General features: G+C 64.0%; 44 protein-coding genes and 1 tRNA gene (2 of these 45 cut by a window edge). 23 read left to right on the forward strand and 22 right to left on the reverse strand.

Annotated features, from left to right (window positions below; genetic code table 11):
* Window positions 1-320, reverse strand: the 5' portion of a protein-coding gene (locus ACTIF2_RS17980) for an invasion associated locus B family protein (protein WP_439498471.1). The gene continues 181 nt to the left of window position 1, outside the view; the window shows 320 of its 501 coding nt (coding positions 1-320); the start codon lies at window positions 318-320; its stop codon lies beyond the left edge, outside the window.
* 1,237 nt (window positions 321-1,557) lie between these two features.
* Here ACTIF2_RS17980 and ACTIF2_RS17985 point away from each other — a divergent pair.
* On the forward strand, window positions 1,558-2,664 hold the full coding sequence (locus tag ACTIF2_RS17985; protein ID WP_439498472.1) for an ImmA/IrrE family metallo-endopeptidase: 1,107 nt from the start codon (window positions 1,558-1,560) through the stop codon (window positions 2,662-2,664).
* On the opposite strand, the gene ACTIF2_RS17990 is transcribed toward ACTIF2_RS17985, so the two are convergent.
* The 4 genes from ACTIF2_RS17990 to ACTIF2_RS18005 all read right to left on the reverse strand — a co-directional run bounded on the left by ACTIF2_RS17990 (window position 2,647) and on the right by ACTIF2_RS18005 (window position 9,127).
* The gene (locus tag ACTIF2_RS17990) at window positions 2,647-3,573 is read right to left on the reverse strand and encodes an alpha-glutamyl/putrescinyl thymine pyrophosphorylase clade 3 protein (RefSeq protein WP_439498473.1); all 927 of its coding nucleotides are present in this window, start codon (window positions 3,571-3,573) and stop codon (window positions 2,647-2,649) included. The genes ACTIF2_RS17985 and ACTIF2_RS17990 overlap by 18 nt on opposite strands.
* Window positions 3,570-4,676: a thymidylate synthase gene (locus ACTIF2_RS17995; protein ID WP_439498474.1), complete on the reverse strand. Its 1,107-nt coding sequence runs from the start codon at window positions 4,674-4,676 to the stop codon at window positions 3,570-3,572. The genes ACTIF2_RS17990 and ACTIF2_RS17995 overlap by 4 nt, the downstream gene beginning before the upstream one ends.
* A 106-nt stretch (window positions 4,677-4,782) precedes the next feature.
* Window positions 4,783-7,698 (reverse strand): excinuclease ABC subunit UvrA, encoded by a 2,916-nt coding sequence (uvrA, locus tag ACTIF2_RS18000; RefSeq protein ID WP_439498563.1) that lies wholly within the window; start codon window positions 7,696-7,698, stop codon window positions 4,783-4,785.
* Between the two features lie 226 nt (window positions 7,699-7,924).
* Window positions 7,925-9,127, reverse strand: coding sequence for an MFS transporter (locus tag ACTIF2_RS18005; protein WP_439498475.1), 1,203 nt, complete (start codon window positions 9,125-9,127; stop codon window positions 7,925-7,927).
* A 128-nt stretch (window positions 9,128-9,255) separates the two neighbouring features.
* Between ACTIF2_RS18005 and ACTIF2_RS18010 the strand changes: the two genes are divergently transcribed.
* The 4 genes from ACTIF2_RS18010 (at window position 9,256) to ssb (ending at window position 13,316) form a co-directional block, all read left to right on the forward strand.
* Window positions 9,256-10,167, forward strand: coding sequence for a LysR family transcriptional regulator (locus ACTIF2_RS18010; RefSeq protein ID WP_439498476.1), 912 nt, complete (start codon window positions 9,256-9,258; stop codon window positions 10,165-10,167).
* 204 nt (window positions 10,168-10,371) lie between these two features.
* Complete coding sequence (locus ACTIF2_RS18015; protein WP_439498477.1) at window positions 10,372-11,166, forward strand: phytanoyl-CoA dioxygenase family protein; 795 nt, start codon at window positions 10,372-10,374, stop codon at window positions 11,164-11,166.
* A gap of 82 nt (window positions 11,167-11,248) precedes the next feature.
* The gene (locus ACTIF2_RS18020) at window positions 11,249-12,529 is read left to right on the forward strand and encodes a 3-phosphoshikimate 1-carboxyvinyltransferase (protein WP_439498478.1); all 1,281 of its coding nucleotides are present in this window, start codon (window positions 11,249-11,251) and stop codon (window positions 12,527-12,529) included.
* A gap of 253 nt (window positions 12,530-12,782) precedes the next feature.
* Window positions 12,783-13,316, forward strand: coding sequence for a single-stranded DNA-binding protein (ssb, locus tag ACTIF2_RS18025; RefSeq protein WP_439498479.1), 534 nt, complete (start codon window positions 12,783-12,785; stop codon window positions 13,314-13,316).
* A gap of 273 nt (window positions 13,317-13,589) precedes the next feature.
* Here the strand turns inward: ssb and ACTIF2_RS18030 are convergent, their stop codons facing one another.
* From ACTIF2_RS18030 to ACTIF2_RS18040, 3 genes are all read right to left on the reverse strand, one after another.
* Complete coding sequence (locus ACTIF2_RS18030; protein WP_439498480.1) at window positions 13,590-14,063, reverse strand: VOC family protein; 474 nt, start codon at window positions 14,061-14,063, stop codon at window positions 13,590-13,592.
* Window positions 14,064-14,147: 84 nt separating this feature from the next.
* Window positions 14,148-14,642 (reverse strand): SRPBCC family protein, encoded by a 495-nt coding sequence (locus ACTIF2_RS18035; protein ID WP_439498481.1) that lies wholly within the window; start codon window positions 14,640-14,642, stop codon window positions 14,148-14,150.
* Window positions 14,639-15,007, reverse strand: coding sequence for an ArsR/SmtB family transcription factor (locus ACTIF2_RS18040; protein ID WP_439498482.1), 369 nt, complete (start codon window positions 15,005-15,007; stop codon window positions 14,639-14,641). The genes ACTIF2_RS18035 and ACTIF2_RS18040 overlap by 4 nt, the downstream gene beginning before the upstream one ends.
* A gap of 142 nt (window positions 15,008-15,149) precedes the next feature.
* Between ACTIF2_RS18040 and ACTIF2_RS18045 the strand changes: the two genes are divergently transcribed.
* The 3 genes from ACTIF2_RS18045 (at window position 15,150) to ACTIF2_RS18055 (ending at window position 18,143) form a co-directional block, all read left to right on the forward strand.
* On the forward strand, window positions 15,150-16,265 hold the full coding sequence (locus ACTIF2_RS18045) for a M20 family metallopeptidase (RefSeq protein WP_439498483.1): 1,116 nt from the start codon (window positions 15,150-15,152) through the stop codon (window positions 16,263-16,265).
* Between the two features lie 243 nt (window positions 16,266-16,508).
* Window positions 16,509-17,687, forward strand: a complete 1,179-nt coding sequence (locus ACTIF2_RS18050; RefSeq protein WP_439498484.1) for an E22 family MetX-like putative esterase — start codon at window positions 16,509-16,511, stop codon at window positions 17,685-17,687.
* Between the two features lie 9 nt (window positions 17,688-17,696).
* Window positions 17,697-18,143, forward strand: coding sequence for a GNAT family N-acetyltransferase (locus ACTIF2_RS18055; RefSeq protein ID WP_439498485.1), 447 nt, complete (start codon window positions 17,697-17,699; stop codon window positions 18,141-18,143).
* 41 nt (window positions 18,144-18,184) lie between these two features.
* Here the strand turns inward: ACTIF2_RS18055 and ACTIF2_RS18060 are convergent, their stop codons facing one another.
* Complete coding sequence (locus tag ACTIF2_RS18060) at window positions 18,185-18,811, reverse strand: Pr6Pr family membrane protein (protein WP_439498486.1); 627 nt, start codon at window positions 18,809-18,811, stop codon at window positions 18,185-18,187.
* Entirely contained in the window at window positions 18,811-19,443 is a 633-nt protein-coding gene (locus ACTIF2_RS18065) for a MarC family protein (protein WP_439498487.1), read from the reverse strand. The genes ACTIF2_RS18060 and ACTIF2_RS18065 overlap by 1 nt, the downstream gene beginning before the upstream one ends.
* A gap of 304 nt (window positions 19,444-19,747) precedes the next feature.
* Here ACTIF2_RS18065 and gyrA point away from each other — a divergent pair, with 304 nt between their 5' ends.
* Window positions 19,748-22,462, forward strand: a complete 2,715-nt coding sequence (gyrA, locus tag ACTIF2_RS18070; protein WP_439498564.1) for a DNA gyrase subunit A — start codon at window positions 19,748-19,750, stop codon at window positions 22,460-22,462.
* A gap of 63 nt (window positions 22,463-22,525) precedes the next feature.
* Here the strand turns inward: gyrA and ACTIF2_RS18075 are convergent, their stop codons facing one another.
* From ACTIF2_RS18075 to guaB, 10 genes are all read right to left on the reverse strand, one after another.
* Window positions 22,526-22,822: a hypothetical protein gene (locus tag ACTIF2_RS18075; protein WP_439498488.1), complete on the reverse strand. Its 297-nt coding sequence runs from the start codon at window positions 22,820-22,822 to the stop codon at window positions 22,526-22,528.
* Window positions 22,823-22,908: 86 nt separating this feature from the next.
* On the reverse strand, window positions 22,909-24,669 hold the full coding sequence (locus ACTIF2_RS18080; protein WP_439498489.1) for an AsmA family protein: 1,761 nt from the start codon (window positions 24,667-24,669) through the stop codon (window positions 22,909-22,911).
* Window positions 24,670-24,818: 149 nt separating this feature from the next.
* A complete protein-coding gene (locus ACTIF2_RS18085) occupies window positions 24,819-26,471 on the reverse strand; it encodes an ABC transporter permease (protein ID WP_439498490.1) in 1,653 nt (550 codons plus the stop codon).
* A gap of 23 nt (window positions 26,472-26,494) precedes the next feature.
* On the reverse strand, window positions 26,495-27,508 hold the full coding sequence (locus ACTIF2_RS18090; protein WP_439498491.1) for an extracellular solute-binding protein: 1,014 nt from the start codon (window positions 27,506-27,508) through the stop codon (window positions 26,495-26,497).
* Window positions 27,509-27,846: 338 nt separating this feature from the next.
* Window positions 27,847-28,938, reverse strand: a complete 1,092-nt coding sequence (locus tag ACTIF2_RS18095) for a DUF2865 domain-containing protein (RefSeq protein WP_439498492.1) — start codon at window positions 28,936-28,938, stop codon at window positions 27,847-27,849.
* Between the two features lie 156 nt (window positions 28,939-29,094).
* Window positions 29,095-30,120 (reverse strand): DUF2865 domain-containing protein, encoded by a 1,026-nt coding sequence (locus tag ACTIF2_RS18100; RefSeq protein ID WP_439498493.1) that lies wholly within the window; start codon window positions 30,118-30,120, stop codon window positions 29,095-29,097.
* 175 nt (window positions 30,121-30,295) lie between these two features.
* Window positions 30,296-33,436, reverse strand: coding sequence for an efflux RND transporter permease subunit (locus ACTIF2_RS18105; protein WP_439498494.1), 3,141 nt, complete (start codon window positions 33,434-33,436; stop codon window positions 30,296-30,298).
* Complete coding sequence (locus ACTIF2_RS18110; protein WP_439498495.1) at window positions 33,436-34,686, reverse strand: efflux RND transporter periplasmic adaptor subunit; 1,251 nt, start codon at window positions 34,684-34,686, stop codon at window positions 33,436-33,438. Before ACTIF2_RS18110 ends, ACTIF2_RS18105 begins: the two co-directional genes overlap by 1 nt.
* Window positions 34,687-34,889: 203 nt before the next feature.
* On the reverse strand, window positions 34,890-35,300 hold the full coding sequence (locus ACTIF2_RS18115) for an MAPEG family protein (RefSeq protein WP_439498496.1): 411 nt from the start codon (window positions 35,298-35,300) through the stop codon (window positions 34,890-34,892).
* Between the two features lie 155 nt (window positions 35,301-35,455).
* Window positions 35,456-36,949, reverse strand: coding sequence for an IMP dehydrogenase (guaB, locus tag ACTIF2_RS18120; protein WP_439498497.1), 1,494 nt, complete (start codon window positions 36,947-36,949; stop codon window positions 35,456-35,458).
* Window positions 36,950-37,224: 275 nt separating this feature from the next.
* Here guaB and ACTIF2_RS18125 point away from each other — a divergent pair, with 275 nt between their 5' ends.
* Complete coding sequence (locus tag ACTIF2_RS18125) at window positions 37,225-38,664, forward strand: DHA2 family efflux MFS transporter permease subunit (protein WP_439498498.1); 1,440 nt, start codon at window positions 37,225-37,227, stop codon at window positions 38,662-38,664.
* A gap of 64 nt (window positions 38,665-38,728) precedes the next feature.
* A complete protein-coding gene (locus ACTIF2_RS18130; protein ID WP_439498499.1) occupies window positions 38,729-39,133 on the forward strand; it encodes a hypothetical protein in 405 nt (134 codons plus the stop codon).
* Here the strand turns inward: ACTIF2_RS18130 and ACTIF2_RS18135 are convergent.
* A complete protein-coding gene (locus ACTIF2_RS18135; protein ID WP_439498500.1) occupies window positions 39,073-39,789 on the reverse strand; it encodes an RlmE family RNA methyltransferase in 717 nt (238 codons plus the stop codon). The two genes, ACTIF2_RS18130 and ACTIF2_RS18135, sit on opposite strands and share 61 nt — an antisense overlap.
* Before the next feature lie 63 nt (window positions 39,790-39,852).
* Window positions 39,853-40,866, reverse strand: coding sequence for a Ppx/GppA phosphatase family protein (locus ACTIF2_RS18140; RefSeq protein WP_439498565.1), 1,014 nt, complete (start codon window positions 40,864-40,866; stop codon window positions 39,853-39,855).
* 316 nt (window positions 40,867-41,182) lie between these two features.
* Between ACTIF2_RS18140 and glpK the strand changes: the two genes are divergently transcribed.
* From glpK to ACTIF2_RS18200, 12 genes are all read left to right on the forward strand, one after another.
* Window positions 41,183-42,685 (forward strand): glycerol kinase GlpK, encoded by a 1,503-nt coding sequence (glpK, locus tag ACTIF2_RS18145; protein ID WP_439498501.1) that lies wholly within the window; start codon window positions 41,183-41,185, stop codon window positions 42,683-42,685.
* Window positions 42,686-42,777: 92 nt separating this feature from the next.
* A tRNA-Gln gene (locus tag ACTIF2_RS18150) sits at window positions 42,778-42,851 on the forward strand.
* An 83-nt stretch (window positions 42,852-42,934) separates the two neighbouring features.
* The gene (locus ACTIF2_RS18155; protein ID WP_439498502.1) at window positions 42,935-44,824 is read left to right on the forward strand and encodes a tyrosine-type recombinase/integrase; all 1,890 of its coding nucleotides are present in this window, start codon (window positions 42,935-42,937) and stop codon (window positions 44,822-44,824) included.
* 628 nt (window positions 44,825-45,452) lie between these two features.
* Complete coding sequence (locus tag ACTIF2_RS18160; protein WP_439498503.1) at window positions 45,453-46,085, forward strand: hypothetical protein; 633 nt, start codon at window positions 45,453-45,455, stop codon at window positions 46,083-46,085.
* Window positions 46,078-47,031 (forward strand): type IV secretory system conjugative DNA transfer family protein, encoded by a 954-nt coding sequence (locus ACTIF2_RS18165; RefSeq protein ID WP_439498504.1) that lies wholly within the window; start codon window positions 46,078-46,080, stop codon window positions 47,029-47,031. Before ACTIF2_RS18160 ends, ACTIF2_RS18165 begins: the two co-directional genes overlap by 8 nt.
* A gap of 216 nt (window positions 47,032-47,247) precedes the next feature.
* The gene (locus tag ACTIF2_RS18170) at window positions 47,248-47,832 is read left to right on the forward strand and encodes a TraM recognition domain-containing protein (RefSeq protein ID WP_439498505.1); all 585 of its coding nucleotides are present in this window, start codon (window positions 47,248-47,250) and stop codon (window positions 47,830-47,832) included.
* Between the two features lie 845 nt (window positions 47,833-48,677).
* Window positions 48,678-48,920 (forward strand): hypothetical protein, encoded by a 243-nt coding sequence (locus tag ACTIF2_RS18175; protein WP_439498506.1) that lies wholly within the window; start codon window positions 48,678-48,680, stop codon window positions 48,918-48,920.
* Between the two features lie 139 nt (window positions 48,921-49,059).
* Window positions 49,060-52,473, forward strand: a complete 3,414-nt coding sequence (gene hsdR / locus ACTIF2_RS18180) for a type I restriction-modification system endonuclease (protein ID WP_439498507.1) — start codon at window positions 49,060-49,062, stop codon at window positions 52,471-52,473.
* 78 nt (window positions 52,474-52,551) lie between these two features.
* The gene (locus ACTIF2_RS18185) at window positions 52,552-54,087 is read left to right on the forward strand and encodes a class I SAM-dependent DNA methyltransferase (protein WP_439498508.1); all 1,536 of its coding nucleotides are present in this window, start codon (window positions 52,552-52,554) and stop codon (window positions 54,085-54,087) included.
* Window positions 54,084-55,730 carry a restriction endonuclease subunit S gene (locus tag ACTIF2_RS18190; RefSeq protein WP_439498509.1) on the forward strand — a complete coding sequence of 549 codons (1,647 nt, stop codon included), beginning with the start codon at window positions 54,084-54,086 and terminating at the stop codon, window positions 55,728-55,730. The genes ACTIF2_RS18185 and ACTIF2_RS18190 overlap by 4 nt, the downstream gene beginning before the upstream one ends.
* Window positions 55,730-57,376: an AAA family ATPase gene (locus tag ACTIF2_RS18195; protein WP_439498510.1), complete on the forward strand. Its 1,647-nt coding sequence runs from the start codon at window positions 55,730-55,732 to the stop codon at window positions 57,374-57,376. Before ACTIF2_RS18190 ends, ACTIF2_RS18195 begins: the two co-directional genes overlap by 1 nt.
* A 5-nt stretch (window positions 57,377-57,381) precedes the next feature.
* Window positions 57,382-57,671, forward strand: partial view of an HNH endonuclease family protein gene (locus ACTIF2_RS18200; RefSeq protein WP_439498566.1) — the 5' end (the start) only. The gene runs 553 nt beyond the window's last position; the window shows 290 of its 843 coding nt (coding positions 1-290); it begins with the start codon at window positions 57,382-57,384; its stop codon lies beyond the right edge, outside the window.

Consider the following 57,671-nt stretch of genomic DNA (forward strand, 5'->3'; position numbering starts at 1 on the left):
AGCATGCGAAAGGTCTCGTCGCCGATGGTGACCTCGACGGTCGAATCCTTGGCGAAATCATAGCCGGTCTGGAAGCTCGACTCGGTGCGATGCTGCGTACCCTCGCTGGTCTGGACGAAGAAGAACACGTCGCCATGGCGCAAGGTCCCAGGTTTCTCCGCCGTCGGCACCGAGGCGATATAGCAACGCTGGCTATTGCCCTCGCCATAGGAGGCGGCGTTCCAGTGGTTGAACTGGCCCAGCGGCTTGGCCGGGCTGGCCTCAGCCATGCCGGTGGCAACGAGAAGTGTGCAGGCCGCGGACAGCGCCAGTCTGATCATCGGTTCATCTCCTGTTAGCATTGCTAGGGATGAAAGCTCGAGACTTAACGAGGCGTAAACAAGGCCCGGAGAATGCCGTGCGACGGAAGGGCGCGGGGGAGTGATCAACCCCCTTCTCCCCTCGGGGGAGAAGGTCCCGGCAGGGGGATGAGGGCGGTGCGACCGGGTGCGCCATCCTTCCCTCATCCGACCCGGCTTCGCCGGGCCACCTTCTCCCCCGGAGGGGAGAAGGAAGGGCGCACGCCAAATCCCCGCCCGCAGGCCTGCCTGCGGGCGATCAAAAGAATACGGGGCTGGCGGAGCGCCGCGAGGCGCGTGGTATCGATCCGCGTCCATTGAGCCAGGATGCGGCGCGGATGAATTGAGCCACCATCCGCACGCCCCGTGGCGCTCCGCCTTCGGCGTTCTTCAAGACTCCGGGCCGCGCTTCTCGGAAGCCGGGTTCGCGGGCTCTCGGCCTTAAGCGCCAGTGCGGCTCATCGCCTTGTCGCGCCCTCGGCCGCAAGCCGGTTCCGCCGGCCTCTTTCCTAGCGAGCTCCTCGCACAGGGATCGTAGTGTCCCCAGGGCGGTGCCCCGAAGCCTCCCGGGAGCGGGGCGTAACTCCCGCCCGCAGGCGCCGACCCTCACCCAGCCTCTGGCATACCTCCGGACGGCCGCCCCGTTTGGGTGATGGGCGAGGGGATTGTAGCGCAGGGTCGGAGGGGCGGGGATAAGTTGCTTTGCCTGACGTTTGGTACTTGCCCTAGGGGACTCTGCTTTGCGGCGGTTTGATATGGTCAACGCGCAGCGAAGGCATACGTAAATCTGAGCGCGAGTGAGGTATCTCTCATTAACCCTTCGGTTGCAAACGCGAGTAATAATCATAACAATTCAGGAGCCTTGTCTGATTCCGTTGGCAGCGGAGCTCTAATCGGTGCGCTCGCAATTGGAACTGGCCTTCGCAAGCACGGCGCTCCGCCAGATATGCGAAAGCCGATCAAAAGCGGCCGCCCTGCTCGGGGATGCCGTTGCTGATGCTTTGATGACACGCCTAGCCGACATCGAGGCGGCGGATTCATTGACTGAACTCGTTTGGGTCCCTGTCAAATTGCAGCCTAGCGGAACGGCTATCATCGAGTTCTATCGAGGTTGCGGCCTCACGGTCGTTGCAAACCACAACAATAATCCGCAAGACGACGGTGGCATCATAAGGTGGGACGCCGTTGAACGCATAAAGATCACGGACATTGAGCGCCCATGACCGTTGCTGCTCACTTTCAGCCTGATTGGGCGGTAGCGCCCGGCGCGACGATACGCGACATGCTCTCTGCCCGGCGTCTCACCAGTGACGACCTGTGTGCTGCAACCGATCTGTCCATTGACCAGGCAGACAACCTGCTTTCAGGGAAGCTGCCAATCAGTGAGCCGCTAGCGGAAATGCTTGCTGAGGCCGTGGGCGGGAGTCGGCAGTTCTGGCTCAAGCGGGAATCTTTATACCGGTTTCGCCTGTCCCAAATCCGCGCGGACCAGAACGAAAGCGCCCAGACGAACTTTTTCAAGCAGCTTCCGTTGCGCGATATGAAAGCTTTTGGCTGGCTTGATCCATACGCCGGTATGTCACGCGAAAATGCGATCCTTGCCTTCTTTCGCGATAGCGGCGGCGATTGGCAATCCAACGGGCTGGGCATGGCGAACGCCGTTGCGTTCAGAATGTCGACAGCGCATGAGACAAATCCAGCTGCCGTGGCCGCTTGGCTGCGGCAGGGCGTAATCGAGTCTGACGGAGTCCCGTGCGCCCCGTGGGATAGAGACGCTCTTCTCGCTGCAATTCCAAATATCCGCACGCTAACGCGGCTTAAAGACCCCCAGAAATTTTTCGCGTGTCTCGTCCAGATTGGACGTCAGTGTGGCGTGGCGTTTGTGTTCGCGAGGACCCCAAAAGGATGCTCTGCGAGCGGCGCGACCCATTTTGTGTCCAAAACAAAGGCGGTTGTTCAACTGAGTTTCCGATACCGCTCAGACGATCACTTTTGGTTCACGCTCTTCCATGAGATTGGGCATTTGATACTACATGGTGAAAGCCATCTCTTCCTCGAAGGCGCATCGCAAATTGCGTCCCATGACGAAGCCGAAGCCAACGAGTTTGCCGCGAATACACTAGTTCCTCCCGACGCTAGGAACGAGTTCATTCATATTAGGCAGAAGTTTAGCCTTGTAATGCGGTTCGCTAAAAGAGTGGGGGTGTCCCCCGGTATCGTCGTTGGTCAAATGCAAAAAGCTGGCATACTCAGGCATGATCAAATGAATTTCCTCAAGATTAGATACAACTGGCACCAGTTCGAGGAACTATCCTCTAAACGGTAGATATCTCTGGGGTGATTTTTGCCAGTTGCATAGGGAGTCCTCCATAACCTGCATCCCCAAATCCAGCGCCTGCCCCAATGTGACGACTTTGTCTGAAAGAACGCGGGCTGGAATTTTGGCGCTCGGATCTCCTTGAAATAGCAATTTCGCACCGAAAAGCGGCCCGCTTGCTCCGTTGAGATAGGGGCAAGGTGGTTCAATGTCGGCAATGCCTAGTTTGCCGAGCATCGTGAGCAAGTCGAATTTCGCAGTTCGTCCAAACTGGACTATCGTAGAAGATCGATACAGGGCGTCGAATAGCTGGAATCTATCGCCATTCGTATCACCCGTTTTATCGGCGATGAATTGTGCGAATCCTCGGTTTGCGCCAATCCAAAATATGTAACTATCGATAGTATCAGCCAAGTTATTTTGAGAATCTGGCCTCAAGCTCTCATATTTTCTGTGGTTTCCAAATGGAATTCCTCCAATACGTTCTGAATTCTCTTGAAACCATCGCCGAAATTCGTTTTGATTTGTGCTTGTCCTAAGCCACGTCCACTTCGGCCCCTCGCCCAGAGCCCCATAGACACGACGGGTAAGCTCCCACCGATGGCGAACGTGATAGCCGAAGTGAGTGGCAAGAAAGACCAGCCATCCAGCCTCATCGAGATCTCCTGCCTCTCTGTACAGAAATGCAGCTCTGATAGGGTCAAAAAGATCGTGCGCGGGGTCTAGGCGGCGTTGGTCGATGGGGCGCTCGCCAAGCCGCCGAACGAACTCGATTCGATGAAGACTATCGATCATCTGCCGCACGAGGCTCGATAGCGCATCTGGATGAGCGATTCCGGGAAGACGGTCCACGTTCGCCGAGAAAGCCTGCAAACCTTCCGAGATGCGCTTTGCTCGTTCAATGTCTTTTTGCCTCACTGGGCTGCCCTCTCCACGTCACCGCTCTCTGTCAACAGAACCAATTGCGCAGGACCTGCTTTAGGGGGCGCGATACGGCGGCGGATGTAGGTTGAGTAGAAAGGTGATGACATTGCTCTTCGAATATCAGCCACTTGCCGTAGCCCAGCCTCATCCCGAGAAGGCATGCCTTTTGTGATGGCGAAGATCGCCAACAAACGGACCAAATCGAGCCAATATGGATCAAGATCGGACGCTTTTTGAAGAGCGTCTTCAACTGCATTCCTTCTGTTTACCCGCAGATCGGACTCGATCTGTATAATCTTTAGAATAGAAGGCCAGGGATCAGAATCGGGCATAGCAGGCATTTCTTTTGTCGCTTGAACGCCTTCGTTCAAATACTTTCTTACTTTAGTTAGATCATTATTGTATACATGAAGGCTTCCGACCATGTGTTTATAAACCCCAAGACCAAGCCCTAGGTCGCGCGAAAGAATTTCCTGAATCATTGTGAATGCAAAAATATCATGGGAAAGGCCCATAAACGCATCGTTTGATCTCATTGAAACGATCAAATTTAACAGGCCGTCTCTTATTATAAACTGCATATTACAAGTACATGGCACATCTTTATAATTTCTCCGAATGTCACGTTGGTCAAATATTTGTATTACAGCCTGCCTGGACCATGGCTTTGATCTTAGTGTTGATCTTATTAAGTCGTATTGTGTTCGCGCGCCACCAAATATTCGCGGGCCATATGCGCCGCGCACCGAACCATCTCTTTCGGCGAATTCCCTATACATTGGAATATAGTACTCGATGCTCTCGACTCTGTCTGATCCAGACAGGTACCAAATTAGCTCCCCAAGGCCGCTAAATGCGTTTCCCTTCGCGTCCGTTCGACTAAGCCTCGTCCTAGGCTGCGACAGCTCCAAAACGACGCCCGCTAGCTCGATATTCGGCCCCTTCGTTGCATTGACATGGGTCTTGCTCTTGAGAACGGCCGAGAATGTCTTTGCCAGTAGGTCGTCTAGAGTTCGCGCTTTGAGATACATGATGATGCGGCTCGATCGCTGGAGATTCTCGGCGTGCAGTATCCAGACATTGCACGCATTGCGCATTACGCAAATGCCCGCCGTCGTTGCAATTGCCGAATCTCACTCTGGATCAGATAAGTGTCCGCGCTTCCCAGTATTCGAATGTCTGCTACTGGTGCTTTCCTAACGCCTACTCCGCCGCCTGCCGCGCCCCTTTCCCCTTCAATGGCCTTCTCTCCAGCACCTCCTTGAGGAACCTTGCGGTGTGGCCCTTGCCGATCCGCACGATATCCTCCGGCGTGCCTTGCGCCACCACTTCGCCGCCGCCGTCGCCGCCTTCCGGCCCCAGGTCGAGGATCCAGTCGGCGGTCTTGATGACCTCGAGGTTGTGCTCGATCACCACCACCGTGTTGCCCTGCTCGACCAGCTCGTGCAGCACCTCCATCAGCTTGGCGACGTCGTGGAAATGCAGGCCGGTGGTCGGCTCGTCCAGGATGTAGAGCGTGCGGCCGGTGGCGCGCTTGGAGAGCTCCTTGGAGAGCTTGACGCGCTGCGCCTCGCCGCCTGACAGGGTCGTCGCCTGCTGGCCGACATGGACATAGCCGAGCCCGACGCGGGCCAGCGTCTCCATCTTGTCGCGGATCGAGGGCACGGCCTTGAACAGGGTGCGGGCCTCCTCGACCGACATGTCGAGCACATCGGCGATCGACTTGTCGCGGTATTTCACCTCGAGCGTCTCGCGGTCGTAGCGCTTGCCCTTGCAGACGTCGCAGGTGACGTAGACGTCGGGCAGGAAGTGCATCTCGATCTTGATGACGCCGTCGCCCTGGCAGGCTTCGCAGCGGCCACCCTTGACGTTGAACGAAAAGCGGCCGGGCTGGTATCCGCGCGCCTTGGCTTCCGGCAGGCCGGCGAACCATTCGCGGATCGGCGTGAAGGCGCCGGTATAGGTCGCGGGGTTCGAGCGCGGCGTGCGGCCGATCGGCGACTGGTCGATGTCGATGACCTTGTCGAGATGCTCCATGCCCTCGATGCGCTCATGCGGGGCAGGGTGCTCGATCGAGCCGTTGAGCTTGCGCGCCACCGCCTTGTAGAGCGTGTCGATCACCAGCGTCGACTTGCCGCCGCCTGAGACGCCGGTGATGCAGGTGAAGAGCCCGAGCGGGATCTCGACCGAGACGTCCTTGAGGTTGTTGCCGCGGGCGCCGACGATTTTCAGCGCGCGGCCCCTGGTGGGCTTGCGGCGCTTGGCCGGGATCGCGACGCTCATCTCGCCGGTGAGGTATTTGCCGGTGAGCGAGTTCGGGTCGTCCAGAATGTCCTGCGGCGTGCCCTTGGCGACGATCTCGCCGCCATGGATGCCGGCGCCGGGGCCGACATCGACGACATAGTCGGCGGTCATGATCGCGTCCTCGTCATGCTCCACGACGATGACGGTGTTGCCGAGGTCGCGCAGGCGCCGGAGCGTGCCGAGCAGGCGCTCGTTGTCGCGCTGGTGCAGGCCGATCGAGGGCTCGTCCAGCACATAGAGCACGCCGGTCAGGCCCGAGCCGATCTGCGAGGCGAGGCGGATGCGCTGGCTCTCGCCGCCCGAGAGCGTGCGCGAGCCGCGCGCCAGCGTTAGGTATTCCAGCCCGACATCGAGCAGGAAGGTCAGCCGGTCGCGGATCTCCTTGAGGATGCGGACCGCGATCTCGTTCTGCTTGGCGTTGAGATGGCGCGGCAGCTCGGAGACCCAGGCGAGCGCGTCCTTCACCGAAAGCCGCGAGACCTCGCCGATATGCCGGGCGGCGATCTTCACCGCCAGCGCCTCGGGCTTCAGCCGGAAGCCATCGCAGGCGGCGCAGGGGGTCTCGGACATGAAGCGGCCGATCTCCTCGCGGGCCCAGTCGCTCTCGGTCTCCTTCCAGCGCCGCTCCATATTGGTGATGACGCCCTCGAAGGGTTTTTTCACCTCATAGGCGCGCAGTCCGTCGTTGTAGGCCATGCGCACGGGTTCCTGGCCTGTGCCGAACAGGATGGCGTCGCGGGCGCTCTGCGGCAGCTCGGACCAGGGTTTGGTCATCGAGAAGCCGAAATGCCGGGCGAGCGCCTCCAGCGTCTGGCCGTAATAGGGCGAGGTCGACTTGGCCCAGGGCGCGATCGCGCCCTTCTTCAGGCTGAGCGAATCGTCCGGCACGATCATGTTCGGGTCGATGCGCATCTCGTGGCCAAGACCGTCACAGGTCGGGCAGGCGCCGAAGGGATTGTTGAATGAAAAGAGCCGGGGCTCGATCTCGGGAATGGTGAAGCCGGAGACCGGGCAGGCGAATTTCGAGGAGAAGGTGACGCGCTTGGCCTCGCCGTTCTCCTCTTTCTCGTCGGCATATTCGAAGACGGCGATGCCGTCGGCGAGGTCGAGCGCCTGCTCGAGCGAGTCGGCGAGGCGGGCGCCGAGATCGGGGCGGATGACGATGCGGTCGACCACCACGTCGATGTCGTGCTTGAACTTCTTGTCGAGCGCCGGCGCATCCGGGATCTCGTAGAACTCGCCATTGACCTTGACGCGCTGGAAGCCGCGCTTCAGCCAATCGGCCAGCTCCTTGCGGAACTCGCCCTTGCGGCCGCGCACGACCGGCGCCAGCAAATAGCCGCGAGTCTTCTCCGGCAGCTCGATCAGCCGGTCGACCATCTGCTGCACGGTCTGGCTCTCGATCGGCAGGCCGGTCACTGGGGAATAGGGCACGCCGGCCCGCGCCCAGAGCAGGCGCATATAGTCGTGGATCTCGGTGACGGTGCCGACGGTCGAGCGCGGGTTCTTCGAGGTCGTCTTCTGCTCGATCGAGATCGCCGGAGAGAGCCCGTCGATCTGGTCGACATCGGGCTTCTGCATCATCTCGAGGAACTGGCGGGCATAGGCCGAGAGGCTCTCGACATAGCGACGCTGACCTTCCGCATAGATCGTGTCGAAGGCGAGCGACGACTTGCCGGAGCCCGACAGGCCGGTGAAGACCACGAGCTTGTCGCGCGGAATCGCGAGGTCGATGTTCTTCAGATTGTGCTCGCGCGCGCCGCGCACGGAGATGACGCGCGCGTTCGGGTCGGCCGCGCGGTTGCGGTCGAACATGTCCTCGAGCGAGGCGGCTTGTTCAGCAAGGGTCGTCTTGCGGGCCATGGGGCGTCCGTTCGGATGAAGGCGTAGAGATAGGGCAAATGCCGGGCCATGCCAGCCTCGCGGCGGTCTGGCGGACATGATTACCACGCAGCCGGACCAAGCTGCTGTCTTTCTCCTGACAATCAGCGTCAGGAGTAGCGCGGCAGGGAGCCGCAAAGATGACGCCGGGGACGCGGCGCTATTCTTCGGCTGCGGTGTCCAGAGGCGCGGGCCGCGCGAAGCGCAGCTTCAGCATGAGCGCCGCTGCCAGCATCGCGCAGGCGAGCGCGACCGAGAGGCTGAGCGCCCCGATCTCGCCATAGCGGCGGATGACGAGCGCATAGACGATGGGGGCGGTGGCGGAGAGGATGAAGCTCGGCGCCAGCAGCTTGCCGACGAAGGCGCCGTAGCTGGCATGGTCGAACAGGACCAGCGGCAGCGTCCCGCGGGTGATGGTCAAGAGGCCGTTGCCGGCGCCATAGCCGAAGACGAAGGCCAGCGCGATCCATGGCGACAGCCCGGCGAACAGGCTGCCGAGAAAGCAGACCGGCAGCAGCAGGCAGGCGAGGACATTGAGGGTCAGCGGCGGCAGGCGCCGGCCGAACAGGACCTCGCAGAGCCGCGCCAGTGATTGCCCGATGCCCTGCGCCGTGGCGATCCAGACCGAAACGGAAGCGGCGATCCCCAGGCCCGCGAGAATGCCGATCATATGGGCCGACATCCCGGCATTCAGGAAGTTCGCCAGCGTGGTGAGCGTCGCGTAGAGGATGCCGCCGGTCACGACATCGCTGCGGCTGACGGCGAGCGGACGCAGTTCCGGCACCGAGGCCGAGGGCTCTGGCCGGACATAGCGGCTGCTCGGCAGCGCCCGGTGCAGCGGGATGGTGAGCAGCGCGAAGCCGGCATAGGCAATGAGCGCGCCGCGCCAGCCGAGAAACTCCGCGAGCAGATGGCCGAGTGGCCAGAACACGGTGGAGGCCAGTCCGCCGAGCAATGTGATCTGGGCGATCGGCCGCCGCGCTCCGGGGCCGCCGATGCGCGCGAGCGCCGCGAAGGCGGCGTCATAGAGCGACAGCCGCATCGAGAGGCCGAGGCAGAGCCAGGCGGCATAATAGGCTGGAACGGAATGGGACAGGGCGAGGCCGACGCAGCCGACCGCATTCAGCAGCGCGCCCGCCGTCATCACGCGAACGCCGCCATGGCGATCGATCAGGCGGCCGGCGAGCGGCGAGGTCAGGCCCATGACGATCAGCGCGGCCGAGAGGCCGCCATAGACGATGGCGCGCGACCAGCCGAGCTCCCCGATGATGAGAGGTCCGAAGCTGCCGATCAGATAATAGGTGATGCCCCAGGAAATCAGCTGCGACAGGCCGAGACAGACGATCGTACGAGGCGGAATCACGGCAAGGCCTTGGATGGGGCAGGGCGAGCCGGAGACTCGGACCGCGCCAGCGGACGAATGATGGTGCTCCGTTTCCGGCGATAAAAGAAGCTTTTGAATTTTATGCGCAGCATGAGAAATTCTTTGGTATGCGCGACCTCAATCTCGACCATCTCCGCAGCTTCTGCGACGTCATCGCGCTCGGCAGCTTCTCGGCCGCGGCCGAGAAGCTGGGCCTGAGCCAGCCGGCGGTGAGCCTGCAGATCCGCCAGCTCGAACGTCGACTTGGCGTGACCCTGATCGAGCGCGTCGGGCGCCGGGCAAAGCCAACGGCCGCAGGCGCCGAGCTTCTCGGCCATGCCGGGCAAATCGAGGCGGCGGTCTCGGCTGCCCTCGACGGGGTGGCGCGGCATGCGACGGGTGCCATGGGGCGGGTGCGGCTCGGCACGGGCGCGACGGCCTGCATCTTCCTGCTGCCGCCGATCCTGCGCGACCTGCGCCAGCGCTTCCCGACGCTCGAGATCACCGTCAGCACCGGAAACACCAGCGATATCGTCAAGGCGGTCGACGAGAACCTGATCGATGTCGGGTTGGTCTCGCTGCCCGCCTCGGGCCGTATCCTCGAGATCACGCCGGTCCTCGACGACGAATTCGTGGTGATCGCACCGCCGGAAATGGCGCTGCCGGCCCGCGTCACGGCGGCGGCGCTGGCGAGCCTGCCGGTGCTGCTGTTCGAGCCCGGCGGCAATACGCGCCGGATCGCCGATGAATGGTTCGCGCGCAGCGGCGTCAGCCTGAAGCCGGTCATGTCGCTCGGCAGCGTCGAGGCGATCAAGGAGCTGGTCGGCGCGGGCCTCGGTTGCGCCGTGCTGCCGGGCATGGCGGTGCGGACGGCGAAGGACCGGGGCGCGCTCGCGGTCCGTCCGCTCTCGCCGCGGCTTCACCGCAAGCTCGCCGTCGTCATTCGCCGCGACAAGCCGCTGCATCGCGGCCTGCGGGAGACCGTCAAGGCGCTGAAGGCGCTGGCTGATGCCGGTCGCTTGGCGGAGGTTGTGGACTGAAGCGTAGCCGCCACAAATCGGCCGCATCGCCGCTTATCCTCGGCAGGATGAGCATGTTCACGCGCATCGTCGCCTCGACGCTGTTCCGAAATCGCTGAGGCGGGGCCGACGGCCCCGGCGCTCACGCGCCTCCAGCTTCTTCCGATTTCCCGGCTTCGCCTGCCTTTCTGGCAGAGCGGGAGCCTGTGCTCAGGTGAATCCACCATGCCTCATATCGATGCCGCGCGCGCGCTCAGCGACGCGCAGATCCAGCATTTCATCGAAAACGGCTTCGTTAAGATCGACGCCGCCTTTCCGCGCGAACTTGCGGAGCAGGGCCGCGCGATCCTCTGGCGCGACAGCGGCTGCGACCCGGACGATCCGGCGAGCTGGGCGAAGCCGGTGATCCGACTCGGACATTATGCCGATGCGCCGTTCCGCGCGGCCGGCAATACGCCAATCCTGCACGCGGCCTATGACCGGCTCGTCGGGCCGGGGCGCTGGCGCAAGCCCGGCGCGCTCGGCACCTTCCCGGTCCGCTTCCCGTCGCCGGACGACCCGGGCGATGCCGGCTGGCATGTCGATGTCAGCTTCGGGCTGGAGAATCTCGACTTCCTGTCCTGGCGGGCCAATGTCCGCTCGAAGGGCAGGGCGCTCCTGATGCTATTCCTGTTCTCCGATGTCGGGGAACGCGACGCTCCGACGCGCATCCGCATCGGCTCTCATCGCGAGATCGCGCGGCAGCTCGCGCCGGCGGGCGAGGAGGGGCTGTCGCTGCGGGAGCTGGCGGCGAACGGCTTCGACGAGACGGCGGATTGCCCGGAGGTCGCGGCGGTGGGCGAGGCCGGCACCGTCTATCTCTGCCACCCATTCCTGGTGCATTCGGCGCAGTCGCATCGCGGGACGCGGCCGCGCTTCATGGCCCAGCCGCCGCTGCTGCCGGCCGAACCACTGGTGTTGGAGCGGGCGGATGGCGCCCATTCGCCGGTCGAGCAGGCGATCAGGCTGGCGCTGCGCTGAAGAGTGACGGCTCGGCTTCCGCTTGCCAGCCGCAGGGTCTAAGAGCCTCGCGACGAAGCCGAATGGCGAGGGCGAGCCTGTCATGATCGAAGCGGAACTCCGCAAACTCACCATCCTGCCGCCGGCGGGGCCGCTGCGCGGGCGGGTGACGCCACCCGGCTCGAAATCGATCACCAACCGGGCCCTGCTGGTGGCGGCGCTGGCCAAGGGCACGAGCCGGCTCTCCGGCGCGCTGAAGAGCGACGACACCCGCTACATGGCGCAAGCGCTCAGGGCGATGGGCGTCGCCGTCGAGGAGCCGGATGCAACCAGCTTCGTCGTCACCGGCGAAGGGCGCCTGCGCGCGCCGGCCGGGCCGCTCTTCCTCGGCAATGCCGGCACCGCGACGCGCTTCCTCACCGCCGCGGCGGCGCTGGTCGAGGGCCGCGTCGTCGTCGATGGCGACGAGCACATGCGCAAGCGGCCGATCGCGCCGCTGGTCGTGGCGCTGCGTGCGCTCGGTGTCGCGGCGGAGGCACTGACCGGCTGCCCGCCGGTGACGATCGCGGGGCAGGGCGGGCTCAATGGCGGCCGGGTCGAGGTCGATGCCGGCCTCTCCAGCCAATATGTCTCGGCCCTGCTGATGGCGGGCGCCTGCGGGCGCAGGCGGGTCGAGGTCGCGCTCACCGGCCAGGGCAGCGGCGAGATCGGCGCGCGCGGCTATGTCGACCTGACGCTGGCGACGATGGCCGCCTTCGGCGCCGAGGTCTCGCAGCCGGATGCGGCGACCTGGCGGATCGAGCCGACCGGATATCGCGCCGCCGACTACCTGATCGAGCCTGACGCCTCGGCCGCGACCTATCTCTGGGCGGCGGAGGTGTTGACCGGCGGCGCGATCGACCTCGGCGTGCCGGCGGGGGCCTTCACCCAGCCCGACGCGAGGGCGCATGCGCTGATCGCCGCCTTCCCGCATCTGCCGGCCGAGATCGACGGCTCACAGATGCAGGACGCCGTGCCGACGCTCGCCGTGCTCGCTGCCTTCAACGAGACGCCAGTGCGCTTCACCGGCATCGCCAATTTGCGCGTCAAGGAATGCGACCGGGTGGCGGCGCTGGCCCAGGGCCTGGCGCGGATCAGGCCGGGGCTCGGGACCGAGGAAGGCGACGACCTCCTCGTCGCCTCCGACCCTTCGCTCGCCGGCCGGACCCTGCCGGCCGAGATCGACAGCTTCGCCGACCACCGCATCGCGATGAGCTTTGCGCTGGCGGGCCTGAAGATCGGCGGGATCACCATTCTCGATCCCGGCTGCGTGGCCAAGACCTATCCGGACTACTGGCGCGCGCTGGGATCGCTCGGGGTGAGGTTCGAGGGCGAGCTGCCGTGAGACACCGGGCACTGCCGTCATTGCGAGGAGCGTAAGCTCCGAAGCAATCCAGGGGGAGTGCGCGAACCTCCTGGATTGCTTCGCTGCGCTCGCAATGACGGGAGCCGACTGAGCCCACATTATCACGGGGACAACTCCCGCTTTTGCGCTTGAACAAAACAGGAACATCGTTGATAGTGCCGCCGTCGGGCGCTAGGGTCCGGCTCCGGTCGCCGATCGGATTTGCAGATGTGCGCAGGAAATGGAGCCTCTCATGGCTGGTAGCGTCAACAAGGTCATTCTGGTCGGCAATCTCGGGCGCGATCCCGAGGTGCGTCGCCTCGGCAGCGGCGAGCCGGTCGTTAATCTGCGGATCGCCACCTCCGAGAGCTGGCGCGACAAGCAGACCGGCGAGCGCAAGGAGAAGACCGAGTGGCACTCGGTCGTGATCTTCAACGAGAATCTCGCGAAGATCGCCGAGCAGTATCTGAAGAAGGGCTCGAAGATCTATGTCGAGGGCCAGCTCCAGACCCGCAAATGGCAGGACCAGTCCGGCGTCGAGAAATACACGACCGAGATCGTGCTGCAGCGCTTCCGCGGCGAGTTGACCATTCTCGACAGCCGCGGCCAGGGCGGCTCGGACGAATATGGCGAGGGCGGCGGCGCGGTCGAGGATCGCTCCGGCGGCGGCTCCTTCGGGCGCTCGAGCCCGATGGGCGGTGGCGGCGGTTCGCGCCAGCCCCAGCCGGCGACATCGGGTGGCGGACGCTCGTCGAGCACCAACCTCGACGACGATATTCCGTTCTAGGGCGAGACGTTTCCGTCATCGCGAGGAGCGTCAGCGACGACGCGATCCAGGGCGTGGAGCGAGACCTCCTGGATTGCTTCGCTGCGCTCGCAATGACGGGTGGACGGACAGACTAGCCAAACCGTCATTCCGGGGCAGGCCGCAGGCCTGAGCCCGGAACCCAGAACCGCTGACGCTGATCGGAGGCCGCTGTGCCTGTCCGGTGAGGCCAGTGTTTCTGGGTTCCGGGCTCGCTGCTGCGCAGCGCCCCGGAATGACAGTTTGACCTCGCCGTCAACCGCGATGAGCGGCTTCGATCTTGGCGATGTCGATCTTGCTCATCTTCATCATCGCCTGCATCACCCGGCCGGCCTTCACCGGATCCGGGTCGGAGTTCAGTTCCAGCAGGATCCGCGGCGTGACCTGCCAGGAGACGCCGAAGCGGTCCTTGAGCCAGCCGCACTGGCTGTGCTTGCCGCCGCCCTCGACCAGCTTCTCCCAGTAGTAGTCGACCTCGGCCTGATCGCCGCATTCGATCAGGAAGGAGACCGCTTCGTTGAACCTGAAATGCGGCCCGCCATTCATCGCGATGAACTCCACGCCGTCGAGCTCGAAGGAGGCGGTGAGCACGCTGCCCTGCGGCGCCGGCCCGGCATCGCCGCAACGCATGACCTTGCCGGCCTTCGCCTTCTTGAAGACCGAGACATAGAAGGCGACGGCCTCTTCGGCCTGGTTGTCGAACCACAGGAATGGGGTGATCTTCTGCATGACGTCCTCCGGTTGGGATGCGGCCGAGCCGACGGGCTGAGCCTGATGGTCGTGGCTTGATATCGTTCGCGTCGATGACGTGGTTCAGGCGGCTCGCTTCGTCCCGGCGAGCAGGGTGTCGAGATTGGCGTAGCTGGCGGCGACGCCGTCCTTCATGCCGCTGGCGAGCGCCCCGTCGCGGGCCTCGCGGGAGGAATAGAGCACCGTCACCGCGAGCTCGGTCTTGCCGGCACGCTCGCTGAGCACGAGGGTCGCCAGCGCCTCGCCGCCGGTCCAGTCCTGGTCGAAGATCTCGGTGCGGACGATGCGCTCGGGCGCTGCGATCTCGCGGAAGACGCCGCCCATGCCCATCTCGGCGCCGTCCGGGCCGTGCCAGAGATGGCGGAAGGCGCCGCCGACCCTGAAATCGGCCTCGCACTCGGCGAGCGACCAGCCCGGAGGGCCGCTGAGCCAGCGCTTCAGCAGCTCGGGCCGGTGCATCGCCTCGAAGACCAGCGCGCGCGGCGCGTCGAAGATGCGGGTCATCCGGATCTCGCGCTCGCTCGGCGTCGTCACGCTCAGGGCGGGTGTGGTCGTCATTCTGTCTCTCCCTGTCTGCTTGCGGCGGTCTTGGCTGCGTCCGCCTTCATCTCGTCGAGCAAGGCGTCGAGGCGCTGAAAGGTTCCTTCCCAGAACTGGCGATAGCTCTCGAGCCAGCGATTGGCCTCGGCGAGCGCCTGGGGCTCCAGCCGACAGGGGCGGCGCTGGGCGTCCCGCCCGCGCGAGATCAGCCCGGCGCGCTCCAGCATCTTGAGATGTTTGGAGATCGCCGGCTGGCTCATCGCGAAGGGCTGCGTGAGCTCGGTCACCGAAGCCTCGCCCAAAGCCAGCCGGGCGAGGATGGCCCGGCGCGTCGGATCGGCGAGCGCGGCGAAGGTGGCGTCGAGACGTCCGGAAGGGGACATTAAATACCCTATTGGTTATATAACAATCAGGTTATGCAATGGGAGAGCCACGCCTGTCAAGCGGTGCCATGCGGGTGGAGCATTCCGCCCAAGGCGGCGCGATCCTTGTGCGTCAGGCGGCTTCGGGGTTAAGAGCGGCGCCATGAGCACCACCGACTCCGCCGCCGCAGCGCTCTCCGTCTGGATCGCGCTCGAAAGTCCCACCCGCCACCTTCCCGGCGTCAACGGCATGATGGACCTCGTCGCGAAGGAGGTCGAAGGCCTGCCGATCGCGGTGGAGCGCCTGCCGGGGCGGGACGGCCTCGGCGATGCGCTGATCCTGCGGGCCGGGCTCGACAATGGCGAGAAGGCCGTCAGCCTGATGTCGCATCTCGACACGGTCCACCCGGTCGGGACCAGCGCCAAGGAACTGCCGGTCAGGATCGAGGGCGACAGGCTCTACGGGCCGGGCGTCTACGACATGAAGGGCGGCGCCTGGCTGGCGCTGCAGGCCTTCAAGGAGGTCGCCAAGGCGGGTTCGGCCAAGCGACCGCTCGTCTTCCTGTTCACGCCGGACGAGGAGATCGGCTCGCCGACGACGCGCGGCGTGATCGAGGATATCGGCCGGCAATCGACCGCAGTGCTGGTCACCGAGCCGGCGCGCGAGGGCGGCAGGATCGTCACGGCCCGCAAGGGCGTCGGGCGCTTCGAGGTCAAGCTCGAAGGCCGGCCGGCGCATTCCGGCTCGCGCCATGCCGATGGGCGCAGCGCCATCCGCGAGGCGGCGCACCAGATCCTGGCGATCGAGGGCATGACCGATTATGCACGGGGCATCACCACATCGGTCGCGCTGATCGGCGGCGGCACGGCGGCCAACGTCATTCCCCAGCATGCCTGGTTCAGCGTCGACATGCGCGTCACCACCGTCGCCGACGGCAAGATGATGGAGAACCGCATTTTAGGCCTCGCTCCGCGCGATCCCGATGTCAGGCTGACCATCACCGGCGGCATGAACCGCCCGCCCTATGAGAAGTCGGAGTCGGTTGCCGCCCTGTTCGAGACGGCGCGCGGCGTCGCGGCCGGGATCGGGCTCGACCTGCAGGACTGCCCGATGACGGGCGGTGGTTCCGACGGCAATTTTACCGCCGCGCTCGGCGTGCCGACGCTGGACGGCCTCGGCATCGACGGGAACGGTGCCCATACGCTGCAGGAATATGCGCTGATCTCCTCGATCGCGCCGCGCCGGGCCCTGATCAAGGGATTGCTCGAGGCGGTGTGAGCCGGCTCCCTCCTTCTCCCCTCGGGGGAGAAGGTGTCTGCGAAGCAGACGGATGAGGGCAGCGCGGCCGGATGAGTGGAGTGGTATCGTCGTCGAACCGTCCTTCCCTCATCCGTCAGCGCTTCGCGCTGCCACCTTCTCCCCCGAGGGGAGAAGGAAAGAGAGCCTCTTCCGTTAGCCGGCCAAATCCGCTCTGATCCTTCCAAGGCCGCCTGACGGCCGTTCTCGGGAAGGGAAACGGGCATGAAGAACTGGATCGCGGGCGCCCTTGGCGCTGCTTGCATGATGGTGGCGGGAATGGCGTCGGCGCAGGACCTGATGGTCGAGAAGAAGGTCTTCGAGCTGCCGAGCTTCACAACGCAGTCCGGCCGCACGCTGAAGAACGTCAAGGTCGGCTGGGAGAGCTACGGCACGCTCAACGCCGACAAGTCCAACGCGATCCTGATCTGCCATTTCTTCTCGGGTAATTCACACGCCGCCGGGAAATATGCGGCCGCGGACGCGGCGCCCGGCTATTGGGACGCGATCGTCGGCCCCGGCAAGGCGATCGACACCAACAGGTATTTCGTCCTGTCCTCCGATACGCTGGTCAATCTCAACACCGGCGATCCCAAGACCACGACCACCGGCCCGGCCTCGCTCGATCCCGATACCGGCAAGCCCTATGCGCTCGATTTTCCGATCGTCACCGTCGGCGATTTCGTCAATGTCCAGAAGGCGTTGGTCGAGAGTCTTGGCATCAAGAAGCTGGCGCTGGTCACTGGTCCCTCGATGGGCGCGCTGCAGACCTGGGAATGGGCTGCGAGCCATCCCGAGATGGTCGCCAAGGCGATGCCGGTGATCGGCGCGGCCGAGGCCGATGCGCAGCTCATCGCCTGGCTCGACGTCTGGGCGGCGCCGATCCTGGTCGATCCGAACTGGAACAAGGGCGACTATTACGGCAAGACGCCGCCGAATGCCGGCCTCGCCAAGGCGCTGGCAGTGGTGACGTTGCAGGCCAATCACGGTGACTGGACCAACGGTACTTTCGGCCGGCGCGCCGCCAAGGAAGGCGAGGAGCCGGGCAAGGCTCTTAGCAACCGCTTCCAGGTCCAGAGCATCCTGGACAATGCCGGCGAGGCGCGCGCAAAAGTCTCCGACGCCAACCATTTCCTCTATCTGGTCAAGGCCAACCAGACCTTCGCGGCCGGCGGCAAGTCGCTCACTGAGGGCGCGGCAAAAATCAAGGCGCCGGTGCTGATGATCACCCAGCCGAAGGATCTGGTCTTCACCACCGATACGATCGGCAAGACCGCCGAGGCGATGAAGCAGGCCGGAGTCGATCTGACCCATATCACGATCCAGGGCACGCGCGGCCATCTCGACGGCGTGATCTCGATGAAGCAGGCGGAAGGCGCGATCCGGACCTTCCTGGAGAAGTGAGGCTAAGCCTTGAGCGCGCATCGCGTCTCGCTGCGGGAGATCACAGCCGAGACCGTGCGCTCCATCTGCGCGCTGGAGCCCCATGACGGCCAAAGGGGCTTCGTTGCGCCGAACGCGCTCTCGATCGCCCAGGCCTATTTCAATCGCGCTGCAGAATTCCGGGCCGTCTATGCCGGCGAGACGGCCGTCGGCTTCATCATGTGGCGCCCGGGCGAAGCGGACGATGCCTGCGTTCTTTGGCGCTTCATGATCGACAAGGGCGGGCAGGGCAAAGGCCATGGCCGGGCGGCCCTGCAGCTCTGGTTCGAGAGGCTGCGGTCGCAGGGGATCAAGACGGTGCGGACGAGCTATGTCGCCGGCGATGCGGGGCCGCACGGCTTCTATCTCGCCCAGGGCTTCAAGGATACGGGTGCGCAACTGCCGAATGGCGAATGGCTGATGGAGCTCGCGATCTAGCGTCCTTGACGATAACGGACCCCGGCTGACGAAGCTCGGCGCTACGCCTCTGCCGGCCGCCGGGACAAGCGGCGGTCCAGCCAGAGCAGGGCGAAGCCGGCGGCGATGAAGCCGGCGGCCATGACGAGAGCGGTGACCACCACGGGGTGCCAGCCGAGCCGGCCGATGTTCATGAAGGGATAGGCGTAAACCCCTTCCCATGCGGCGCGCGCGAACGCATAGGCGAAATAGACCGCCGGCAGGAGCGTCCACCACAGAGGATCGGCACGGCGAAGCCCACCTTTCGGGGCGAAGAGCAGCCAGAACAGCGGGACGAGGATTGGCGCCACGACATGCAGAAGCTGATCGGCGAGCTTGTCGCCGCCGCTGAGCTCGAGCATGCCGCGCAGCAGAAGCGCATAGACGATCCCGACGAGCATCATCGCGACCGTCACCCCGCCGAGCCTCGCGGGGGAGGCGAAGTCCGATCGGCCGAGCGCTGCGCCTGCCAGCACGATCGCCGTCAGAAGATTGGCGATGACGGTGAAGTAGCGCAGCATGATCCAGAGCGTTTCCGGCCAGGTTCCGACCCGCGAAAGGCTGGCATTGAACTGGACGACCAGCCCCCAGCCTATGATCAGCGCGACCACGCCCGCCATGGCCCGCGTCGTCCCCGACAGATCGCTCATCATCCGCCCCTGACCACCGCGCTCACGCCGTCGATCACGAACTGCACGGCGAGCGCGGCGAGGATCACGCCGAGCAGACGGGTCAGCACCACATTGCCGGTGACGCCGAGAAGGCGCGCGATCGGCGTCGCCAGGAAGAAAGTCACGAGACAGGACAGGATCACCAGGCCGCAGATCAGCGCCAGCGAGCCGAGCATGGCGAGGTTGCCGTCGGCGCGGCCGGCGAGCAGCATCATCGCGGTCAGCGCGCCCGGGCCCGCCATCAGCGGGATGGCGAGCGGGAAGGCGGCGACGTTGCGGATGTGATCCTGGGTGATCGCGATCTCGGCGGTCGCCTGTTTGCGCTCGTTGCGGCGCTCGAAGACCATCTCGAACGAGATCCAGAACAGCAGGAGCCCGCCGGCGATGCGGAAGGCCGGCAGCGAGACGCCGAGCGCCTTCAGCACGACGTCGCCGGCCAGGCCGAAGAAAGCCATGATGCAGAAGGCAATGATGCAGGCGCGCAGCGCGACCTGTCTCCGTTCGTCGCTCGACATGCCGCGGGTCAGCGACAGGAAGATCGGCGCAAGCCCCGGCGGGTCGAGCGTGACCAGGAGCGTGACCAGCGCGGAAGTGAGATATTCCAGGAACATAAGGCGAGCTTAGCCATGCCGCGGGCCCCGCGTCACGCGCCAAAGATGGCGGGATTGTGGAGGGGCTGCGAAAGAGAGTCAGAAACCTCCCTTAAAGCATTGATATAAACGGGTTTTATTTTCTCTGGATGGCGCCCTCTTTTGCTGGCTTCGCAGCGCGGAATCGGGTAGCCAGAAGCCTGAAAAATCGTAGGAATCGGGACCCCATCCCTTGAGCGAAGACGACAGCAACGACCCCCGCGACGGACAGCCGGACGAGCCGCATTTCGGCGGCGACATCAAGCCAATCGCGATCACCGACGAGATGAAGAAGAGCTATCTCGATTACGCCATGAGCGTGATCGTGAGCCGCGCTCTTCCCGACGTGCGCGACGGATTGAAGCCGGTGCACCGGCGCATCCTGTTCTCGATGCACGAGAACAAGAACCTGCCCGACCGGCCCTATACCAAATGCGCCCGCATCGTCGGCGACACGATGGGTAAATACCATCCGCACGGCAATCTCGCGGTCTATGACGCGCTGGTGCGCATGGCGCAGGACTTCTCGCTGCGCCTGCCGCTGATCGACGGCCAAGGCAACTTTGGCTCGATGGACGGCGATTCCGCCGCGGCCGATCGTTACACCGAGGCGCGGCTCGACAAGGCGGCGATGCCGCTGCTCGAGGACCTGGACCTCGACACCGTCAATTTCCAGCCGAACTATGACGGCAAGGAGCACGAGCCGACCGTCCTGCCGGCGCGCTACCCGAACCTGCTCGTCAACGGCGCCGGCGGCATCGCCGTCGGCATGGCGACCAATATCCCGCCGCATAATCTCGGCGAGGTGATCGACGCCTGCGTCGCGCTGATCGACGATCCCGAGCTCTCGATCGACGACCTGATCGAGATCGTGCCCGGCCCGGATTTCCCGACCGGCGCCTCGATCATGGGCAAGAGCGGCATCCATTCGGCTTATCATACCGGGCGCGGCTCGATCGTGATGCGCTCTAAGACCCATATCGAGGAGCTGCGCAAGGAGCGTGAGGCGATCATCGTCACCGAGGTTCCCTATCAGGTGAACAAGGCCTCGATGGTCGAGAAGATCGCCGATCTCGTCCGCGAGAAGCGGATCGAGGGCATCGCCGACCTGCGCGACGAATCCAGCCGCGAGGGCGTGCGCGTCGTCATCGAGGTCAAGCGCGACGCCATGGCCGACGTGGTGCTCAACCAGCTCTACCGCTACACGCCGCTGCAGACCTCGTTCGGCGCCAATATGGTGGCGCTGAACGGCGGCCGGCCGGAGGTGCTGAACCTCAAGGACTTCATCTCGGCCTTCGTCGAGTTCCGCGAGGAGGTCGTCTCCAGGCGCACGCGCTACCTCCTGAACAAGGCGCGCGAGCGGGCCCATGTGCTCTGCGGCCTTGTCACCGCCGTCGCCAATATCGACGAGGTCATTCGCCTGATCCGCACGGCGCCGACGCCGGCGGCGGCGCATGAATCACTGATGGCGCGCGACTGGCCGGCCGAGGACATCGCGCCGCTGATCGCGCTGGTCGACGATCCGCGCCACCCGATGAACGCCGACGGCACCTATCGGCTGTCGGATGCGCAGGCCAAGGCGATCCTGGAACTGCGCCTGGCCCGCCTGACGGCTCTCGGCCGCGACGAGATCGGCGAGGAACTGTCCAAGCTCGCGACCGAGATCGCCGACTATCTCGACATCCTGCGCTCGCGCGCCCGCATCCAGTCGATCATCAAGACCGAGCTCACCGAGGTGAAGGACGCCTTCGCCACGCCGCGCCGGACCGTGATCCATGAATGGGGCTCCGATCTCGACGACGAGGACCTGATCGCGCGCGAGGACATGGTCGTGACCGTGTCCCATGCCGGCTATATCAAGCGCGTGCCGCTCTCGACCTATCGGGCGCAGCGCCGCGGCGGCAAGGGCCGCTCGGGCATGTCGACCCGCGAGGAGGATTTCGTCACCCGGCTCTTCGTCGCCGACACGCATACGCCGATCATCTTCTTCTCCTCGCTGGGCCAGGCCTACAAGGAGAAGGTCTGGCGGCTGCCGCTTTCGGCGCCCAATGCGCGCGGAAAATTCCTCAACAACATGCTGCCGCTGGACAAGGACGAGCGCATCACCACGGTAATGCCGCTGCCGGAGGACGAGGAGAGCTGGGACCGGCTCGACGTGATGTTCGCGACCCGGACCGGCAATGTCCGCCGCAACAAGCTTTCCGACTTCGTCCAGGTCAACCGCAACGGCAAGATCGCGATGAAGCTCGACGAGGGCGATTCCATCGTCGACGTGCAGATCTGCTCCGAGCATGACGACGTGCTGCTGACGACGGCCGGCGGCCAGTGCATCCGCTTCGCCGTGCCGGAGGTGCGCGTCTTCAAGGGCCGCGATTCGACCGGCGTGCGCGGCATCAACCTGGGCAAGGGCGACGAGGTGATCTCGCTCGCGATCCTCAAGCATCTCGATGCGACGCCGGACGAGCGCGCAACCTATCTGAAGGACGCCGCCGCAGCCCGCCGGGCCATCAGCGGCGAGGCTGAGGACGTCGAGGCGGCAGCACCGGCAGGCGAGGGCGAGGAGACCACGGGGGAGGTCGAGCTCGGCGCCAAGCGGCTCGAAATGCAGCTCGCCGAGCAGTTCATCCTCACCGTTTCCGAAAAGGGCTACGGCAAGCGCAGCTCGTCCTTCGAGTACCGGGTGACCGGGCGCGGCGGCAAGGGCATCGTCGCCATGGTCGTCAACGAGCGCAACGGCAAGCTGATCGCCTCCTTCCCGGTCATCGACAGCGACCAGATCATGCTCGTCACCGATGGCGGGCAGGTCATCCGCGTCCCGGTCGACAAGGGACCGGACAACCGCATCCGCATCGCCGGGCGCTCGACGCAGGGCGTGACCGTGTTCAACACCGCCGATGGCGAGAAGGTCGTCTCGGTCGAGTGCATCGGCGACGATGGCGAAGAGGACGAGACGGAGGGCGAGGCACCGGCCGCCGAGGATGGGCCCGAGCAGGAGAGCTGAGCCTGGCTCAACCCGTGGCGGGCGCGTGCCCGCCATGGTTCGACGTTCCGGCAGGCGGCCGCCTCAGCCCACGACCGAGACCAGGACCGACAGCCAGATCAGGAGCACGCCCGAGACGAAGGCGCGCCGCGCGGGGACGACCTTCTCGGCCTCTTCCTCGGCAACGGGCGTGGTGGCGATCCAGGTGACGGAGCCGAGCGCGGCGAAGCCGATGAAAGCGAGTGTCACGACCGCGACATCGCGCGGCGCCCAGGGCGAGGGCTCATGCACGCCCCAATAGCCGAGAAAGGCCATGCCCACGGCGAACATGGTCGCGGAGGCCGAGCATAGCCCGACGATCGAACCGGTTGGCGCGCGCATGCACTTGGCCTTCCGCCCGTTTCCACAATGAAACTATAGCGTTTGGCACGGGTCAATGGACCCCGCCATGCAGGCGCGTCAGCGGGTCAGCGGGTCAGCAGGGTCGGTTGGGTGCTGCCGGCGGGACGCAGCAGGGCGTCGACATCGGGCGCGAGCGAGGGCGCATCAAGCGGGCCACTCAGCACGAGAGGGACGGTCAGGGAGCCATTGGCCTGATTGAGCTGGCCGCTCATCTCGATCCAGCTCTCGGGCAGCGAGGCCTGACCCGCGAGCGTCAGCCGATAGGTCGGGCCGGCCATCTGCGCGTCCGTGATGGTGGCGGTGCCGTTGGCGATCGTGGCGGTCGCGCCGGCGCTGTCGAAAGCCGTCTTGCCCTGGCGCCATTCGCGCAAAGCCGCCATCGGGCTGCGCTCGGCCCGGCGCAGCAGGTCGAGGAAGGCGAAGCCGCCAAGCTCGCCCTGCCGCAAGGCGATGCTCGCCTTGCCAGTGAGCGAGGCGACGACCTCCTCGGCCGTGGTGCCGGTCCCGTCCAGCGCCAGCTGCAGATTGCCGCTGCCGCTCAGGCGCGGCAGGCCGGGCAGGTCGGCGACGCCCTGGGCGAGGTTGATCCTGTCGAGATTGGCCTGCAGCCGGACCTCGACGCCGGTAGGGGCGGTGCTGGCCAAAAGCCGTCCCTTGGCGCTGCCGCCATAAGCGGCAGCCCGCAGCAGGCCCGCCTCGAAGCGCCCCTTCTTGACCAGCAACTGCGTCGCGACCTCGGTGACGCGCGCGCCGCCGCCCAGGCGGGCGGCGTCGACCGAGACGCGCAGGTCGATGTCATGGGCGGTCCAGGCCTCGAATTCGAGCGGCGTCGGGCCGGCCTCGCTCCGTGCCGGTTTCGGCAGGTCGAGCCGGCCATAGAGCCGGCCGAGGTCGAGCGCGGCGCCGGCGAGCGTGCCCGACAGCGACCAGCGCGGCCCGGCCTTGCCGAGGGTGATCGCACCGTCGAGCCGGTCGCCATCGAGGATGGCGCTGGCGTTGCTCAACGAGATCTCGCTGCCCTTGACCTGGGCCTCGGCGGTGAGATTGAGCTGGCCGATGGTGGCGGCGAGCCGGGGCGTCTCGCCGAACCAGCCGAACAGCTCGGGCAGCGATCGGGTGGAAAGGCTGAGCTGGCCGTTATAGACCGGCCAGCTCAGCCCCGAGCGCGTGCCGTCGAAGCGCAGGTTCATCAAGGCGGATGTCGCGGAGAACGAGAGCCTGGCCTGCTCGCCGGCCGTCGGCCAGAGCAGATTGACGTCGGTGGCGACGCCGCGCCAATTCACCGTCCCCCCCGCGGCTATCGGTTCCTGCGGCTCGCGTTCGTCGACGATCAGATTGATGTCGCGCAGGATGGTGCGAATCTCGCCACGGGCACGCGCGAAGACCGAACCGCCGATGATGACGATGCGGCTCTGGTTCTGGAGCCCGGTGAGATAGGCGAGCGGGGTTGCCAGCCACTCGGTGAGATCGTCTTCGGTTCCGGCGACGGCGATGTCGATTTCCGGTGAGATCAGGTCGATCCGATCGAAGGAGAGCCGGCCGACCAGGAGCGGCAGCAGGCGCGCCCGTGCCTTGAGCTGCACCGCCTTGCCGGCCAGCATGCCGTCATGCTGGGCAAAGGCGACCTGCGAGAGCTCGACGCGCGGCAGCGGCAGGAGGGCGATCTCCGCCCGCTCCAGGCTGGTGATCTTCAGGCCCGTGCGGTCTTCGATGCCGGCGATGACATGGCGCTCGATCCGCCCGACCGCGATGCCCCATGACTGCAGGCCGAGCAGCACGAGGCCGATGGCGAGGCAATAGGCGAGGATGGAAACGCGTCGTGTCATGGGCCCTGGGCCGGAGCTGCGACCGGAATCGAACCGGAGGTCAAGCGTGGATCGGTTTATGACGATGCCGGAGGCTTGTCGAGTTTGTGCCCGGCATCCCGGCTCGCCGGCTGTGGATCGGCTTCGGAAACCGGGACGCCAAGGGCGAATCACGCCTTCGTGGCACCCGCTCGCGCCAGAATGATGGCGGGATAGAGCCCGGCGAGCACGATCAGCAGCGCCGCGAGCGCCCCATCCTCGAAGACGCCGCGCGAGGCGTGTCCGTAGACGATGGTGGCGAGCGTATCGACATTGAGAGGGCGCAGCAGCAGGGTCGCCGGTAGCTCCTTCAGGCAGTCGACGAAAACGAGCAGCGCGGCCGCGGCGATGGCGGGGCGGGCGAGTGGCCAATGGACCTGGCGCAGGACGTCCCCCGCATTCGAGCCGAGCGCACGCGCCGCATCGTCGATGCGCGGCGATATCCGGGAGAGGCCGCTCTGGATGCCGGAGATCGCGATCGACAGGAAGCGCACCAGATAGGCGATGACCAGAGCCGCTCCCGATCCGATCAGGACGAGGCCGGGGCTGGCGCCGAACCAGGCCGTGACGGCATTGGCGAACGCGTTGTCGAAGGCGGCGAGCGGGACCAGCAGGCCGAGCGCCAGGACGGTGCCGGGCAGGGCATAGCCAAGCGAGGCGATGCGGGCCAGCGCCGGCAGCCAGGGCTCGCGCCCGATGCGGCCGGCGGCGACGATGCCGAGCCCGAGCGCGACGACGAGCGCGGTGGCGCTGCCCGCGAGCAGCAGGGCATTGGCGAGATTGCCGAGCAGGGCGCCGTCGAATTGCTGGAGCAGGCCGCGCGCGAGCACCTGCTGCACCAGGAAGCCGATCGGCAGCAATGCGCCGAGCAGCACGGGCAGGGCGCAGGCGAGGCCCGCTCCGAGCGCGGCGCGACGCGAGAGCGGGCTGCGGCCGACCGCACGCGGCTGGCGCACCGACAGCGAGAAGCGGCGGGCGCCGCGCAGGCGTGCCTCGCTGGCGATCAGGAGCACGACGAGGATCAGCATGACGCAGGCGATCTGCGCCGCTCCCGGCAGCGAGCCGCGGTTGAGCCAGGTCGTGTAGATCGACAGGGTCAGCGAGTTGATGCCGAGATATTCAGTCGCGCCGATGTCGTTGAGGGTCTCGAGCAAGGCCAGGGTCAGCCCGGCCGCCAGAGCCGGCCGCGCCATCGGCAGGCCGATTTTCCAGAACAGGGTGCCGCGCGAGGCGCCCAGCGTGCGCGCCGATTCCACGATCGCCGCGCTTTGCAGGCCGAACAGTGCCCGGACGCTGAGATAGACATAAGGGTAGAGCACGATCCCCATGACGAAGACCGCGCCCACCAAGTTGCGCGGATCGGGGAACCAGTAGTCACGCAGGCTGCGATAGCCGGTCACCGCCCGCAATGCGGTCTGCAGCGGGCCCTGGAAGCCCATGATCTCGACATAGATATAGGCGGTCAGATAGGTCGGGATCGCCAAAGGCAGGACCAGCAGCCATTCGAAGGCCCGCCTGCCCGGAAACTCGTATTGCGTGACCAGCCAGGCCGTGCCGACGCCGGTCAGCGCGCAGAACAGGCCGACGCCCAGCATCAGCAGCGCGGTGTTCGCGAGCGCGCCCGGGATGACGTTGGCGGCCAGATGCGGCCAGATCGACGCGGCGTCAGGGGACAGCGCGGTCAGCCCGAGCGCCAGCACCGGCAGCGCGACGAGGCCGGCGCCGAACAGCGAGGCGAAGGCGAAACGGCTCGACGGCCGCCACAAGCGTGACGGCTGTCGCATCGTTCCGGCAGTGGCGTTCAGGCTCAATTGTCGAAGCCGACCTTGTCGACGAGGTCGGCGGCGGCCTTGCGGTTCTTGCCGATCTCGGTCAGCGGGGTGGTGTCGACATTGACCTTGCCGAGCAGCTTCACCGCGGCGCTTTCCTTGACGTCCGGGTTGACCGGGAACTCGAAATTGCCGTCGGCATAGAGCTCCTGCGCCTTCTCACTGAGCATGTACTCGATCAGCTTGACGGCGTTCTCGCGATTGGGCGCGTTCTTGGCGATCGCCGCGCCCGAGATGTTCACATGGGTGCCGGCGCCGGCGAAGGTGGTCTTCAGCGGCTTGATCGCGTCGTACCAGCCCTTCTGCTCGTTCTTGGCGTTGCTCATCAGCCCGATATAGTAGGTGTTGATCACCGCGATGTCGCAAAGGCCCGACTGGATGTCGCGGGCGACCTCGCGGTCGCCGCCGCCGGGCTTGCGGGCGACGTTCGCCTTCACGGCCTTGAGCCAGGCCTCGGTCTTCTCGGCGCCGTGGCGCGCGAGATAGGCGCCGAACAGCGCGTTATTATAGGGATGCTGGCCGGCGCGGATGCAGAACTTGCCCTTCCATTTCGGGTCGGCGAGATCCTCGTAGGTGATCGCGTCCTGCTGCACCCGGTCCTTCGAGACGATGACGATGCGGGCCCGCTTGGTCAGGGTCACCCAGTTGCCGTCCGGGTCGCGCAGCTGCGCGGGCACGATCTTGTCGACCGCGGCCGACTTGATCGGCTGGGTGACGCCGGCATTGGCGGCGGAAATCATCTGGGCGGCGTCGACCATGATGATGACGTCGGCGGGGCTGTTGGCGCCCTCGGCCTTGACGCGCTCCTCGAGGCCATCCTTCAGGAAGACGGTGTTGACCTTGATGCCGGTGTCCTTGGTGAAGGCCTCGACGACCGGGTTGAGCAGGCCGGGCTCGCGCGTGGTGTAGAGATTGACGCTCTGCGCCAGGACGGGAGTGGCCAGCAGGCACGACGCCAAGGCAAGCAGAGGCAGACGTGTCTTCTCGATCATGGTTCGCTCCATCGGGTTCTATGGCCCGCTACGGGGTCGCAATAGGGGAGCGGTAGTGCAGGGGGATGCGCGCGGTCAACACAAAAAGGCGTTATAGATCAATTGCTTGTATGAATTCTAAAGAGCAATTTGTTTAGATGGATTCAAAAGAAGGTATCGTTGCGCGCCGGGCAATGCCGTACCGTCATTCCGGGCCCGGACCCAGAGCCGCCGAGTTCTCATGACGATGCGCCGCCTGTTGCATCGAACATGATGATCTACAGCGGTTCTGGGTTCCGGGCTCGCCACTGCGCAGCGCCCCTGAAAGACGCCGTGTTTCGATATGAAAACCGTGTGCTCTACGGCTGTGCGGCGAACGGCGATTGAGCGACGACGCGGACAGGGCCGCGCGCTTGCGGGTCGATCGAGCCGCGCAGGACGACGGCGTCGCTCATCAGGTTGTCGTCGTGCAGGGCGGCTTCGCGCGTCCGCATCCGGCGGCGCAGCGCCTGCAGCTGCGCCTCGTCGCGCGAGACGCCGACGCGCTGGTCGATGCTGCGGCGCTGGCTGGCGCTGAGCTCACCCGCGGCGCGGAAATCGACGAAATCGCGCGGGCTGTAGGGCCAGCGTGACGAGCCGGTGAAGGTCTTGACCTTGCCGTCGAGCACGACGCTGTCGCCGGGGCGCAGCGTGATGTCGCGCAGCAGCGAGACGCGGCGTTCGCCCTCCGCAACGATCGGTGGCCGGCAAGCCGGGTCGGCCGATTTCTCGTGGCCATAGGCGACCGGCAGGGAGCCATAGGTCTTGCCGTCCTGCGCGACGGCGCCGTCGATCGTGTCGGCGCCGGCCGAAACGCGAAAAACCTTGACCGGGATGCCCGGGTTCATGGCGCGGCAGAGAGCGTCATGCGCTTTCAGATCGGATTGCGCGTGCAGGTCGCCGAGCGGGGCGTGGAAGCCGTCGCAGAGCCTGACGCAAATGGTGCGAGCCATCCTGGTCGCCGCGGTCTTGGTCGCGACGGTTCTGGTCGGTACCCGGGAGCCCGCGTGACGCGCAGCCTGGTGCCGCCGCGGCGCGGCTTCGGTCGGCTTGAACGGGTTCAGCACCACCGGCGGATGCGCGATGCGCCCGTCCGGGATCGTGCGGAACAGCGGCAGCGTCCAGGTGTTGCGGGCAGGGGCATAAGCGCTGGCGCTGTAGACGCCGTCGCGCGGGGCCCGGGCGAGGCGGCGGCTGGCCGCTTCCTCGAGCTGGAAGGCGCGCACGCCGGCATCGTCGCCGGCCTGGACGAGGGATACGGTGAGGATCGCGCCGCCAGCGCCCAGTGACAGGCCAAGGGCCGTGAGGGCCGCTAGCCGGATGGGGCGCCCCGCATTGACCACAGGCGCAACCGCGCGGGCGGGTTCAGGAGGCAGGTTGCCCTGTCCAGAGGTCTCACGGACACGAAACATCGCGTCAACTCCACTCGCGCCTGTTCATCATCCGCCGCGAGGAAGGTGTAGTTTACTTTTCGTTAAGCTTCAACGGCGCGGCCCTGTCCGGCCACGAAAAATGGGCGCGTTGCTTAACGCAACGCGCCCAGTGGCCTGGCCATGAGGGGAGGACGGTCAGGTCTCGGGGTCGATCGTGATGTGGCGCACGACAGTGGTGTTGGTTCCCGCCGGGGCGGTATCGGACTGGCCTCGCAAGGCTACGGTCGCGGCGTTCGCCTTCGCCTCGTCGACACGCATCTGCTTGCGGAAGGAGCGGATCTGCCCCTCGCGGCGGGAAACGCCGACGGCGGCGTCGATCGTGCGCCGCTCCCTGGCGCTGAGCTCGCGCGAGTTGCGGAAGTCGCGGAAGTTGCGCGCGGTGTAAGGCCAGCTCGAGGAGCCCTCGAAGGTCGTGACCTTGCCGTCGAGCACGATGGCGTCGCCCGGACGCAGGGTGAAATCGCGCAGCAGCGAGACGCGGCGGTCTTCAGCGGTGGCGATGGCGGGGCGGCAAGCGGTGTCGGCCGAGGTCTCGTGGCTGTAGGCGACGGGCAGCGAGCCATAGGTCTTGCCATCCGACGCCGTGGCGCCGTCGATGCTCTCGGCGCCGGCCGCAACCCGGAAGACCTTGACCGGGATGCCGGGATTCAGCGCCGTGCACAGCGCCTCATGGGCCGGCATGTCCGATTGCGAGCGCAAATGGCCGATCGGCATGTGATAGCCGTCGCAGAGGCGCACGCAGATCGTGCGGGCGACATTGGCGGCGCCCGAGACGGTGTCGTAATGGGCGTTGGCGTCCGCGCTCTTCTTGCCGCTGCTGCGCTTCTTCACCTGGAGATTCACCGGCGGATGCGCGATGCGGCCGTCGGGATTGGTCTGGACCAGCGGCAGCCTCATGGGGATGCCGGCCGGGGCATAGGCCGAGGCTCGCGGAGCGAGCACCGCGCGCTTGGCTGCCTCCTCGAGGATGAAGGCGCGGACGCCGGCATCGTCGCCGGCCTTGACCAGCGAGACCGTCAGCATCATGCCGCCGACACCGAGCACGGCGCCAACAGCGCCGAACACGCCAAGCCGGACGCGTTTGAGAGTTTTGGTTTTGGTCGGTTGCGGGGCCGGAACATCATGGTCCGGCAGCGGCGGAACGTCACGGATGCGCAACATGGGCGACTCCCTATGGGTTCGGTCACTCGCCTATTGTTACGCTATCCTTAGTTCTTTCTACTTTAGGACACAATCCCGCCCTTGATGCAATCTCCGGGAAAACCCGAGGAGAATGACCAAAAATCGGCCGGATTAGCGACAGTTTTATGAAACTATGCCGGCTTTTAGCCGGATTTCAGACGTCCTGGCGATGCGCGGCCTGAGGAACGGCTACGGGGATGGCCGTTGCCGGGACCGGGGTCTGCTCGCCACGGTTGCGTCCAGACAACCAGGTGTCGACCTTGTCGAGGTAGAAATAGACCACGGGCGTGATGTAGAGCGTCAGCAACTGCGAGACGATCAGGCCGCCGACCACGGCGATGCCGAGAGGCTGGCGCAGCTCCGCGCCGGCGCCGGCGCCGAGCGCGATCGGCAGCACGCCGAAGATCGCGGCGAAGCTCGTCATCATGATCGGGCGGAAGCGGACCAGCGCTGCCTCGCGGATCGCGGTCAACGCATCGTCGCCCTGCTTGCGGCGTTCGATCGCGAAATCGACCATCATGATGGCGTTCTTCTTGACGATGCCGACGAGCATGAGGATGCCGATGATCGCGATCACCGACAGGTCCATGCTGAAATATTCGAGCGCCAGCAGCGCGCCGAGGCCGGCCGAGGGCAGGCCGGACAGGATCGTGATCGGGTGGATGAAGCTCTCGTAGAGAATCCCGAGGATGATGTAGATCACCAGGATCGCCGCGAAGATCAGCAGGCCCTGGCCCTTCAGCGCATCCTGGAAGAGCTGGGCCGAGCCGGCGAAGCTGGTGACGATCGAGGCCGGCAGATTGACGTCGCGCTCGGCCGCCCGGATGGCGTTGACCGCGTCGCCGAGCGAGATGCCCGGCGCGGTGTTGAACGAGATCGTCACCGCCGGCTGCTGCGAGATGCGGTTGACCGCGAGCGGGCCGACGCTCGGCTTGATCGTCGCCACCGTCTCGAGCGGCACGTTGAGCCCGTTCGCCGCCTTGAGCAGCAGGCGCGACAGGACGGCCGGGTCCTGCTGGTAGGCGCGATTGGCCTCCATGATGACCTGGTAGTCGGTCGAGGGCGTGAAGATCGTGGCGATCTGGCGCGAGCCGAAGGCATTGCCGAGCGCCTGCCGGATCTGGTCGCTGGAGATGCCGAGGCTCGCCGCCCGCTCGCGGTCGATCTCGATCGAGAGCTGCGGGTTGCGCAATTGCAGGTCGATATTGGCGTCGCGCAGCTGCGGGATCTGGGCGAGCCGCTGCTGCATCAGCGGGGCGTAGCTGAAGAGGGCGTTCAGATCCGGCCCCTGCAGCGAATAGAGATACTGGGCGCGTGACGAGCGGCCGGCATTGAGGTTGATGTTCTGGACCTGCTGGAACACGGCCGTGATGCCGGGCACTTCCGATGCGGCACGCCGGAGCCGGGCGATGACCACCTCGGCCTTGTCGCGCTCTTCCTTGGGCTTCAGCGCAATGAACAAGAAGCCGTTATTGGTGGCGTTGAAGCCGCCGATATTCGAGGTCAGGTAATCGACGGCGGGATCGGCCTTGACGATCGCCGCGATGCGGATCTGGCGCTCCGCCATGGCCTCGAAGGAGGTGTCGGGCGGCCCTTCGGTCGCGCCGCGCAGCAAGCCGGTATCCTCGATCGGGAAGAAGCCCTTCGGGATGCTGACATACATCTGCGCCGAGACGTAGACCGTCGCCAGCGTGAAGAGCAGCATCAGGAAACGCGCCTTCAGCACCGCGTCCAGCGTCCAGCGATAGGCACTGAGCATGCCCTGGAAGCCGGCCTCGAAGATGCGCTCGATCAGGCCGGGCCGCTTGTGGTGGTCATGGGCCTTGAGGAAGCGGGCGCAGAGCATCGGCGTCAGCGTCAGCGAGACGAAGCCCGAGACGATGATCGCGGCGGCGATCGTGCCGGCGAACTCGACGAAGACCTTGCCGACCACGCCGCCCATGAAGAAGACGGGGATGAAGACGGCGACCAGCGAGATGGTGATCGAGAGGATGGTGAAGCCGATCTCGCGCGAGCCGTCGAGCGCCGCCTGGAACGGCTTCTTGCCCATCTCGATATGCCGGATGATGTTCTCCAGCATGACGATCGCGTCGTCGACGACGAAGCCGACAGCCAGCGTCAGCGCGAGCAGCGAGATATTGTCGAGCGAATAGCCGAGCGCGTGCATGATCGCAAAGGTGCCGACCAGCGAGATCGGCAAAGCGAGCGTCGGGATCAGCGTCGCGGCCAGGCTCTTCAGGAACAGGAAGATCACCAGGACCACGAGCGCGATCGCGATCATCAGCGAGACCTCGACATCCTCGACCGCCTCGCGGATCGGTATCGAGCGGTCGTTGAGGACGTGCAGCTCCATCGCCGCCGGGAGCTGCGCGCGATAGGCGTCGAGCCGGGCCTTGATGCTGTCGACCACCTGGACGGTGTTGGCGTCGGACTGGCGGTAGACCGCGAGCATGATCGAGCGCTGGCCGTTATACCAGCTGCCGGTCTGGTTGTTCTCGACGGAATCATAGACCTGCGCCACGTCCTCCAGGCGGATCGGCACGCCGTTCTTCTGCGAGATGATCAGGCTGCCGTATTCGGCGGCGCGCTCCATCTGGCCGGTCGCGCCCAGCGTCAGCCGCTGGTTCGTGCCGTTCAGGGTGCCGACAGGCGAGTTCGAGTTGGCGGCCGCGATCGCGGTCCGGACGTCGCTGAGCGCCAGGCCACGGGCCGAGACCTCGTCCGGATTGACCAGCACGCGCACCGCGTATTTCTGCGCGCCGAAGATGTTGACCTGGGCCACGCCGGGAAGCTGCGAGATCTGCTGCTGCAGGATGTTCTCGCCGAATTCGTGCACCTCGTAGAGCGGCTTCGTCGCCGAGGTCAGCACCATGAACAGCACCGGCTGGTCGGCCGGGTTCACCTTCCTGAAGCTCGGCGGGGCAGGGAGCTCGGGCGGCAGGCGCCGGGTCGTGGCGCTCAGCGCCGCCTGCACGTCGAGCGCGGCGCCGTCGATATTGCGGTTCAAGTCGAATTGCAGGGTGATCGAGGTCGAGCCGAGCTGCGAGACCGAGGACATCGCGGTGATGCCTGAGATCGACGCGAATTCGCGCTCGAGCGGCGCGGCGATGGAGGAGGCCATCGTCTCCGGGCTGGCGCCCGGCATGCGGGCGCTGACATTGATGGTCGGGAAATCGACCCGCGGCAGCGCCGCGACCGGAAGCTGCTTGAAGGCGAACAGCCCGAAGATCAGGAAGGTCGCCATCAGCAGCGTCGTCATCACCGGACGACGGATACAGGCCTCCGGCAGGTTCATCAGCTGGCGCTCCCACGCTGCGACGTGAGGTTCGGCGGCGGGCTCTGGCTGCGGGTGCGCTCGATCGTGCGGGCGCCCTCCGTCAACAGGAGCTGGCCGTCGATGACGACGGTCTCGTCGCCATTCAGCCCGGAGGCGAGCACGACGCGGTCGTCGATCGTGCGGTCCACCGTCACAGGGCGCGCCCGTGCCACGCCGTCCTCGACGACGAAGACGAAGGTGCCGTTCTGGCCGTTCTGGACCGCCTCGCGCGGCACGGTCAGGGCGTCGGGCTCGACGCGCAGGGTCAGCCGGACCTGACACAGGGCGCCGGGCCAGAGCGACTCGTCCGCATTGTCGAAGATCGCGCGCATCTGGATGGTGCCGGTCGTCGCGTCGACGAGGTTGTCGACCACCGCGATCTTGCCCGCGACGCCGCGGCTGGCGCCTTGCGGCGTGGCGAGCGCCATGGCGGTGCCCGCATTCATCGCCGCGCGGATGTCGGGCAGGTGGCGCTGGGGCAGGGCGAAGCTGACATAGATCGGATCGACCTGGTTGATCGTCACCAGCGTGGCCGAGTTGTCGCCGGTCTTGGCGATGTTGCCTTCCTTCAGGCCGGCGACGCCGATGCGGCCGGAGACCGGGGCGGTGATCGTATAATAGGTGAGCTGCACCTTGAGCGCGTCGACCGCGGCCTCGCCGCCGCGGATGCTGGCCCTGAGCGTAGCGACCTGGGTCCGCGCGGTGTCGAGGCGCTGGTCGGTGGCGAAGTCGCGCTTGGCCAGTTCCTCCGCCCGCCGCAGGTCCGCTTCGGCGGAGCCGAGCGAGGCCTTGTCGCGGGCGACAGCGGCCTCGGCCTGCTTCAGCAGCGCTTCGGCCAGGCGCGAATCCAGGCGGAAGAGGACATCGCCCTTCTTCACATAGCCGCCATCGGGGAAGCCGACCTCGATGATCTGCGTATCGACGCGGGAGCGCACCGTCACGGTCGAGAGCGTCTGGACCGTGCCGATCGCGTCGAGCCGGACCGGCATGGCGCGCCTGTCCGCCCGGGCCGTCACGATCGTGACCGGTGGCCGCTGCGCTGGTCCGGCGCGCATCTGCGGGCCCGCAGCCTGTTGCGCCTGTGCGGCATAAGGCGGAATGACCTTGCCGTAAGGAATGCGGTCGAGCGGCCACGGAACCGTGCGGCCGGAATAATGCAGACCTGCGCCGACGGCGACCACGCCGAAAGCGGCCAGGACAGCAACGCGCCCAAGAGTCAGACCCGCCATGCGAAACCTTGCGCCAGAGGGGGACAGCCCCTGGTACCATTTGGAACGGTCGTCCCCCAAACCGTTCTAGCCGCAAGCATTTATCATGCCGGGGCGCGGGCGTAGGCGCAAGGGCGAAACGGGGTTAAACCCGCGATGTAGCGCGGATGTGACTGAGTATACTTTACGGCATCACGGAGTGAAGACTGCACGCTGAGCGCGTGTCAAAGCACCGTGACGACAATCCCGACCCACATGCAGAAGAGACAGGCGACGCCGAGCCCGAATACGACCGCGCGCTTCAGCAGGCGGTTCGATCCGACATGGATGAAGGTGTGGACGATCCGGGTCAGCACGAAGGCCCAGGCGAGCACGGCCATGACGGTGCCGGTGGCGCCGACCTCCATCGCCAGCATGATCAGCGCGAAGAAGATGACCGGCGTCTCGAACTGGTTGGCGTAGTTCGCCGCGGCGAGGCGGGCCGGTTCCGGATAGCGCTCGGTCGAGACCGCGACGTCGGCGACGCGCACCGCCTTGCTGGCAAAGGCCACGCGGCGGCGCTGGAACATGATGCACAGCACGACGAAGGTCCACAGGATCTGGGCCAGCGCGGGGTAGATCAGCTTGATCGTCATGAGACATCGTCTCCAGTTAAGGCATCAGTCCCAGGAGCTCGTCTCGAAGGCGCTTCTGCGCCAGACGTCATTGCGAGGAGCGTAGCGACGACGCAATCCAGGGGCCTCACGCAATCCCTCTGGATTGCTTCGCTGCGCTCGCAATGACGATCCTTTCAAGACCGCGTCGGATAGTTCGGGCTCTCGCGCACGATGGTGACATCGTGGACATGGCTCTCGCGCAGGCCGGCGCTGGTGATGCGGATGAAGCGGGCCTTGGCCTGGTAATCCGCGAGATCGCGCCCGCCGACATAGCCCATCGCGGCGCGCAGACCGCCGGCGAGTTGGTGAAGCACGCCCGAGACCGGTCCCTTATAGGCGACCTGGCCCTCAATGCCCTCCGGCACGAGCTTCAGCGCGTCCTTGATGTCCTGCTGGAAATAGCGGTCGGCAGAGCCGCGCGCCATTGCGCCGACCGAGCCCATGCCGCGATAGGATTTGTAGGAGCGGCCCTGGTACAGGAAGGTCTCGCCCGGCGTCTCGTCCGTGCCCGCCAGCAGCGAGCCGACCATGGCGCAGGAGGCGCCGGCGGCAAGCGCCTTGGCGAGGTCGCCGGAATATTTGATGCCGCCATCGGCGATAATCGGGATGCCGGCCTTGCTCGCGGCGGAAGCGGCATCCATCACCGCGGTGAGCTGTGGCACGCCGACACCCGCGACGATCCGGGTGGTGCAGATCGAGCCCGGGCCGATGCCGACCTTGATCGCATCGGCACCGGCGTCGATCAGGGCCTGGGCACCGCCCGCGGTCGCGACGTTTCCGGCAATGATCTGAACGGTGTTGGAGAGTTTCTTCACCCGGGTGACCGCTTCCAGCACCTTGGCCGAATGGCCATGGGCGGTGTCGACCACGATGATGTCGACGCCGGCATCGATCAGCAGCTCGGAACGCTCGAAGCCGAGATCGCCCGTCGTCGTTGCCGCGGCGACGAGCAGGCGGCCCTGCGCGTCCTTGGCGGCGCTCGGATGGGCGACCTGCTTTTCCATGTCCTTGACGGTGATCAGCCCGATGCAGCGATAATGGTCGTCGACCACGAGCAGTTTTTCGATGCGGAACTGGTGGAGCAGCCGGCGCGCCTCGTCGGGCGCGACGCCCTCGCGCACCGTGATCAACCGGTCCTTGGTCATCAGCTCGGCGACCGGCTGCTGTGGGTTCTGGGCGAAGCGGACGTCGCGGTTGGTGACGATGCCGACGAGCTTGCCGTTGTGGCCCTGCGGGCCGCGCTCGACGACCGGAATGCCCGAGATGCCGTTGTTCTTCATCAGCGCCAGCGCATCGGCCAGCGTCTCGTCGGGATGAATCGTGATCGGGTTGGCGATCATGCCCGATTCGAACTTCTTGACGAGCCGGACCTGCGCCGCCTGCTGATCGGCCTCGAGGTTGCGGTGGACGACGCCGAGCCCGCCGGCCTGCGCCATGGCGATCGCCATCTTGGCCTCGGTCACCGTGTCCATGGCGGAGGCGATGATCGGCAGCTTGAGCGAGATCGTCTTGGTCAGCCTGGTGGCGATGTCGACGTCGGACGGCATCACTTCGGACGGGCCTGGTTCGAGCAGGACGTCGTCGAAGGTCAGGCCGTCGCGGATGAGGGTGTCACTGATGCTTGCCATCGCCAACTCCAGGCCCGTTCGCGGGCATTCCAAGGCGGGCGGGAAGGGGCGCCCGCAACCGAGTTGACGAGGCCCGTTATCATGCGCATCGCGCCGCCGCTAGGGGCTGGGGCGGAAATATCGCGGGTCAATGCTGCGCCGCAGTGAAACTCCCCATGCAGCTGGCGCAGATCGTCCCTTCGCTCTCCGGCCGAAACAGCCGTGTTCACGCCACATCCCGCATGGCAAAGAACGAATCTTTCCGAGACCCGCTCCGGGCCGCAAGGTTCTTTCCCGTGCAACGCGCCAAGCTCCTGCCCCTGATTGTCGCCTGCGCGCTGTTCATGGAGAACACCGATTCCACGGTGATCGCGACCTCGCTGCCGGTGATCGCCCAATCCCTGGGGGAGGATCCGATCGCCTTGAAGCTGGCGCTGACCTCCTATCTGGTCAGCCTCGCCGTCTTCATCCCGATCTCGGGCTGGATGGCGGACCGGTTCGGGGCGCGCACGATCTTCCGCGCCGCGCTCGGCGTCTTCATGCTGGGCTCGATCCTGTGCGCGCTGTCGAACTCGCTCGGGGCCTTCGTCGGCGCACGCTTCGTCCAGGGCATGGGCGGGGCGATGATGGTGCCGGTCGGGCGGCTCGTCATCCTGCGCAGCGTCGAGAAATCGCAGCTCGTCAGCGCGCTGGCCTATCTGACGGTGCCGGCGCTGGTCGGGCCCGTGGTCGGCCCGCCGCTCGGCGGTTTCATCACCACCTATTTCGACTGGCGCTGGATCTTCTTCATCAACATTCCGATCGGCCTGATCGGGATCGTGTTGGCGAGCCGCTTCTTCGAGGATGTGCGCGAGGAGGACGTGCCGCCGCTCGACATCCGCGGCTTCATCCTGTCCTCCTTCGGTTTCGCGGCGCTGATGCTCGGCCTGGCCACGGGCGGGCGCCATCTCGTCCCGGTCGAGGCCTCGATCGCCTGCACGGTCGCGGGGCTGGCCTCGCTCGTCGCCTATATCTGGCATGCGCGCCGGACGCCCCATCCGGTGTTGAACCTGTCGCTGTTCAAGGTCCCGACCTATCGCATCGGCGTGCTCGGCGGTTCGGTCTTCCGCATCGGCATCGGCGCCATTCCGTTCCTGCTGCCGCTGATGCTGCAGCTCGGCTTCGGCTACGACGCGCTGCATTCCGGCCTGATCACCTTCGCCTCCGCCGCCGGCGCGCTGCTCATGAAGACGCTCGCCAAGACCATCCTGGCGCGCTTCGGCTTCCGCAGCGTGCTGGCGTTCAACGCCCTGATCGGCTCAGCCTTCCTGGCCGCCTCTGGGCTGTTCACGCCGACGACGCCGCAATGGCTGATGCTGATCGTGCTCCTGATCGGCGGCTGCTTCCGCTCGCTGCAATTCACCGGCATCAATGCGCTGAGCTATGCCGATGTCACGAACCGCGACATGTCGAGCGCGACCAGCCTGTCGAGCGTCGCGCAGCAATTGTCGCTCAGCCTTGGCATCACCATCGGCGCCTTCGCGCTCGAGGCGGCCAACCTGCTGAACGGCGGCAAGGCGCTCGGCGCCCAGGATTTCTGGCCGGCCTTCGTCCTGGTCGGGCTGATCTCGGCCTCGTCGATTGTCTGGATGCTGCGGCTGGCGCCCGATGCCGGCGCCGAGGTCTCGGGCCATGCGCCGCTCAGCGCGCGCAAGGCGACGGCGCAGGCGATCGAGGACCAGAAGCCGCTGGAGTGAGCTTTTGCTCAAGCGGCCAGGGCCGACCCAGCCCATTGGCTGGGCAGGCCACGACGAGGAAAAGATGCGGAAAGCTTGGCTTGCCTGGCTCGGTTACGCCGTCCTGATCGCGGCATTGCCGCTGGCGCTGCTCGGTGCGGTGTCGGAGGTGAACGAATACCGGGCGATGGGCGTCGACGCGCTCGACTGCGACGGGCCGCTCGGCGTCCTGATCTTCGCGGTTCCGGCCATCCTGATCTACGGCACCGGCGCGATCATCAATGCGCGCCGGTTTCCCCGCCGGCGCGCCCTTGTCGTCGCTTGTCTCTGCGGGCTGATCTGCGTGCCGCTCGCGATCAACATCGCGGCGGCGATCAGGGAGAGCCGGCGCTCTGATGTTCGCGAAAGCTGCCGGTCCGCGGCCGCTGCTCAGCCGGCAGCGCCGTCGGTGGCGTCTTCCTTGCGCCTGAACCCCGTCGCCAGCACGTAGAGTTCCGACGAATCCGCCCGGCTCGCCGCCGGCTTGACGTTGCGCACGGTCGTGAAGTCGCGCTTGAGCTGGCCGAGCAGCTCGGCGCTCTCGCCGCCCTGGAACAGTTTTGCGAGGAAGAAGCCGCCCGGCGCCAGGATGCCGTTGGTGAAGTCGAGCGCGGCCTCGGCCAGCGCGATGATCTTGAGATGGTCGGTCTTCTTGTGGCCGGTGGTGTTGGCCGCCATGTCGGACATCACGCCGTCCGCCTTGCCGCCGAGCCGCTCGGTCAACAGGGCAGGGGCCTCGTCGGCCATGAAATCCATCTCCAGCAGCTCGACGCCGGGAATCGGATCGACATGGAGCAGGTCGATGCCGACGATCGCTCCCTTGCCGCGCTCAAGCCCGATGCGCTGGCCCGCGACCTGGCACCAGCCGCCCGGCGCGCAGCCGAGATCGATCAGCTTCTGGCCGGTCTTCAGGAACTTGTAGCGGTCGTCCATCTCCTCGAGCTTGAAGGCGGCGCGCGAGCGGAAGCCGCGCTCCTTCGCCCGCTTGACGTAGGGGTCGTTGAGCTGGCGCTCGAGCCAGAGCTGCGAGGAATGCTTGAGCTTGCCGGCCTTCTTGACCTTGACCCGCATGTCGCGGGCGCCGGAGCCGCCCTTGGTGGCGCTCATGGGGCGGTAATGCTCATTATCTTGGCAGGGTTCATGGCTGAAGCTTCTTTCCGCTTGGTCTCGTCACGCCTGCCGTCGCCGCCACCAGGCGCGATCCTCATGCATCATCCTGAGCAGGATGCCCTCGCGCAGTCCGCGATCGGCGATGCGCACCTTCTTGCTCGGAAAGGCCCGCCTGATCGCCTCGAAGATCGCGCAGCCCGCCAGCACCAGGTCGGCCCGCTCACGCCCGATGCAGGCATTGGCCGAACGGGCGGCATAGTCCATCTCGACGAGCCGGTCGATCACCGTGAGGATGTCGGTCTCGTCCATCCACAGCCCGTCGACCAGGCGCCGGTCGTAGCGCGGCAAGCCGAGATGGATGCCGGCGACCGTCGTCACCGTCCCCGAGGTGCCGAGCAGGTGGAACCCGGCTGCATCCTTGGCTGCTGCGGCACGTTTGGCGAAGGGCTCCAGCGCCTCGCTGCAATCGGCGACCATGCGCTCGAACAATTCGCGTCCGACATCGACGCCGCCATAGCGCTCGGCCACGGAGACCACGCCGATCGGCAGCGAGGCCCATTCGCGAATGCGCCCGGCGGGATCGCGCGCCTGCGAGCGCCCGCCCATCCAGACGATCTCGGTCGAGCCGCCGCCAATGTCGAAGACGATGACGCCCTCGGCCGTCGGATGGGCCAGCGCAGCGCAGCCGGTGACCGCGAGCGAGGCCTCGGTGCGCTGGTCAACGATCTCCAGCTCGAGATCGGCCTCGGCCTCGACCCGGCGGACGAAGTCGAGCCCGTTGGTCGCGGCGCGGCAGGCCTCGGTGGTGACCAGCCGGGCGCGGCTGACGCCGCGATGGGTCATCTTGCTCTTGCAGATCTTCAGCGCCTCGACGGCGCGGTCCATCGCCGCGTCGGCCAGCCGTCCGCTGGCCGTCAGCCCCTCGCCGAGCCGCACGATGCGGGAAAAGGCATCGACGACGCGAAAGCCATGCTGGGCCGGACGGGCGATCAGCAACCGGCAGTTATTGGTGCCGAGATCGAGCGCGGCATAGGTCGCGGCCGGTGGCCGCGTGTCGCGCAGCGGGGCGTGCATGGCTGCCGCCGAGGCGAGGGAGGACGAGCCGATCGCGCGCAAATCGGCGCCATTGCTTTCATGGGACGCTACCGCAGCGACATCCCGGTCCTGGCGGTCCTCGACCGTCACCGTCTTCTTGACCCCTCGTCGGCCGTCGTGGGAACGCCCGGCCGCTTGCTTCGGGCGAAGCGTAACAAGACCCCGGCAAAGATGCCAAGCGGAACCTGCACCGCGATCCCTCTTCGTTCCGCGCTTGCCTGTCGCTGCGCGGTTCGGCCAAGCTCGCGCCAGCCGCCGGCGAACGGCGCGACTGCAGGGAAGGGACACGCCAGCCATGGCCGGAGGACGCCATATCCTCGCGATCGATCAGGGGACGACCTCGTCGCGGGCCTTGCTGTTCGACAGCACGCTCAGGGTCGTCGCGACGGCGCAGCGCGAGTTCCAGCAGCATTTTCCGGCATCCGGCTGGGTCGAGCACGAGCCGGAGGATCTCTGGGACAGCGTGCTCGCGACCTGCCGCGAGGCGATCGCCAAGGCGGGGCTTAATGCCGGCGACATCGCCGCGATCGGCATCACGAACCAGCGCGAGACGACCCTGGTCTGGGATCGCAGCACGGGGCGGGCGATCCATCGCGCCATCGTCTGGCAGGACCGGCGCACCGCCGCCGCCTGCGCCAAGCTCAGCGAGGCTGGGCATGATTCGCTGGTCTCGCAGCGTACGGGACTGAGAATCGACCCGTATTTCTCCGCCACCAAGATCGCCTGGCTGCTCGACAACGTTCCGGGCGCACGGCGCCGGGCGGAAGCCGGCGAGCTCGCCTTCGGGACGGTCGATTCGTTCCTGCTCTGGCGGCTGACGAATGGCGCTGTCCACGCCACCGACGCGACCAATGCGGCGCGCACGATGCTGTTCGACATCAGGCGCGGCGCCTGGGACGAGGAACTGCTGGCGCTGTTTCGCATCCCGGCCTCGCTGCTGCCGGAGGTCAGGGACTGCGCGGGGCTCTTCGGCGAGACGGCACTGGGGCATTTCGGCGCGGCCATTCCGGTGCGCGGCATTGCCGGCGACCAGCAGGCGGCGACGATCGGCCAGGCCTGCTTTTCGCCCGGCATGGTGAAATCGACCTATGGCACCGGCTGCTTCGCGCTGCTCAACACGGGATCAGAGCCCGTCTCCTCACAGAATCGCCTGCTCAGCACGATCGCCTATCAGTTTGGCGGCGTGCGCAGCTATGCGCTGGAGGGCTCGATCTTTGTCGCCGGCGCGGCGGTGCAATGGCTGCGCGACGGGCTCGGCATCATCGCGACGGCGAGCGAGACCGGCCCGCTGGCCGAGGCGGCCGACCCGGCCCAGTCGGTCTATCTGGTGCCGGCCTTCGTCGGCCTCGGCGCGCCGCACTGGGACGCGGAGGTGCGCGGCGCGATCTTCGGCCTGACCCGCAACAGCGGCCCGCGCGAATTCGCCCGCGCCGCGCTGGAGAGCGTCTGCTACCAGACGCTCGACCTGCTCGAGGCGATGCGGGCGGACTGGCCGGAGGCGGGGCGGGGTGGCTCCGTCCTGCGCGTCGATGGCGGCATGGTCGCCTCCGACTGGACGATGCAGCGGCTCGCCGACATTCTCGGGCTGCCGGTCGACCGGCCGGAAGTCCTGGAGACCACCGCGCTCGGCGCGGCCTATCTCGCCGGGCTCGATGCGGGGCTGCTGCCGGAGCCGGACCGCTTCGCCGATCTCTGGCGGCTGGAGCGGCGTTTCGCGCCGCGCATGGCGGCGAGCCAGCGCGAGGGATTGGTGGCGGGCTGGCGCGACAGTGTGCGAAGGACGCTGAGCCGATCCTGAGGGCGGGCCCGACGCCGAGGATGCATTCTGCACTTGCCTTGCGGGCGCGGGTTGGTTAGACCGCGCCTCACCAACGCGAGCGTTCGCGCCGTTGGGGGATCGTCTAACGGTAGGACCCCAGACTCTGACTCTGGTTGTCTAGGTTCGAATCCTAGTCCCCCAGCCACTCGCGTGGCTTTCCCTGTATTTCCAGTCACTTAGCGCAGTCGACGGGAATCCATGCCCCCAGTTTGCCACAACGGTGGGCACATGCGTGGGCACAGCTTCATTGAACGGCACGGCGACGGCTGGCGCTTCCGAGTCCGTTTTCCGACCCAACTTGCGAGATTTGTGAATCGGGGCGAGCTTCGATTGAGGCTCGGCCGAATCGATCGACGAGAGGCGTTGCGATGCGCACGGCTTCTGCGCGTCGACGCCGACACATTGTTTGTAGCGTTGGGCAAATCCATGGACGTCGAGACAGCGCGGAAGAAGATCGAGGATTGGAAGCGCGGCTGGCTCGCGCATTTCGCAATCCGCCTCGTCGATGAAGGGCGCGTTTTTGTATCGAAGGCCGAGGTGGATGACCCTGATGGGATCGGACACAGCATCGACATGCTGAGGCGCGCATTTCACCACTACGACGTGGTGACACAGAGCGAACGAATTGGACGCGCGCTCGCTGGCTTTGCCGGAGAACGGGCGGAGTTCGAACCAGTTCTTCAAGCCGGGCTAGCGGCAGCCGGTGTCACGGATGAGACATCGCCGGCGCATCGCGCATTGCTGACCACCGCCGCGCTCACGGCCTACAGCGAAATCGAGCGGGAGCTGGATGCAATTGGGCGGGGCAACATGGAAGCCACAACGACCGCCTTGCAATATGCTGCCGGTGGGGAGCCCGACGAGCCAGAAAAGGCCGCCGAGGCGCGCCCTTCAGCATCGCAGCCCGCCAACGCGACCAACACAAGTCCGGAAGATAGGCCCAACTCGACGACGCTCTCATTTGAACAGACGTGGAAGAGCTTCGTCGAAGACAAGATCGACGTGACGCGGGAGTGGAAGCCGTCTCGCCGCCCCGAATTGGCCGGCACCAGCCGTCTCTGGTCCTGGATCATCGGAAAGTCGCCATCGACCATAACGAAGACCGACATCGCGCGATTTCGTTCTGTGTTTCTGCGGTTGCCTGCGAACTACAGCCGAAAGCCGGACTATGCGGAAACGCCTGCCGAGGCTGTCATCATTGCAGCCGAAGCTGTTGATCGAAAATACGAACGCGTCTCCCCGAAGACATTCAACAAGCACTTGTCGACCTTGAAAGGGTATGTCGCCTGGCTGAAAACTCACGGTCATTTGGCCGTCGATGTCGAGCAAATGTTCGGCGGGCTACACGTGAAGCCAAAGCGGAAGGGTCGCGCCGGGCGCGGCGAACGCAACCAATATTCAGATGATGATCTGAAACGAATTTTTTCCACTCCGGTTTGGACGGGTCGCCATTCGGAGCGCCGACTGACGGCTCCCGGCGACTACCTCAACCGCGACAGCTTGTATTGGGGGCCGCTGCTGGCTGCATTCCAGGGAGCGCGCCGGGAGGAGCTGGCGCAGCTCAGGGTTCGCCATTTCACGCAAGTCGCAGGCATTTGGCTGATCAACCTGAATGCTGCAGACCTAAACCTAAAAACAGACGACGGTTATGAAAACGAGGGCAGCCGGCGATTGCTGCCGCTGCATCGCGACATCCTGAAATTGGGCTTCCTTGAAGCTCGCGTGCTCGGCCGCGATGGCAATGAGCAGCTGTTCCCGGAGTTGAACAACAACAACGCAAGCGAATCGTTCGGGGCAGCCCTTGGCAAGCGATTCGGAAATTATCAGAGGAGCTTGGAGTTGTTTCCCGACGCCGAGGGCGGGTTTCATCGGTTCCGACACACATTCATCACCCGGCTGGAGAACACCGACGCAAAGACCTCGTTCATCGAGGAGTTGACCGGCCACGAAAGCAAGGACCGCCAATCTGAGCGAGCGCGTTACACCAAGGAAATCTACGTCCAGAATTTGAAGAAAACGATTGATTGCCTGGAATTGCCTATCGATATCGACGTGCTGCTGGCAGCAGTCGAGCGCTGCACGATTCCCGACCGTAGGGCGCTTTCCAGAGCAGCTTAGGAAATCCTGAGCGCGTAGCGCCCACACTCTTCCAGAGCCCGAGCGAGCCCCCCTTTCCTTTGTCTCCAGGCCCGCCAGGGCACGGGGAACGGGCTCCCCCGGTTCTGTTCCTCTTCCGTCGCCGTCGCTTCGCCCGTGACCGTCAAGAACACGGCGTTTGGGCCGGGCAAGGGGTTGGTGCGGGCGCAGCGCAGCGAGCCACGGCCCCCTTGCCCGGTCCAAACGCCGCGTTCAGGTCAGGAAGGGCGAAGCGACGGCGGTGGGAGAGGAAGCCGGCGGAGAGAATGAAGTCATCTCTCGGCTTTGATACATAGCGCTGGCGCTAGGCCGCCGTCCTGATCTGCCTGCCGGGCGCCATGAGTGTTTCACCATCTCCGCGCGAGACTGCTCTGGTCCCGCTGTGATTGGCCAGATCGCGGCGGGCGATCACGCCAACGGTATGCCTAGCCCCTGCCCAACAGCCCGCTCAGTTTCGTGCTCATCAAACTGCCCACATGCAGTCAGCACCTCATTAACTATAAGCCATTGTAGTTTTGGTGGATTTCGCCCGCCCCGCCTTCCTGACCACCCACGACCTACGACAGTCATGGGTGGTCAGGAAGGCGGGGCGGGCGAAGGATTCGATTGAATGGCAATGAGGATGACCAGCAGAGACCAGGACCTGGTGAAATGGAACAATGGATCTGGATTTGTATCGGTGAAGCAGGTGTCCGAATGGATGGGTGTCGAATTCTCAACCGGGGCTCGGCGGGTGCGAGCTCTGTGTGAAGCGGGCCTTCTGGAGAGACGGGAATTCCCGGCTTCGACCGCGACGGTCCTGATACCGACGGCGGACGGCTGTGCGCTCGCTGGAGACAATTTGCCACCGCTCAAAGGCGTTCGGGTTGCAACATCCAGACATGACCTCCTGCTGGTCGATTGTGCCATGGCTTTGGAGAAGCGGTTCGACTTCCGTTTTGAGCCGGAACGGCGGCTTCGTGCACGGGGCTTCGGCGCCACCGGCCACACGCCGGATGGGCTGCTGCACCGACCGTCGGGCCGGCCGGTAGCTGTTGAACTTGAACTGTCACAGAAGTCCCCGGCTCGCGTCACAGCCATCATGGACGCGTACGCCGCAACCCTCGACATTGAGGAGGTTTGGTACGTCGTTATCGACGACGTAATCGACCGTTACCTGCGTCGCCTCGCTAGCGGTCACGAGCATATCAAAGTCAGGAAATGGCGAACCGCGCCTGGAGCGCAGGAGGCAAGCAATGGCTGAGACCAACGCAAGCGCCTCCGCCTTCGACGATGTCCGGACCGCTATAATCTATTTCATTCTACCGATTTTGGCCGGAACTGCCCTCTCTCCCGTGGGGTTAGTGGGAATCGCAGTTCCCATGATTCTCTACAAGCTCTCCCGGCGAGTGAACTGGCTTTTTATCTATATTGCGCTGTGCGCAGCCCTGTTCGTTGTCGGCGTGCTGCTGGGCAGCATTCCAGCATTGCGGGAACCGTACAGTTCCGTGTTGAACGCGCTCGCTTCGCCGCATTTTGACCCTGCTGTGCTATTCGACCGCTGGCTGCGCTTGGCGGAGTTTCCGGCCGTCTGGTTCGCACTCCTGCCATTTGGCGGCGTGATTGGAACGGTCTTCTCATTGGTCGAAGATGACCGCGAGCAATCGCAGCTCGCCGCCCTTACCCGAGGCGAGGTCGTCGCGCCGTTGAAAAGAGCACTGCTGGCGAGCTGGTTTCAGCGACGCATCGATGCCAAGCCGGCGCGGCGCGGTGCCAACATCGTTCTCGGTGGAGATTGGAGAACGGGCCAAGCCATCGAAATCCCTGACGCCGATTTGAACCGGCACCTGCTTCTCGCGGGCACGACGGGCGCGGGCAAGACCGTCGGACTCATCAACTTGATAGAGGGCTCTCCCGGTATCGGCACCATCATCGTCGACGGGAAAGGCGACATTGAGTTGGCGCGCCGCGTCATGGCGCTAGCCAAATCCCGCGGCCAAAAAGCCTTCCTAATTGGCGGGCCAGACCAGAACGAAAGCGCAGTATACAATCCGCTGAACGGAAACGACTTCACAAGCCTAGCGGACCGAATCGTCACTTTGCGCGAATGGACAGAGCCGTACTATCTGGCATTGGCGAAGGGTTTTGCTCAGACGGCTTTCAAGGTCCTGGCCGCCTGCGGCCAGCGCGTCGATCTTGTAACGTTGTAAAGCCGGCTCAGCACAAGCTATCTACTTGGGCTTGTTCGAAAATCCCGGAAAAAGGGCGCAGACTATCAGGAGCTTGCTAACGAAATCACTTCTCACCGCAACGCAGAAGACCAGATCGAGGGCCTTCGCGCGGAACTGCGTATTTTCGCGGGGTCGGCACTAGGGCCGCTCTTTGACACGGATCGCGCCGCAAAGGAGCGCATCCCAGTCATCACTTTGGCGCGCGCGCGGAAAGAAAACGCCATCGTCTATTTCTGCCTGCCGGCTCTCGCATACCCGCAGTTCGCCAACTTCCTTGGCAAATTGATTATCAATGACATCAAAGCAACGGCATCTACAGCAACGACCCCTTGGCGCATCATCTTGGACGAATTCTCGGTCTTTTCCGGCCCGCAAGTCCTGAATTTGATCAACATGGGACGCAGCCACGGCATTTCGGCGATTTTAGCAACGCAGTCCTTTGCGGATATCGCCCAAGGCGCGGAAAGAAACGGCGACAAATTCCTTGATCAGGTCATCGGCTCAATCAACACTTTCATGACCTATCGACTCAACGCACCAAGCGACTGCGAAATCATCGCCGGCATATCTGGCACTCTTGAAGGTGTCGAGTTCACCGTACAGACGGTCGAGGGCGTCGGAACAGGCGCGGCATCGGCGCGGCACACTCGCACTTTTAGGATTCACCCGGACGCTGTCAGGAATCTAGAAATCGGAGAGGCGATCTACATTAACAAGAGCCGCCGGCCGGAGGCCCGCGACAACTATCTCAAGCTCAAATCCCGCCGCCCGTCGTGGTAATCTCGGTCCTGGACTGTCGTCGTACTGTGCATTCTTACGGGCGCGCGTGTCCTTGGGGCGCACGGTTCCCGGACGAAATCTACAGAAAGCACGTCGCGTGCAATGAGATTAAATTATAAAGGATACGAATATGATTTCACTAAAGTATATTAGGTATTATCTTTCACAATTCATAAAAAGCACTGATAAGAATCATGAGTCTAATACAGAAAAACGATTCACATACTCCCCTAAGCCCTTCATAGGAACGCTCACAATTAATACGAGAAACGTATCTCTATTTGGTGTAAATATAGATACTATTTCAAAAATTACCATTGAGGATTTTCTAGCCAAATCGAAATTGGCCGACTATCCGATGCGCGTTGATCGCGAGAACGATTACTTCCTTCCGAAGATTAGTGAGATCGATATTGCGCGCCTCGATTTTTTTCATCCAATGGAGCCCCTATAACAGATATAAACATAGGAAAGGACAAAGATAATAACGTATATTTGATTTATAGCAACAAAATATTTGGATACTATAGAAAGTCATTATTCATTGACCGCGCATATCGTAACGGTCATTTTGCAATAATAACTACAATTGCAAAATCGATACTGAATGGAAATGTACCAAATCCCGATCGAAAAATGACAAAGTCCGGATTTTATGCTCTTTTGAATACATTTGAGTGGGCCAGAATTCATTTAAGCAGCGAATGACGTAATACATTTAAGCGAAAGCGCCTCGCTCTGGGTGCCATAAACTTGAATATCACGGAGGTTCAGAGGCTGCGCCGTAAGCCGATCTGAGCAACAAAAGCCGCTAAGCTGCCACCTCCGTTGTGAGCTTATCGCACATGGACAGCCCCAAGCTTGTCCATAAGTTTCCCGCGCATATCGAGATCGCGAAGTTGCTTCTCAACGACAATGAACAGCCCCTTGCCGGCGCTGTTCTCTTCCCAGAGCCGGCCAATCGCGCGCTTCTCATTGGTATCATCGACACCGCTACCAGCGAGCAACGCGCCCTTGTATTCGATGACCATCACTCGCCCATCGTTGCGCTGGTGTCGAGTTGCCGCATGGAGATTAAGGGCGCCTGATAGACCATGGACCAGGCATCTCAGCAATAGCCCATCGACCTTTTAACCTGCTAAGGTATGCATCGCCGAACTCCAGGATCAACATGTTCACATCAGTCCTGCAATAATCTAGTCTCGCCCGCGAGAAACTTTTTCGGATATGCCGTTGTCGGTGAATTTTGCGCATCTGCAGGAGATCAGCCCGGAGCTGCATCGCCTCGGCACTCTTGCCGAGCGGTTCTTTGCCGAAGACGCTAATACGTCGCTTATCAAGAGTCGCCAGTTCGGCGAATACATGGTCAAGGAGATCGCCGCGCTTTCCGGCGTCTATGATCCCGCCGCGCGCGAGACAACCCATGATCTCCTGCGGCGGCTAGCGACGCAGCAGGTCTTGCCTCGCGAGGTCGCAGACGTCTTCCACGCGGTGCGCAGGAGGGGCAACGAAGCAACCCATAGCCTCGCAGATTCCCCCGCAGAAGCGCTCGCTGCGCTCAAGTTCTGTCGTGCGCTCGGTGTCTGGTATCGTCGCACCTATGGGCGCGATCCCAATTTCAGGCCGGGCCCATTCGTTCCTCCTAGAGCCTCTGACGATATAGACCAAGCTACGCAGGCTGAGCTCGTGGCGCTCCGCGCCCAAGTCCGTGAAGCAGAGGAACAGCTGGCAGCGGCCCATGCCTCGGCCGATGAGCTCGCTAAGGCCCGGGCCGCTGCCGAAGAGCTCATCCGGCAGGCCACTGCCGACAGTGCCGTTTGGGAACAGACTGCCGTCGAGATGGAGGCCAACCAGGCAGCGCTCTCCCGTAAGCTCGCTGAACTGCAGAAGGCGGCCGAAGCCCAGCCTGAGCAATTGCAAATCCAGTTCAAGCAGGCCGGCCTCCAGGCTGCGAGCCGCCTCGAGCTCGACGAGCGTCAGACTCGCCGTCTGATCGACGTCCAGCTTGTTGATGCCGGCTGGGAGGCCGACAGCGACCGCTTATCTTATCAGAAGGGCGCACGACCGGAAGAAGGCCGCAGCCTTGCCATCGCTGAATGGCCCTCCGAGGGCGGCCGCGCTGACTATGCCCTCTTTGTCGGCCTCACCTGCGTTGGCGTCATCGAGGCGAAGCGCGAGAGCGTCGATGTGCCGTCCACGCTCCGTCAGGCCGAGCGCTACGCCCGAACCATTTTTCTACCGACGGAGCAGACCCATCCGCACGGACCCTGGAGACACGGCCTGAACGAGCCATTTCGCGCCCCTTTCGTTTTCGCCACCAACAGTCGGCCCTATGTACGCCAATGGATGACGAAATCCGGCATCTGGTATCGCGATGTACGTCGGGAGACGAACCACGCTATTGCCATGACGAGCTGGTTCTCACCGAGAGACCTGCTGAACAAACTCGCCACGGATGTCGACACCGCGGCGCAGGGCCTGGCCGAGGAAGGCTTCGGCAAAGGCAAGATGCGCCCCTACCAGGAGGAGGCGATCGCGGCGATTGAGAATGCCGTGGTCGCCGGCCAGCGAGACATCCTTGTTTCGATGGCGACCGGCTCTGGCAAGACGCGCACGGCGATCGCGCTGATGTATCGCCTGCTCAAATACAAGCGCTTCCGCCGCATTCTCTTTCTTGTCGACCGCAAGGCGCTCGGCAGGCAGACGAGCGACGCCCTGGAGACAACCGAGATCGAGGGCATGCTAAATTTCGCCCAGATCTACAAGGTGGCGGGGCTGGAACAGAAGCTGCCGGAGGGCGAGGACCAGGTACAAGTTGCGACCGTCCAGTCGCTGATCGCCCGTATTCTGAACGAGCCGGACGCTGCCAAGCGCCCGACGCCCGGAACCTTCGACTGCATCATCGTGGACGAGGCCCATCGCGGTTATACGCTGGATGCGGAGCTCCGCGAAAATGACATCGGCTTCCGCAATATCGACGACTACCAGTCGGCCTACCGCCAAATCCTCGATTACTTCGATGCGGTGAAGGTGGCGCTGACGGCGACCCCCGCGCTTCACACCCGCGAGATCTTCGGCCACCCGGTCTTCCACTACGGCTATCGCCAGGCCGTCGTTGAAGGCTATCTCAACGACCACCTGCCGCCGAAGCGCATCACCACGGCGCTGTCGGAAGCCGGCATTCATTTCGATGGTGGCGAGGAAGTCGAGATCATCGATCGCAGAACGGGCCAGATCGATCTCTTCGAGCTGCCGGACGACGTCTCGCTGGATTACGATCTCGCAGATTTCAATAGGCGCGTCTATTCGGAAGCCTTCAACCGCATCGTCTGCCGGGCGATCGCCACCGAGATACCGCCGTCAAAGCCCGGCAAGACGTTGATTTTCGCCGCCCGCGATGCGCATGCCGATGACATTGTGCGCCTGCTGATCGAGGAGTTGCAGGAGGAATACGGCAAGGAGTCCGTACCACATGGCATGGTCTTGAAGATAACCGGCACTGTGGAGAAGGCTGAAGACTTGATCCTCAAGTTCAAGAACGACCCCTATCCGAAATACACCGTGACCGTGGATCTCCTGACCACCGGCATCGATGTGCCCTCCATCTGCAACCTGGTCTTCGTCCGCCGGGTTAAGAGCCGCATCCTCTACGACCAGATGATCGGTCGCGCCACGCGGCTCTGCCCGGAAATCGGCAAGGAGCATTTCCGAATCTTCGATGCCGTCGATCTCTATGCCGAGCTGCAGGAAATGACGGATATGCGCCCGGTGGTCGTCAAGCCGGATATCTCGCTCGGCCAATTGGTCACCGACCTCCAGAAGGCGGAAACGGAAGAGGACAAAAACTGGGTCGCCGGCCAGGTAATCGTGCGCATGCGCGCCATGGTGAAGCGCATGGATGCCGAGACCCGCGATAGCTTCGAGCGCCACACAGGCGAAAACCCTGACAATGCTCTGCAGCGGCTTGCAACCCGGTCCGGTGCTGAACTTCAGGGCTGGCTCGCCGCCTATCCGCGCGCTGCGGAACTGCTGGAACGCCGCCCGCTGCGTACGGACAGGAATGATGGCGTCGTTATCTCAAGCCATGAGGACGAGCTCCTCCGAATCGAGGAAATCTTCGGCAAGAATACGACGCCTGAGGATTACATCACCGGCTTCGAACGCTTTGTGCGTGAGAACATGAACCAGGTTCCGGCGCTGATCGCCGTCACCCAGCGTCCGCGCGATTTGACCCGCAAGGAGCTATCTGACCTGGCGGGCCTGCTCGACGAGAAGAACTATTCCGAAGCCATGTTGCGCGCCGCTTATGGCCGCGCCCGCAACGCCAATATCGCTGCCCACATCATCGGCTTCGTGCGCCAGGCGGCGCTGGGCGATCCGCTGATCCCCTATGCCACCCGCGTCGACAACGCGATCGTCAAAATCGAGGCGTCCCGTCCCTGGACGCGGAAGCAAAAGGAGTGGCTGCGCCGCATTGGCCGGGCGCTGAAGGACAAGCCGGTGGCTGATCCCACCTTGCTCGACCAGGGTGCCTTCGCCGACAAAGGCGGCTTCCAGCGCATCTCGCAGGAATTCGACGGTGAGCTCGATCAGGTTCTACACGCCTTCAACGAGGCAATCTGGGCGCCGAGCGCCGCGTGACATTCCCACTCACATTGACCGAGGACTTCCGCTCGCTACAAGCGCAATCAAGATCCCTGATCCCATGAGTCTGATGCCATGAACGCCAACGCTATCGTCCAGAAGCTCTGGCGCCTCTGCACGGTGTTGCGCAAGGATGGCATCACCTACCAGCAGTATGTCACCGAGCTGACTTATCTGTTGTTCCTCAAAATGATGGCCGAGCGCAGCCGTGAAGCGGACAGCCTGCCAAGGGGTATGCGCTGGGCAGATCTGGTCGCCGCGAACGGCCTGACCAAGCTCGAACATTACCGCAAGGCCCTCGTCACCCTCGGCGCCGCCAGCACGCGTCTCGGCAAGGACGACGCGCTCATCCTTCCTCCGGTCGATAACGCCACACCGGACGAGCGGAAGCGTTATGCCGATGCAAGGCCGCTGCCGGATATGGTCCAAAAGATCTTCGACAGCGCCTCCACCTTTCTTCGCGAGCCGCAGAACCTCACCACGCTGGTCACTGCCATCGACGATCTCGATTGGTTCTCCTCCGAACGCGATCAGTTCGGCGATCTCTACGAAGGCTTGCTGCAAAAAAATGCCGAAGAGACCAAGCGTGGCGCTGGGCAGTATTTCACGCCGCGCGTGCTGATCGAGCTTCTGGTCCGGCTGATGCAGCCCAAGCCCGGAGAAGTGATCCAGGACCCTGCTGCTGGAACCGGCGGGTTCCTGATTGCAGCAAACAGCTATATGCGCGCACGCAGCGACGACTATCTCGCTCTCGGGGAGAAACAGCAGGACTTCCAGAAGCGCCAGGCCATCCACGGCATGGAAAATGTGCCGGGCACGCTGCGCCTGCTGTTGATGAACCTCTATCTGCACGACATCGACAGCGACCATGTCGATCTCGGCGACACGCTCTCTGACAAAGGTAAGGGACTGGGCAGCGCCCATCTCATCCTCACCAATCCGCCCTTCGGCCCATCGGGCGGCGTACCGACGCGCGACGACCTTTCCGTCACCGCCTCGGTCTCCTCCTACCAGCTTCCCTTTGTCGAACACTGCATCCGCGCGCTCCAGCCCGGTGGCCGCGCCGCCATCGTTGTGCCGGACAATGTGCTTTTCGAAGAAGGGCGCGGCCGGCAGCTTCGCCAGATGATGATGGACTGGTGTGATTTGCACACCATCCTGCGCCTGCCGACCGGAATTTTCTATGCGCAGGGCGTCAAGACGAATGTCATCTTCCTGACACGCGGGAAGACCGAAACCGGCAATACCAAATCGGTGTGGATCTACGACCTGCGCGCCCAAATGCCGAAATTCGGCAAGACCACGCCGCTGATGGAGGCCCATTTCGAAGGTTTCGAACTGGCCTTCGGCACGGACCCTTATGGCGCCGAGCGGGGAAAGGACGAGGGCGAGGCCGGCCGCTGGCGCAAGTTTAGCCGCGGGGACATCGCCAAGCGCAGCGACAATCTCGATATTGGCTGGCTGCGCGACGCTGAGGAAGAGGCGGAAGAAGGCCTGATCGAACCCGACGACATCGCCGCCGCCATCCTCGGCCATCTGCAGGCCGCCACGCTGGAAATCGAAGCGCTGATGGCGGAACTGGGCGACGGGCTTCCAGAGGCGGCGGAATGAGTGGGCTGCCGAGCGGGTGGGCTGAGGCAACCCTGGGCGAGTTGGTTGCCTCCAATGGTGTGGTGACCGACGGCGATTGGGTTGAAAGCAAAGATCAGGACCCAAATGGCGAGGTTCGGCTAACGCAACTGGCCGATATCGGTGATGGGGAATTCCGAAACAGATCTGATCGGTATCTGAATCTAGAAAGCGCAGAACGACTGGGCTGTACTTTCCTTGAAGCAGGAGACGTGCTCATTGCCCGTATGCCTGATCCTCTAGGTCGCGCTTGCGTATTCCCTGGTTTGCCTCAGCCTGCGGTCACCGTCGTGGACGTACTTGTCTATCGCAGTGGAACCGACCTCGTGTCGCCTCACTGGATAATGGCGGCCATTAATGCGCCTGAGACACGCCAAAAGATCATTGCACAAGCAAGTGGGACAACAAGGCAGCGTATATCAGGCGGAAATCTAAAGCGGCTGCCACTTCCCCTCCCGCCCCTGGCCGAGCAAAAGCGCATTGTAGCCAAGCTGGATGCGCTGAACGCAAAATCCGCTCGTGCCCGCACCGAACTTGCCCGCATCGCAACGCTCGTCTCCCGCTACAAGCAGGCCGTGCTCAGCAAGGCGTTCAGCGAGGAGTTGACGCAAGATTGGCAGGTGGTATCGCTCGATCTGCTGTCCGAGACGGTTTTCGACGGACCGTTCGGTTCCAATCTGAAATCCGCTGATTATACACCCGATGGGCCTCGGGTTGTTCGCCTTGAGAACATTGGGACACGCGAGTTTATCGAAGAAAAGCGTACGCATATCTCCGAAGAGAAATTTCGCTCTCTGGCAAGGCATACGCTTCAGGCTAACGATCTACTCTTCTCCTCGTTCGTTAGCGAGGAGATCCGGGCATGTTTATTCCCTTCGAACGCTGGTTTTCGGGCAGTAAACAAGGCAGATTGTTTTTGTATCCGTTTGGATAAGGCTAAGATCGATCCCAAATTTGCATTGCTTCAATTAACAACGGAAGCGACATACAGGTATTTCGTCCAGCAAGTGCACGGCGCGACGCGGCCTCGGATTAACCTGTCCCAACTGAAGCACTACCCGCTCGTGGTTCCGCCCCTTGACGAACAACACGCAATCGTCCGTCGCATTGAGACCACCTTCGCTCGAATTGAGGGACTGGTAGCAGAGGCAAAGCGCGCACTGGTCTTGGTGGGCAGACTGGACGAGGCAATCCTGGCAAAAGCCTTCCACGGCGAGTTGGTGCCTCAAGACCCGAATGATGAGCCGGCAAGCGCATTGATCGAGCGCGTCGGCGCATGGCCGACCGGCGTCATCGAAAGGGGGCAAGGTCGCCCGGCGAAAAACGTTGAACGTGCCGTCCGAAGGGGGGGCGGGATGACCGCCACTGCTTCCCCCTTGACCAAGGTCGCTGACGCCATGACTGCGCAGCAAAAGGATTCTTCAATGAGCAAGACCCGCCAGGACCCCGATGTCATGGGCCAGCCATATTTGTCAAAAATCCTTCGCAAGCAACCTGGCGCCGGAACCGTGGACACATTGTTCAAGGCGGCTGACCTACCCGTTGCGGATTTCTATAAGCAACTCGCGTGGGAGATCGAAAACCAGCACATCCTGGACAAGCAAGACGGGCTGGAGGCGGCCTGATGCGTCTTGATCGTGTCTACATCGACGGCTTCAAGAACTTAAAGGACGTTGAAGTTAGGTTCGATGCGGAGTGTCTGACGACGGTCGTCATCGGTCAGAATGGGGCCGGTAAGTCCAATTTGATCGAGGCGGTTACTGAGATATTCCGCGCCGTTGACCTCAATGAACGCAACCTACGCTTCACCTATGAGGTTGACTATCAAATCCGAGGTCAGTCCATAGCCCTCTCGAACCGCACGGGTAAATCGACTATTTCGGTAGATGGAGCGGTACTCTCCCGATCTGCCTTTGATGGCACGCGGTCCGCTTACTTTCCACAACTCATTTTTGGGTACTACTCCGGCAGCGGACGGAGGCTTGAGAAATTGTTCGATGCCCATCAGGCGCGTTATTACTCGGTTATAAACAAGGATCGTCCCGAGCCGGAGTATGAGGCCGCGCAGCAGGCTCGGCGCATGTTCTATTGCCGACCGATTCATGGCGTCTTCGCTCTTCTGGCGCATTTCGCACGTCAGGACGACACGGAGGGCCTCGACGCCCTTCTTTGTGAGAAGCTGGGAATCACCAACTTTCACTCCGCGCTCGCCCACTTCAAGGAGCCGTCGTGGTTCAATCACGCCAACTGGAAAAAAGCCCAATCAGTGGAACCGGCGGCGCCAGGCCGTGGTCGGCGCGCCTACACCGAGCTTGCTGATCAGGCCCGGGATCTCTGGGGCGCCCGAGGTCCGGCCGGCGCTTGTGCGCGGGCGCTCCTGAATGCCGCGTTTCGTCCTTTGGCGCTCACTGGAAAGGTGGTGGACGACTATCGGGACAAGCCGAGGACTGAAGCTCAGCTTGCATGCTTCCTCCGGGACGGCGCGGCGCTCAAGCAGTTTGCCGCTATGTACGCAAACGATCAGGAAGTGTTCGCCGCTCTCGAAGCCGCGGACATCTCGGATCTCTTTCGGGAGATGATCGTTTGGGTCACCCGCACTAATGACGCGACCGGCGACGTAAGTTTCAGCGACCTTTCAGACGGCGAGCGCCAGCTGCTGATGGTGCTTGGCCTGATCCGCGTCTCACGTGGAAAGGAAGCGTTGTTTCTGCTCGACGAGCCCGACACCCATTTGAACCCAGCTTGGCAGCTCAACTACCTAGACTTGATCGCCGACTGGACCGGCGTCGCAGCTGACCGGGATAAATGCCAGATTATCCTCACCTCACACAATCCGCTTACGATTGCTGCGCTGGAGGCCAAGCAGGTCCGGGTCATGGCAGTAGGCAACGATGACGCCGTGACAGTCGCCGCGCCAGTGGTGGATCCACGAGGCCTTGGCTTCACAGCAACGCTGACAGAGATATTTGGCCTACCCACAACGCTAGATCTGGAAACGCAGCGTCAGATAGACGACAGGAATGCGCTCGCTCGACTTGAACATCGAAGTGAGGCTCAAGAGAAAATCCTCATCGAACTGAACGATAAGCTCAATCGTTTAGGTTTTTTAAATGAAAGCCGCGAACCGCTTTATCAAGAATTTCTTCAGGCTTGGCAAGACGTTCGATATGCAGATCGCCCGCCACTAAGCCCTGCGCAGGTCGAGGCACGGCGCACAGCGATGCAAATACTGATCAAATCGCTGACTCAAGAACCAGGGTTTTCACATTGATCTACGTGCGCCGTGATCCCGCTTTGATACCGGAGGGCGTTCTCAAGGTGGCCGAGCGGGCGCAAGCCGTGCTTGATCTGCTGCCTCAATCAGAGCGTGCTGCCTACATCAAAAAGAAATCGCATATTTGGAGGTCGTTCAAAAAGTACCTGCGGCAAATGTCGTACGGGAAATGCTGGTATTCCGAGGCTAACGATCCCCAATCTATTTTCGATGTTGATCATTTCCGGCCTAAATCTGAGGCGCGCCGCTCAGATACTGAATTCGACGACGGATATCCGTGGCTCGCCTTCAG

Origin of the sequence: Allobosea sp. (assembly GCF_051860145.1) — a bacterium.
Lineage (GTDB): Bacteria > Pseudomonadota > Alphaproteobacteria > Rhizobiales > Beijerinckiaceae > Allobosea.

Coding starts and splice junctions, on each gene's coding strand:
- ACTIF2_RS17985 (WP_439498472.1), top strand. CDS start 1,558: ATGACCGTTGCTGCTCACTTTCAGCCTGATTGGGCGGTAGCGCCCGGC.
- ACTIF2_RS17995 (WP_439498474.1), bottom strand. CDS start 4,676: ATGCGCAATGCGTGCAATGTCTGGATACTGCACGCCGAGAATCTCCAG.
- uvrA (WP_439498563.1), bottom strand. CDS start 7,698: ATGTTCGACCGCAACCGCGCGGCCGACCCGAACGCGCGCGTCATCTCC.
- ACTIF2_RS18010 (WP_439498476.1), top strand. CDS start 9,256: ATGCGCGACCTCAATCTCGACCATCTCCGCAGCTTCTGCGACGTCATC.
- ACTIF2_RS18015 (WP_439498477.1), top strand. CDS start 10,372: ATGCCTCATATCGATGCCGCGCGCGCGCTCAGCGACGCGCAGATCCAG.
- ACTIF2_RS18020 (WP_439498478.1), top strand. CDS start 11,249: ATGATCGAAGCGGAACTCCGCAAACTCACCATCCTGCCGCCGGCGGGG.
- ssb (WP_439498479.1), top strand. CDS start 12,783: ATGGCTGGTAGCGTCAACAAGGTCATTCTGGTCGGCAATCTCGGGCGC.
- ACTIF2_RS18030 (WP_439498480.1), bottom strand. CDS start 14,063: ATGCAGAAGATCACCCCATTCCTGTGGTTCGACAACCAGGCCGAAGAG.
- ACTIF2_RS18035 (WP_439498481.1), bottom strand. CDS start 14,642: ATGACGACCACACCCGCCCTGAGCGTGACGACGCCGAGCGAGCGCGAG.
- ACTIF2_RS18040 (WP_439498482.1), bottom strand. CDS start 15,007: ATGTCCCCTTCCGGACGTCTCGACGCCACCTTCGCCGCGCTCGCCGAT.
- ACTIF2_RS18045 (WP_439498483.1), top strand. CDS start 15,150: ATGAGCACCACCGACTCCGCCGCCGCAGCGCTCTCCGTCTGGATCGCG.
- ACTIF2_RS18050 (WP_439498484.1), top strand. CDS start 16,509: ATGAAGAACTGGATCGCGGGCGCCCTTGGCGCTGCTTGCATGATGGTG.
- ACTIF2_RS18060 (WP_439498486.1), bottom strand. CDS start 18,811: ATGAGCGATCTGTCGGGGACGACGCGGGCCATGGCGGGCGTGGTCGCG.
- ACTIF2_RS18065 (WP_439498487.1), bottom strand. CDS start 19,443: ATGTTCCTGGAATATCTCACTTCCGCGCTGGTCACGCTCCTGGTCACG.
- gyrA (WP_439498564.1), top strand. CDS start 19,748: ATGAAGAAGAGCTATCTCGATTACGCCATGAGCGTGATCGTGAGCCGC.
- ACTIF2_RS18075 (WP_439498488.1), bottom strand. CDS start 22,822: ATGCGCGCGCCAACCGGTTCGATCGTCGGGCTATGCTCGGCCTCCGCG.
- ACTIF2_RS18080 (WP_439498489.1), bottom strand. CDS start 24,669: ATGACACGACGCGTTTCCATCCTCGCCTATTGCCTCGCCATCGGCCTC.
- ACTIF2_RS18085 (WP_439498490.1), bottom strand. CDS start 26,471: ATGCGACAGCCGTCACGCTTGTGGCGGCCGTCGAGCCGTTTCGCCTTC.
- ACTIF2_RS18090 (WP_439498491.1), bottom strand. CDS start 27,508: ATGATCGAGAAGACACGTCTGCCTCTGCTTGCCTTGGCGTCGTGCCTG.
- ACTIF2_RS18095 (WP_439498492.1), bottom strand. CDS start 28,938: ATGTTTCGTGTCCGTGAGACCTCTGGACAGGGCAACCTGCCTCCTGAA.
- ACTIF2_RS18100 (WP_439498493.1), bottom strand. CDS start 30,120: ATGTTGCGCATCCGTGACGTTCCGCCGCTGCCGGACCATGATGTTCCG.
- ACTIF2_RS18105 (WP_439498494.1), bottom strand. CDS start 33,436: ATGAACCTGCCGGAGGCCTGTATCCGTCGTCCGGTGATGACGACGCTG.
- ACTIF2_RS18110 (WP_439498495.1), bottom strand. CDS start 34,686: ATGGCGGGTCTGACTCTTGGGCGCGTTGCTGTCCTGGCCGCTTTCGGC.
- ACTIF2_RS18115 (WP_439498496.1), bottom strand. CDS start 35,300: ATGACGATCAAGCTGATCTACCCCGCGCTGGCCCAGATCCTGTGGACC.
- guaB (WP_439498497.1), bottom strand. CDS start 36,949: ATGGCAAGCATCAGTGACACCCTCATCCGCGACGGCCTGACCTTCGAC.
- ACTIF2_RS18130 (WP_439498499.1), top strand. CDS start 38,729: ATGCGGAAAGCTTGGCTTGCCTGGCTCGGTTACGCCGTCCTGATCGCG.
- ACTIF2_RS18135 (WP_439498500.1), bottom strand. CDS start 39,789: ATGAGCGCCACCAAGGGCGGCTCCGGCGCCCGCGACATGCGGGTCAAG.
- ACTIF2_RS18140 (WP_439498565.1), bottom strand. CDS start 40,866: ATGCACGCCCCGCTGCGCGACACGCGGCCACCGGCCGCGACCTATGCC.
- glpK (WP_439498501.1), top strand. CDS start 41,183: ATGGCCGGAGGACGCCATATCCTCGCGATCGATCAGGGGACGACCTCG.
- ACTIF2_RS18155 (WP_439498502.1), top strand. CDS start 42,935: ATGCGTGGGCACAGCTTCATTGAACGGCACGGCGACGGCTGGCGCTTC.
- ACTIF2_RS18160 (WP_439498503.1), top strand. CDS start 45,453: ATGGCAATGAGGATGACCAGCAGAGACCAGGACCTGGTGAAATGGAAC.
- ACTIF2_RS18165 (WP_439498504.1), top strand. CDS start 46,078: ATGGCTGAGACCAACGCAAGCGCCTCCGCCTTCGACGATGTCCGGACC.
- ACTIF2_RS18175 (WP_439498506.1), top strand. CDS start 48,678: ATGGACAGCCCCAAGCTTGTCCATAAGTTTCCCGCGCATATCGAGATC.
- hsdR (WP_439498507.1), top strand. CDS start 49,060: ATGCCGTTGTCGGTGAATTTTGCGCATCTGCAGGAGATCAGCCCGGAG.
- ACTIF2_RS18185 (WP_439498508.1), top strand. CDS start 52,552: ATGAACGCCAACGCTATCGTCCAGAAGCTCTGGCGCCTCTGCACGGTG.
- ACTIF2_RS18190 (WP_439498509.1), top strand. CDS start 54,084: ATGAGTGGGCTGCCGAGCGGGTGGGCTGAGGCAACCCTGGGCGAGTTG.
- ACTIF2_RS18195 (WP_439498510.1), top strand. CDS start 55,730: ATGCGTCTTGATCGTGTCTACATCGACGGCTTCAAGAACTTAAAGGAC.